This is a genomic window from Candidatus Chloroploca sp. Khr17, assembly GCF_004138165.1.
Lineage (GTDB): Bacteria > Chloroflexota > Chloroflexia > Chloroflexales > Chloroflexaceae > Chloroploca.
Window position 1 is genome coordinate 1 of record NZ_RYFF01000043.1, and the last position, 45373, is coordinate 45373.

Here is a 45373-nt window from a genome sequence, read left to right on the forward strand (position 1 = left end):
TTTTTGCCCGTGGTATAGGCAAATTGCTGAATGGGTTTGATGCCAAACTCACGCAGAACCTTGCGCCATTGCGCACTAAGGTAGCTGTTCCAGCAATAAGGTATCGTGCCTAGCTCTACCTTCCTACCTTTAGGGCGATTGCATCTTCCTGCCGTGGCCGTAAACGGCTCGGCTTCTGGCCAGCAAAGGCCACCTCCATGGCCTGATCCAGCCGGCGAACGCCGGCTTTGCCATCCGTAGCCGAGCCGTTCACGGCGACGGTGGGGGCGGATGGGAGCGATCCGCGAGCCTGGCGGCACGCACCACCGAAGATGCAATCGCCCTGTTCCTACCTTCCTGGGGGCTTGACAAATGCGCCGACATGGTATTTACTTACAGTGTAAATAAACGCCGTTTATTTCTAAGGAGAGGCCGACGATGGCGAGAGCAGTCCGAGCGGCACGCGGCAACGGGGCCGCAACCGCGAACCAGATCAAGGTAACAGCGCGCGCCCAGATGGCGGCCCACGGCACAGCAGGGTTGTCGTTGCGCGGCATTGCGCGGGCGATGGCGATCACCGCCCCGGCGATCTACAACTATTTTCCCAGCCTCGACGATCTGATCACAGCGCTGATTATTGACGCCTTTACCTCACTGGCCGAGGCGACTGAAGCAGCCGAGGCAGCAGTTCGAAACCAGCCGCCGTTCGACCGCATGATGGCAATCTGCCTGGCCTATCGGCAATGGGCGATCAGCCATCCTACCGACTTTTTGTTGATCTATGGCAATCCTATTCCGGGCTATCAGGCCCCAGAGGAGCTCACCATCCCGTTGGCGCGTCGCCCCTTTCTGGGGCTCTTTCACCTCTTTGCAAGCACGTTTGAAGCAGGTACCTTGCAGATTCCCCCGAGCTACCAAGACCTTCCCGACGAGATGAGCACGGCCATTGCCGCGTGGAAGCGGAGCTCGGCAATAGAAATGCCCGACGCCCTGGTTGTGCTGCTGATGAGTGGCTGGGCACGGGTGCATGGGGCGATCATGCTCGAGATGTTTCACCATCTCCAACCGCTTGTCGGTGATGGGGAAGCCTTTTTTGTCCATGAGGTAACGGCTTTTGCCGCTCAGTTAGGAGTAAGGTGATGAGCACAGCAGCAACGCATGTTATTTTTGGCACCGGGCCACTGGGTCGTGCGGTGATGAACGAACTGGTACGCCGGGGCGAGCGGATACGAATGGTCAGTCGGAGCGGTCAGATGGCCGAAGTCCCTGAGGGGGTCGCGATCGTTGCCGGCGACCTCTACCATGCCGACTGTGTGCGCGAGGTCACGCAGGATGCGGCAGTCGTTTACCAGTGCGCCCAGCCGCACTACTGGGAGTGGCCCGAGAAATTCCCGCCCCTGCAAGCGGCGGTCATCACCGGTCTGACGGGCAGCCAGGCGCGCCTGGTCATCGGCGACAATACCTATATGTATGGCGATACGCGAGGCCAGCCATTGACCGAAGACCTGCCCTATGCCGCGCACACACGCAAAGGCAAGACCCGGGCCGCGATGAGCCAGGCCGCCCTCGAGGCGCATGCAACGGGCAAGGTGGCGGTTAGCATCGGGCGCGGCTCGGACTTCTTTGGCCCGTGGGTCACTGACTCGACCTTTGGTGAGCGGGTCTTTTCTCCGGCACTGCAAGGCAAAGCAGCGAGCTTCGTCGGCAAGCTCGATCTGCCGCATACCCCAACCTACATCGAAGACTTTGGGCGTGCATTGGTGATCCTTGGTGAGCACGACGAAGCGCTGGGCAAAGCCTGGCATGTGCCGAGTGATCGGCCCGCGTTGACCCAACGCCAATTTGCGCAACTGCTCTACTCTACCGTCGGTCACCCGATCAAGGTCAGTAGCGTGAACAAACCAATGATGGCGCTCGCCGGGCTCTTTATCCCTGGCGCACGCGAGAGCGTCGAGATGATGTACGAGTTTGAGCAACCCTTCGTTGTTGACGCGAGTCGCTTTACCGAGGCCTTTGGGATGGCGCCAACCCCGATCACCGAGGCGATAGAAGCGACCGTGGCATGGTATCGGATGCATCCTCAGCGCAGCTGAGGATGCATCCGGTGTGGTCAGGGTCAGGCAAGCATCGCCCTAGGCATAACCCCACGGCGTACCTAGGCTGAATCTGCGGTACAATAGAGACAGTCCGGGGCTGTTGCTTGCCCTGACCGATAGCGCTAGCGAAGTGGATGAGGAGTATACAATGAAGTTTCATCCGACTGACGATCAGCAGATGCTGCGTGAGATGGTGCGTCAATTTGCTGAGAAAGAGATCGCACCAACCGCAGCTCAGCGCGATGAAGAGGGTATCTGGCCCACCGATCTTGTGCGCAAGATGGGAGAGTTGGGCTTGATGGGTGTGGCTGTCAACGAGGACTATGGTGGTTCGGGGCTCGATTATATTTCGTATGCGATGGTGGTCGAGGAACTGAGCCGGGTTGACGCATCGCTCGGCGTGATTGCTTCGGTGAACAATTCGCTCGTCTGTTACGGGATCGAGAAGTTTGGCACCGAAGAGCAGAAGCGTGAATTGCTGGTGCCCCTCGCTTCGGGACAAAAACTCGGGGCTTTTTCGCTCTCTGAGCCGGGTGCTGGTTCCGATGCGGCCGCGCAGAAGACGACAGCGGTGCGCGAGGGCGATACCTATGTCATCAACGGGATCAAAAACTGGGTCACCAACGGCGATCACGCCGATATGATCATTTTGATGGCAATGACCGACCCGTCAAAAGGGGTCAAGGGCATTTCGGCCTTCTTGATTGACACCCACGAGCCTGGCTGCAGCATTGTCAAGGTGGAACACAAACTTGGCATTCGCAGTGCCCATAGCTGCCAGATGGCCTATGACAACTACCGCGTCCCGGTATCGCGTCGCCTCGGCGAAGAGGGCCAGGGCTTCAAGATTGCGATGACGATCCTCAATGCAGGGCGCATCGGGATCGCGGCGCAAGCGCTTGGCATTGCGCAGGGGGCGTACGAAGCGGCGCTTGGGTATACCAAGATCCGTGAGCAGTTTGGCAAGCCGATCCACGAGTTCCAGGCGGTTGGCTTTACGCTGGCCGATATGGCGACACGGATCAAGGCAGCGCGTCTGTTGACCTACGAGGCAGCCTGGCGCAAAGATAATGGCCTTGATTATGTCAAAGATGCCGCGATGTGCAAGCTCTATGCCTCAGAGACGGCCATGTGGGTGGCAACCAAAGCTGTTCAGTTGCACGGGTCGAACGGCTATTCCAAAGAATATACGGTCGAGCGCTTCTTCCGCGATGCCAAGATCACCGAGATCTACGAAGGCACGTCGGAGATCCAGCGCCTGGTGATCAGTCGCGAACTGGTGCGTTAAGCGGCGGCTTCGCCGCCCTCCAACCTCTTTTGCGCTGGTAAAAAGTCGGCAATGCCGACTTTTTACCAGCGCAAGGCATGGTTTCAGAGTAACGCTGATCCGGCCCTTCTGAAACCATGTCTTAAGAGGTGATTTCGTCGCCCGATAATCTATTTTTTGCGGGTAAAAAAGCCCGTGCAGCGGGCTTTTTTACCCGCAAAGGAAAAATAACCCCACCGGAAGGTGCTTCTCATGACCCTGTTTCTACTCAGCGGTGATCGTTATAACCTGAACGTGCGTTACCTGCCGCTGATGGCCTGGCTCTTTGTGGGCCTGGTGATCTACGGTGTGGTCGATATTGTCACACGCATGGTTGATGGCCGCGCTCCGGCTGATCTTGGTGGGTTGACCGCATTGGCGTTGCTGATCAGCCTCGGTCTGTTTGCGCTGCATAAAGGCGGCGAGATGGTGCTGGCTTCGTTTGACCGGGGCGGTGATCTGATCAGGATTCAGCGCTATGGGATGACCGGGCGGGTGGTGCTGGAACGTCCGTTCAGCGAACTGGTGGCGATGGATGTGCGCGTGTTGCGCCGTTCGCAACATCGGATTGAACTGCGCTTTCGTTCGGGCGAGCGGCTTCCGCTGACAACCTACTATGTGGTTACATTTAATTCTGGTGGTCTGAATCGCCTCGCCAGTCTGCTTGAGGTTGAGCCGACCCTGATTGCACCAGTCAAGCGTTGAGGTTGGAATGACAACCAGTGTGGTTTCGCCCGGACAGTTGCGTCTGGGCGTCATTTTTATTGCCATTGCGGCAACGCTGTGGGGCACCGTTGGCATTGCGACGCGGGCGCTCTTTCTTATTTCAGACGCCAATCCGCTGTCGGTGGGCTTTTTTCGGCTGGCCCTCTCTTCGCCAGTGCTGCTGCTGGCAACCTATGTGACGCTGGGACGGGCAGGATTGCGCATTCAGGGACGCGATTTCTGGCTGATGTTGGGGCTCGGTCTGTCGATGGCGCTCTACCAGGTGACCTATTTCGCGGCGATTGAGCGGCTTGGGGTGACGGTGGCGGTGCTGATCGCGCTCTGTACCTGCCCGGTGATGGTGGCAGTTCTGGCGGCCCCACTGTTGAAGGAGCGGTTGACGGCGACGGTCGGGATCGCGATGGTGCTTGCGCTGGTCGGGACGGTGTTACTGGTGGGCGGGGGGCCGGATCTGGGGCGCGACCGCAATCAGATGATGATTGGGGTGATGCTCGCGCTGGGTACCGGGCTTAGTTATGCGTTTGTGACGATGATCAGTCGTACACTGGCCCCACGGTACCATCCGTTGCAACCGATCAGCCTGGGTTTTACCGCTGGCGCGCTGATGATCCTGCCCTTTGCCCTCGCCGGTGGTCTTGTGCTCGACTATCCGCCCCTGGGCTGGTTGCTCTTGTTGCACCTGGGCTTGATTCCGACGGCCTTTGGCTATATCCTCTTTTTACGGGGGATGCGCACAACCAGTGCAACCGTGGCAAGCATTCTGACCCTGTTTGAGCCGTTGACTTCGACGATTCTGGCGTGGTGGCTCTTTCAAGAGCGCCTGGGGCCACTCGGTTTGCTCGGCGCGGCGCTGCTGCTCGGGGCGATGTTTATCTTGATGCGAGGGGATCGCACGTCATGACACTACAGCAATTATCGGGGCGCGTTGCCTACCTGCCCGGGGCCAATAACCTGGGGGTCATTGCGACTGGTGATGGTGGGGCCATCATTGTTGATAGTGGCATTGATAAGGATGCCGCACGCGGTTTGAAAAAGGCGCTGGTGGCAGCCGGGCTCACGCCACGGGCGATCATCAGCACCCATCATCACGCCGATCATGTCGGTGGCAATGCCTTTCTGCTCAAGCAGTACCCCGAGCTCCAGGTTTATGCGACGCCCTTCGAGGCAGCGTTGATCCAGCATCCGCTGCTTGAACCAATCTATCTCAGCGGTGGGGCGTGCCCACCAGCCTCCTTGCGGGGCAAATGGGTGCTTGCCCCTGGCTCGCCCGTTCACCACCTGCTCGACGAGTGGCAGACCGTCACCGCAGGGGCGAGGCGCCCCACCACGATCGCCGGGGTCGAACTTGAGTTGATCGGTTTGCCGGGGCATAGTCCAGCGCAGATCGGGGTCATTGTGGATGGCGTCTGTCTGGCAGCTGATGGCTTTTTTGGGCCGGCGGTGCTGGCGAAGCATGGCGGCGTGCCGTATACACACGATGTCGCAGCGCAACTGGCGTCGCTGGTAGCCCTTGCCTCCCTAGAGGCAGACTGGTTTGTGCCGGGGCACGGGGCGGTGGCGACACGGGCGGAGATCGGGGCGCACCTGGCCGCCAATGAGGTCGCCGTGCGCGGGGCCTCGGATCTGGTACGGGCGGCCCTGAATGAAGCAGGGGATCTGGCAGAGATCACCAGTCGCGTGCTCGGGATGATCGGGCACAGCCTCGCCGGAGTAGCCCAGTACGCTATTTTCAGCGGGGCCGTTGGCGCGCACCTGACCTATCTTGAGCAACAAGGCGAGGCTCGGCTTGAACTGATTGGTACCCGTTTGATCTGGTCGGCAGGCTAAACGCATGCTCAACACCTTTCACCTGCGCACCTTTCTGGCGGTCGTTGACACCGGCAGTTATTCGGCGGCTGCGCTGGCGCTGCACATGACCCAACCTGCGGTGAGCCAACAGATCCGTGCGCTCGAAGAGCAACTCGGCGCGATCAAGCTCTTTCGGCGGGTCGGCAAGCGCATGGTACCGACCCACGCGGGTGAAGAATTGCTCACCAATGCGCGGGATCTGGTGCAACTCGCCGAGCGGGCCGAACAAACCATTCTGGCCCTGAAAGGCCAGGTAGCGGGACGCGTAGTTGTCGGATGCACCGCCAATAGTGGCGAACGCCTCCTTCCCCGGCTGCTGGCCGATTTTCACACGCGCTTTCCTGCGGTTCACCTGGAATTGATCATCGCCCCGGCTGACACCTTGCTTGATGCGCTTGGTGAACGCGAGATCGCCCTGATCGTGTTGGAAGAACAGCAGCGACGGCGCGGCCTTGACATCGTCGGGTTGGGTAGCGAACCCCTGGTGGTGATCGGCGCAACCGGCAATCCGCTGCTCAAACAGGCCCAGGTTCCGCCGGGCATCTTGCGCGAACAGCCCTTGATCTTGCCGCGCCAGGGGTCGCCACTCCGCCGCACGATCGAAGAAGGGCTCCGCAAGCGAAGCGTCTTGCCGGCGGATCTGCACCCGGTGCTCGAAACCGATAGCCCCACCGGGGTGCTGCAGAGCGTACGAGCAGGGCTTGGCCTCGCCTTTATGCCCAAGATCTGCCTGCCCGGCCGCAGCGACGGCGTCGGCACCATCGACTTGGCCGGGCAACCGCTACACCAGGACTGGTTTCTCATCCGGATGCGGGAACGTGGTCAACCACGAGCCGTCCAGGAACTCTACGACTACATGCTCAGTCCTGTGGCCCGCACGATCCTGAGCAAGGCAGGGCTGACGTAGTAGTTTGCAACCGAAGTTTCCTGATGATTTGACGCAAAGGCGCAAAGGCGCAAAGGGTTTTGAGAACGCATCTGGATGCCAAGCGTGCGACGATTGGCTGTGCCAGAAGTGCAGCAGAAAACTTCGTTGACAGCCTAGTAGTAGTGTGTCAACAAAGTTTCCCGATAGCACCGCCGACCACGAATAACACGCACGAATAAACGAATAGCGCACCGCAACGCCCATATTCGTTTATTCGTGATCAGCATTCGTGGTCGGCGGCCCCCCCGCGCTCCCAGGGCGCACAGCCTTGTCATGCTGAGCGCAGCGAAGCATCTCTGCCATCGGGACGCCTGAGACCCTTCGCTGCGCTCAGGGTGACAACATGGCGGGAGTGCATATACAAATTGCTCAATTCTCATTGGGATCAAGCACACGCAGATGCTGATCAAAAAAGGCGAGCGAGCGTTCGAGATAGAGCCGCTCTTGTGCGCCGCTGAGGGTGTGCGGGCCACCTTCATAGAGATGGAGCGTGACATCTTTACCAGCGGCACGCAGGGTCTCGGCAATTGCGATGCTAGCCGAGCTCGCCACGGTTGTATCTGCCGTCCCGTGGTGCAGCATCACGGGGGCCTGCGTTGCGCCGAGATAGGTCAGCGGCGACACGCGGCGATACGCATCGGGGTCGCGTTCAGGCGGGAAGGGCCAGGTCTCGGTGCCCGGATCGCCACCGCTCTGCGCGAAGCGCCGAGCATAATCAACGGCGAGATCGGCCGGAGCCGGCGCATACACCACCGCAGCCGCAAGCTGATCACTGATTGTGAGCGCGGCAACCGTAATGGACGCCCCACGACTATGGCCCCACATACCAACCTTGCCCTCGCGGGCCATTGGCAGGCGCTGCACCAGCGGGATCAGGCTGAGCACATCAAGATAATACCCGGTATAAAAAGCATTTGGCCCCGTATCGCCACCGCCGTAACCCCGATAATCGGGGGCAACCACAAGATAACCACGCTGCGCGGCATAGTCGCTGAACACGCGGCTATCCATCCCCGGCTGATAGCGCTCGGGCGCAATATAGCCACGATTGGCAATAAGCACGGGGAACGGGCCGGTGCCATCCGGAAGATGCAACAGACCCGTAAGGCGTAGCCCGTCAACCGACGGATATGTGATGCGATACGTCGTATAACCAGGGCCGCTTGCATACCGCTCACCGATCACAAGCTCGCCCGCGCCATAGCTCAGCGCACGAAGATCGGGGATCGTCAACCCGGCCACCGGATCGGGCGTCGCCGACGGCGCAGCCGTCGCCGTCGGTGCAGCCGTCGCCGTCGGCGCTGGCGTGGTCGTTGGCGCAGCCGTCGCCGTCAGCGCGGCCGTCGCCGTCGGTGCAGCCGTCGCCGTCGGTGCAGCCGTCGCTGTCGGCGCGGGCGGTGCTGATCCAACAGGTTGACCTGTACAAGCTACCAGCATCGCAAGGCTCAGCAAAATGAGCAGCAGATAGCGGGCGCTCGCAAACCAACGATGAGAGAACATGCTCAAGGCAACAAATCCTGTCTATTCGATACTCACTGGGCAGATGATTGATTGTACCAAACTCACCAGCATTTGTGCGCTCGCACCTCACCGATCTTAGAGGCTGATGCAACGTCCCAGGAGGGTTAGATAAAGTCCGCAGATGACGCAGATGCGGACGCTCTCATCTGCGTCATCTGCGGACGATCGAAATGACGTTGCATCAACCCTGGTGTGGCTGGCTCTCAGGCTGATGTGGTATCATAAATGGACAACACCGACAGCGGATGAGCAGCATGAGGAAATAAGAGAAGAACCTATGCAGAAGATCGATCTCAAGAAAGAGTTGCAACAACTCTACCAGCCGTCAGCAAAGGAGGTTGTTCAGGTTGATGTGCCCACCATGAATTACTTGATGATCGATGGTGAAGGTGACCCAAATACTTCACAGGTATATGCAGATGCAATTGAAGCGCTATTCGCTGTTTCTTATGCCGTAAAGTTCATGATCAAGAAGGGGCCGCTAGCCATTGACTATGGCGTCATGCCGCTGGAAGGTCTCTGGTGGGCAGACGATATGGCAACATTTTCGGTCGAAGATAAGTCCAGTTGGAAATGGACGATGATGATTATGCAGCCCGACTTTGTCACCGTAGCAATGATCGACAGCGCCATAGCCGATGTGCGCAAGAAGAAAAATCCTGCCGCAATCTCACGCGTACGTTTTGAGCCTCTGGCAGAAGGCACATGTGCGCAAATTCTCCATCTCGGCCCATTCTCGGAAGAAGGGCCCACGATCGAGAAAGTCCATGCGTTTATTGAGGCCAGGGGCAAGCGAATTGGAAAACACCACGAAATCTATTTAAGTGATATCAGGAAAGCGGATCCATCAAAATGGAAAACTATTATCAGACAACCATTAGACCAGACCTCACAGGTCTGCTAGACCTGTGAGGTCGAGCCCGTGTCGCGCACATGGCGATCGAAGAAGAGCGGGGGGACACGACGTGTCGTGTCCCCCCCCCGCATGTTAGACACCACCAGCCACTACCGCTGGATCATAGGTAGATAGACCCTCGACGCCGTGGTCAAGGCAAACTGGCTGAGCACCACCAGGGCGTAGGTGCCCGGGGTGTTGACCGTCACTGCGTAGCTGTTGACCGCCCGATCCTGCACGGCCTGGGGTTGCACCAACCAGGTCGCGTCGGTCAACCGGGCGACCGAGAACTGGCCCTCGTCAGGGATCTGGCCCTCTACATAGCGGAAGGTCAGGCGCATATCCTGGTGGAAGGGCGCGTTGATCGGTCGGCCCTGGCGATCACGCAGTTGGAGCAAGGCCTGGCTCACGCGCATCCCATGGCTGGTCGATCCGGCGGAGCGATCCGGCGTATTACTCCTCCAGCCCAGTTATCTGGTCAAAGATCAGATCAGCGTAGTGAATACAGGCTATGCGCACGCTCTGCCAATCATGCCAGCGTGGAGCAAGGTTCTTGTACTCGACGAGATTGACATCATCCAGATCATATGGAAGTGGCTGTACAAGCTGAATTTGTAGCTGCTGCAAGGCCGATTCACCATTCGGCTGTGGGTACAAACTGTCAAAAGATCGCAGCGCCTCTACAAAGTTTTCTTCACCCATGTGTTCGGCAAGAGCAACAAAATCAAGATAATCACGGGTTGCGTTTCGCTTGAGGATGAGTATACCCTTGATTCGCAAAATTTCTGCTTCGGTAGGGAGGGTGATCGTTTCGCCACCGATTTCGATCTGATTCACATCCAGCGGTGCAGTTCGAATTAACTGACGTACACCAGTTTCAATACCGTCCAAGCTACCCAGAATTTGCACAGGGCGTGTGATCCGTGCAGTTTGCCAACCGGCTGCAGACTCGAGTTCGGCGAGTATCACATCGAACCGCAGCCGTAGATCGGTGATTACGTGGTCGGCGTCAGTAGATAGGCGGTGGTGCGCATAGACAGCCGAGGCCGTGCCACCTACCAACACTGCGTCTGGGAGAATACGTTGCAGATGGGCCGCAGCGGCAAGCACCCGTTCCCAATCAGGCAGATTTTCGTTGGGCATAATGATTCCAAAAGTGGTAACGCTGCGCGTATGGATCGGCGATGTAAACTGCGCAGACGCGCAACACTTTCTCCCGAACGGACGGATCCGTGAGAAGAGCCGTGCGCAAAGCAGCCCAATCCCGACGCTTGCCACGGGCAATAATGTCGTCAATTGCGGCCAGGGTGTACCCCTGGTGGGTAAGGTGACGATGGTTCATACATGTAGTATACAGCACCCAGAGCCTAGCGTGTAAAGGCCAGCTTCCACCATTGGGTGATGCGAGAGCAGGGCCGCAGCGTCATACCTCGGCCAGCAGCCCGTTGGCGGCCATGTCGTTCAAGACCGCCAGCACATCGGTCTCGCAGGTCTCCTGATCCACCGCGTACTTCTGCATCAACTGGCTGCAGAGATCGGCCACGGCCACGGGCTGCGCCAGCCGGTTCCAGATGTCCGCGCCGACCCGATCCAGGCTGTAGTAGACGCCCCGCTCCAGGTCCATCATCACCAGTTCGTCATCCACCGGGCTAGCCATGACATCCTCGGCACGCACCACGGTTGAGTCCAGCGTTAGCTCAGGCACGTTCGTTTCCTTTCATCTCTGTGCTTTCAACTACTCCCGGCTTGAGCCGAAAATTCCGATCTAGGCGCAATTGCAAGCTGGCATAATCGAGCAGAAAGGCAGCGTGTTGCCGACGCCATGCCGCATCTTGCGCATGCTGGGTCGCTTCCCAGGCACGAAACAGCTCCTTCAGCGATCCGTTGACTTCGCCGACCCGCTCACGCAGCTGCGCCCAGACCAGATCCGCCAGTTCTGTGGTCTGGGTGATGGTGACATGGGCTTGCTCCAGACTGATCTCGCCAGCATCGAAGCGGCGCAAAAGCTGACAGCGGAAGGCGTGGCAAATACTGGGTCGCCACTCCTGGTAGATGGTGCAGACGCGGTCATGGTGGTGATGGCAGGGCTGGGCAAAGCCCGTCCCGGTTTTGGTCGGCAACACGATGAAGCCGCCCGCCTCCAACCGCGCCAGATCATCCTCCGGCGTAAGCCGCGCCCACGCAAAGATCGTGCCGTCGCAGCAGAGGCCGCAGCGCACACAGAGGCCCTGAGCCGGAGAGGCGACAACAGGCGTCAATTCACTCATCCCATATACCCCAATCTGGCCATCACCGGCCCGTGATCCGCAACAATCCGCTCGATCTGGGCGGGCGTCAACTCCTCCTGCCAGCTTGCGGCCTGGCCGCGGCGGAAGAAGCGGGGCGCACCCATGAGCCGCTCCTTGAAACCGGCGGCTTCCTCTTGGGCCTGCAAACGGTCAAAGCGGGACTGGGTCAGGGCCGCAGCCAGCCGTTCTGCATCCACGGGCAGACCGGCCGCCTCTAGAATTCCGGCAAAGGTTGCTTCCGGGTCGGCGTGCAGATCCTCGTAGCGCACCAGATGCACGGGCAGATCGGTCTGATCCAGCCAACTGGTGACATGCTGGCTCCATGATCCCATTGGCTGGTGCAGTTGGGACGCAAGCCGATCCGGGCGGGTGGCGATGGCGTGATCCACAGTCCGCATTTGTTCAATGGCGGCGTCGATGCTCAAGTTGTAGTGGTTGGCATACGAGGGCGCTACGCCGCGGGGATCCCGCACAATGTAGACGGTGGCAGCGGTGGTCTCCGGCGGGAAGATAGATGCGCCGTCGGCGTTGCGCCGCCAGCGGTCATGCACTTTGATAAAGAGCGGCTCCGCGGCTTCCACGGCCAGTTGACGGTAGACATCCGGGCGGTAGCGCTCGATCTCGGCCGGCGTCAACTCCGACGCTTCCAGCCCGATGACGCGGTCGAAGAGGTCCCGGTTGCCCGCGTGCAGGCTCACATCCACCGCGTTGATGTCCAGTTCATCCCGCTCTGGATGGCTGTACGCAGTCAAGAAGAGGCGCACCCAGGTATTGCCCGATTTGGGGTAGGAGGCCAGCCAGACAAGGCGCTGCATATTCAATCTCCAATCTCTACTCTCTAATCTCACGGTGATTGGAGAGTAGAGATTGGAGATTGTTCGTGAAATCCACCTCCACCGCGTCGGCCAACTCCGTCAGCCGAAACTCCCCTTCCGGGCGACTCACGCGCACGATGCGCGCCTGGTTGGCCACGGCCACCGCGCGCTGAAAGTGCGCGCCGTGCAGCTCCATGCGCTTGACCACCAGTTTCTGCCAGGTGTGGTCGAGGAGGGCGTTGAACTTGCGCGCATCCCGCCGTTCTTCCAACACGATAGTGGGCTGGTTGTGGGTGGCGAGCACGTAGATGGCCGCCAGCCGCACCGCGGCCGTCGCCAGTGGGCCGGTGACCGGGACGACAAACTTCTCCAATTCCGGGCGCACCCGGGGCAGTCCCTCCGTGGGCTGGCCCAGCGCCGCCGCGCTGTCGGCCCACAGCTTGGTGATCTGCACCCCCGGCTCCACCCAGGCCACGCCGTCGGCGTCCAGCCGCACCGCGGCCAGGTCTTCGGCCAGCATGGGATAGCCCCGGCGCAGGAATTCGTTGAGCAGGGTGGATTTGCCCGCGCCGGAATGGCCCATAAAGAGGACTGCGCCCGCCGGAGTAACGATGGCGCTGGCATGGAGCGGCAGCAGCCCGCGCTGGTGTAGCAGCAAGGCCGCACCCGTACCCAGAAGCAGCAGTCGCACCATCTCGTCGTCGGCATCTGGCTGGCGTTCGACGAGGATCTCGTTGCCGCCGCGCACCAACAGTCGGGCCACACCGGGCAGGCCGAAGCGCGCCTCCTCCTTCGTTACCTGGCGTAGGGGGCCGGCGGCCAACGCAGAAGGCGGCGCGGGCGGCACATCGTCCCAACGCGCAACCACATCTGGCGCACGGTCTGGTGGCGCAGCGCGCAGCTCCGGGCAGGCCAGGGGCAGTTGCCAGATCAGGCCATAAGCGCGATGGCGGGCAACGCCGGAAAATTCGTGGGACGCAGTTGCATTGGGATTGGGCACGATAGACGGATACCTTTCACTTGGTTGGGTGGTTTGGCTCTCCTTTTGGATGCAGGAATCCTGCATCTAAAAGGAGAGAGTTCATCTATTTTGTCGCGGAACCACCATCACTGCCCGAACCAGTAGACTTTGTTGTATCCAGGCTGACGTGCAGGCGCTGGAGGGTGGGGCGTTGCCAGGGCTGGCGGGAGGTGGTCTGGGTGGGCTCCTCCTGCGGGGTGGTCATGGGTCGTTCGTGTTGCTCTTGCATGGTTTTTTCTCCTTTGGGTAAGCATGAAAAAAGGTTACGCGATGGAAACCGGCCGGCGGGAAGCCGGGCCGGTTATTCCCGGTTGAGAAATAGCCCGGCCAGCAGCCCGCGCAGCAGGATCGTCCCGGCGCGGTGGGTGGTCAGGGCGGTCGCCTCCCGCTGCACGTCGGCCCAGGCCCGGCGCATTTTGACCACATCCACATAGCTGTTGGCCGGGGCTGCGTTCACAGCAGCCAGCGCGTCTGCCACCTCGCCGGCGCTGGCCCGCAGCCGCCCAGCCAGGTCGGCGGATTGGCGGCCCCGCTTGCGGTTCAGCCGCACTTTGTCAGGCAGCAAGCCCGCCATGGACGCCCGCATCATCCAGCGATCCCCGCCGTCTGGGCTGTCGAAGATGGGGTCAGGCACGGCGATAGTATAGGCCATCACCCGCTTGTCCAGGGTTGGATCCCGCACCTCCAGCCCGGCGGCTGCGCCCTGCCGCGCCCACAGGTCGCCCACCCGATCCGCACCAGGCTGAATGATGCCGCAGCGTTTGTCCCGGGGACTGCGCCAGATCTCCGGCAAATCAATGTCCTTGCCCATCGCTGCGATACGCCGCTGGGAGAGGTCCATACGCCGGGCAAAGTCGGGGCGGATGGCCGCGCCCGCCCAATCCTGGCTGCGAGCGCGCCACTGCATCAATGGACGCAGCGCCCACAGGGGCAGAATGCGGCGGATGCCTTCCTTCATGCCTCCATTCCGGAACGCCGCCAGATGCGAACGCAATTCGGGCGCGCCGGTCCAACTCACGGTCGCGTTGCCCCCCTGCCCAGTGAGGAGCACACCCAACCCCAGGGCTTGCGCCTGATCCAGCAGGTCGGCGATCCAGAAGTAGTTGCTGGCGGCGTGGGCTGGTTCTGGCATCACCGCCAGGGTGCGGCGGATGCCCTGCATAGGCGTGACAGCCGCGCTGTCCAGGAGGATGTGATCCACATTCGCCCAGTGGGCCGCGGTGGCCGCGGCAAAGAGGGTCTCGTCGCCAAAGCCTTGGGGGCCGACGGTCTGGCTGGTGTCGTAGATGGGCACCGTGGTGAAGGCAGTGAGCCGTTTGCCCTGCTCGCCCAGGGCGCGGGCGGCCAGCGCAGTCACCGAGCCGGAATCCAGCCCACCGCTGAGGGTGACGCCCACGGGCCGGTAGCTGCGCAGCCGGTCACGCACGGCCCGGTCGTAGATTTCCAGAAAGCCCTGCACGTAGTCGTCCCGGCTGGGCAGGCGCAGCTCAGGCGTCTCCTCCAGCCGCCAGTAGCGCCAGACCCGCGTGCCCTGGGGCATGACGGTCATAGCGTGGGCGGGGGGCAGGCGCTGGATGTCCAGGTCGATGGTCTGGGGGCCGTGGTAGGCGGGCCAGGAGATAAGCACCTGGGCCAGGTAGAGTTCGTTGAGCCGCCGCGGTGCGCCGATGGCGTAGAGGGCCTGGGGTGCCGAGGCAAAGGCGAACTGCTCGCCCTGCTGCCAGTAGACCAGGCTGGTATTGCCGTGGTGGTCGCGAGCCAGGAAGAGCTTGCGTTCGTCGGGATGCCAGACCGCGAAAGACCAGTCGCCCAGCAAGTGATCCGGGCATTCCTCGCCCCACTTGAGGTAGGCGCGCAGGATCAGATCGCTGTCGGGCGTGGTGGGGCGGTCGGTAGGAGGAATGGCGAAGTAGTCGCAAAGCTCGTCCCGGTTATCAATGCGCGCCTCTGCGGTGATCGCCAGGCGGGCATCGGCCACCCAGCGCGGCAGCCGCTCGTACACGGCTTCCGGCGTGTTGAAGAGCAGGCGCTGGCCCAGGCCGCAGTGCGCGTCATGCCAGAGGCCGCCGCCGTCTGGTCCCCAGTGGGCCAGAGCCGCGTCCATGGCAGCCAGTTTCTCAGGCAGGGCGGATGCGCTCAAAGATCCAAAGATGCCGCTCATTGTTGTCCTGACGAGGCCTGATGAGAATACAAACTCGGTTCATGGGAATTGTTGGGGACGTCCATATATTATAGCGCATCTCTTCTCAATATGTGGCGGGCAAACAAGCAGGGCGATTGCATCTTCGGTTCGTGGGGCCGCTCTGCTCGCGGATCGCGCTCATCCGCCCAGACCGTCGGCGTCAACGCCTCGGCTATCGCGTGCAAAGCCGACCTTCGTCGGCTGGATCAGGCCACGAAGGTGGCCTTTGCTGTCCATGAGCCGAGCCGTTCACGGCCACGGCAGGAAGATGCAATGGACCTAGGCAAGCAAGCAAGCTTTGCGGGAAAAGTTCGGAGCGCAAAACAGGGCACCAGCGAGCAGGGGCCATGGGGCGCAGATACCAAGCCCTGTTATCCCGTCTCCTTCAAAATCCATAGCCAACCCGGCGCAGCGACGACCGTAGCATTGAGCATACCCGTCATGCCGCCCTCACGACAGGGCAGCGAACAAAACGTCACTTTTCGCATGAGCAAAGGGGCACCGCCAGGGCCAGGGCACCCCTTGCGGGTGCCCTGGCCCTGGCCCTGGCCCTGGCCCCTGCCGGGCCGGGGGCACCCGCAACGGGACGGGCACCCGCAACGGGACGGGCACCCGCAACGGGACGGGCACCCGCAACGGGACGGGCACCCGCAAGGGGGGCCCCTACTGCATGCGTTTGTTCGCAAAAAGTCGCGATGCTCGACCATCGCGATTCGAGTAGAGCGCAATGCCATTGCCCCACTGATCCGGGTACCGTCCTTTTTGGGCAAAAACACCTTGAGCGACAACGGTTTCGTGGCACGTAGGATTGTTGTAAATGATGACCAATTCCCGCTCGACCTCATGAACAGACCGCATCAGGGCCTGAACGACCGGTCGCATCACGCTTACGGGAAAGGGATTATACAAATAGACGATGTTGTACGCGTCATAACCGGAGAACATTGATGCATCACCATGGAATACGTTCACCCGCTCTGCGTTTAACCGTTTGAAATTTCGCGTGGCGATGGCGGCGATCGGTTCCGACAACTCGATGCCGTCCACGCGCACGAACGGGAAAGCAAGCATCGTTCGCAGTGCACTTCCCTTGCCGCACCCGATGTCAAGAATTGCATCCTTCGGCGTAATCTTCAAATCGGTCAAGATATGCTTGAGGTATTTGTTGCCAGAAGGAGAAGATCCAAATGCGGAAAGTGGATCAAGGCCTGCCTCTTCGGCGCGTAGCGTGGTCAAGAAATCCAACCCATAAAGCCTGTCGGCGAAGATCATGACGGCACGTGCCACGTTCGATGGAGTACATGATATAAGCTTCATATGCTGGTGTGAAATCTGTTCCATTCATCGCGCAGTTGCGCCACATGTTCGCGGGTGATCCGTTCGATCGCCCGCAACTCAAGATTGTACCATACGCATTGCTGATGTGGGCCATCGAGAACGAGGCGCTCGTGCCACCCAACGCATGGCTGATGTGGGCCGGGCCGTCCGAGAACGAGGCGCTCGTGCCACCCAACGGACACCGTTAGGTGCGCCGCTGGCGGGCGTGGTGAGGGCACAAGCGTCAACTGGCTGGACGCGCCAGCAAACTGCGAGGCGCCGCCCGATAGAACGAAATGCGTTGCTGGTCTACCAGAACGACGCTGGAGCAAAGGGAGCGACCAGGGGTCGGTAATAGGCGCTTGCGGTTTGCGGGGAACTTGCGCCCAGGTCAAGAATGCGCCAGCGGCGTCAGGCTGCACAGCGATGTTCGGTGGCAGGTTAAGTAGTTTTTCATAGATATTGCCTACTGTAGCGATATCGCTACGAGTGTGGAGAGTTTTTGGAGTACTTCTGTGATAACTGATTGGGGTGATTGACAGGCAAATTGAGCATTCCGACTTCTCCAATCAAGGCTCTTGACTTGATCAGATAAAACAACACCGATTACTGGGAGATCTTTTGGTAACGCCACTTCAAATGGATACCCTTTGATTTGACTCGTAATTGGGCAGAAGATAGCAAGACCGACCTTGCCATTATAACTGGATGGTGAGAGAACAATTGCTGGACGCCTGCCTGCGTGCTCTGAACCTGCTTGGGGATTGAAGGTGAGCCAAACAATATTGCCTCGATCCGGAACGTACGACATTACCACGCCTCATTTCCTTCTGGTCTCCCGGTGTTCTGTTCGCCGTGGAGATTGTCGTGAGTAATATCGGCGAGCAATTCCTCAAGTGAATAGGTCGGAAGCGGGAGAGGCGCAATAACAAGTTTTCCTTCCACAAGCGAAATCTCGACTGGCGTCTCGTCGGTGAGGCCGATCTCTATCGCAAACGATTTAGGGATTCGAAGGGCAAGACTGTTGCCCCATTTTTGAACGCGGCTCTGCATAGCCCCTCCTTATGTATATACAAAGAGTATACATTTGCTCTTTGATCTTGTCAAGTAATTGCACGATGCGTACATGTGCTGCCGCCGAACGCCGGCGCTTCAGCTGCGCCGCTGGCGGGCGTGTGAAGCGACCCTGGCCGCGAGAGAGACGAGCGCCAGCAAACTGCGAGGCGGTGCCCGGTGGATCGAGTGTCACCTGGAGCGCCAGGACGACGCAGAGGAAATGCGGCGCTGTCGAGGTCGGTAATAGCCGACCGTAGTTTGCGGGTAAAACGAGTCCAGGTTAGGGCCGCGCCAGCGGCGTCAGATGCACAGCGAGGTTGGACAGCTGCCGCGCTGCTCACGGCGTTGTTGTCAGGGCAGGGCGCATGGAACCTTTCTTCCAGACTCCTGGCTACTTCGGCAGCGGATGTGACGAGTTTCTCTGCGGATTGATCCTGGTCGCGCTCATCTTAACCATAGTGATCGTGCTATATTGGCAACGCTTCTAGGGTATGGCTCAGGCCGACGCAGCGCTGATGCTCGCGCTCCTCCGAATCGTGCTTGGCGGGAGTTGCGCCTTGGCATGGGTCTCATTTATCAACGGTGTTTCGCACCTTGGCGCATGAGCGGGTAGGTGGATATGCGCACGGGGCGAGGCTTTGGGAAGTCACCTACGATGATCGATGATGAAATCTGGTACGGTTTCTTTCTGGGGAGCGGCGTACTTGGTGGGTTGGCGGGCTCAGCGCTGACGGCGCGCTTGTGCTAGAGCAAGCCGCCGAACGGATAGCTGTCACCTGCGCCGCTGGCGGCATTTCTAGATCGGGATCACGCACAAGCTGCACCAACATTTCAAAAGCGCGCCCAGGTTTCGCGCTGCGCCAGCGGCGTCCGTGGGCAAGACGTGGTTGAGCAACGGCAGAACACCGTAGCTGAGGGCAGATCGCTGGGGTATGCTGAGAATTTTGCAACGCCCCCTTGACAACACGATAAATTCAATATATACTAGCTATAGTTTAGGAACTGAACTTGGGAGATCGATGAGCTATTCCCTGGCCTTTTCACAGGCAATCGTGACCGTCCTCTTTGTCGCCGACAAAGTCGAACAAGGGCACTTCGACTTTGTCCCCACCAAAGAACTGGCCGGCGCGCTGAATATTGCCTGGCCAACGGCTGTGAAGCTGCTGGGCAACCTCGCCAGATCCGGGATTATCGAAACCCGAGAGGGTGCCCGAGGTGGCGTACGCCTAGCCGTGGCGCCAGATACGGTCACGCTCCTCGATGTGTTTCATGCCATTGAATCGGGCAAACTGCTGTTTCGCCATGACCTGGATCTACGGGTCACCGGCACCAAACCCAGCCGCGCCCAGGCTGCCATGCTAACGATCCTGAATGACGCCGAGGCGGCGATGAAGCAGCGTCTGGCACAAACGACGATCGCCGACCTCTTGGCGGAGATCAACGCATAAGTCCTTTTTTTTGCGGATAACTATATATTATATATATACAGTTTAATATTTAGGTAGTGATCAGTCAACACAAGGAGCGCAAGTCATGCGGAAATTCACGGTACTCTTACAGGTCATCGGCGTCGTACAAATCGTGCTGGGCGTGCTGTATCTATTTGTCCCACTCCAATTTGTGTCGCTGCTGGGGCATTCCCTCCCGCCGGCGGACATCGCCTATCCGCTGGGCATGCTGGCAGCCCGGTTCCTAGCCTATGGCGTCGGGATGTTTGTGATTGCCCGCGCACCGGAACAGCACCGGTTCTGGATAACGAACATGATCTTTATTCAAGCGGTGGATCTGGCAGTCGGCCTGTTCTATACCGCAACCGGCGTGGTCGGGATCGCGCTTTCAGGCTTGCCAATGTTCAACGCCACGCTGTTCATCATCCTGCTCACGCTGTGGCGACCGAAGGTTTCCCCATCGTCACTGGGGTCGAGCAACCTGGAACTGGGCGCTTAGTGCCCTACGCCGACGCGCCGTTCCGTGTGTGGGGCGGCGCTTGTCTCACTTCAGCCTGATTTGTCGATCACTTTTACGCACAGCGTAAAATCTGGAGAGTCGTGATGCTAATGAAGGTGCATTATCAGGTGCTACGAATATCTACATGGCGAAATGTGTTCATTCTGCTGGCGATCTTCATCGGGATGAATCTGTTCTTGATGTACTCTGCATTCAGTCCAATGATGATCCTCCAGGGCTATTCAGGGGGAGCAGGCATCTTGGACATAGATTGGCTCTATACCGCTGATCATGCCTATGCCGTCTTGACCGCCTATGGACAAGCCGGGCGAAGCTATTACCTCTCTGTCTTTTCGGTTGTAGATCTGTTTACGCCGATCCTAATGAATCTGTTTCTAGCCATGTCAATCTCAATGGTCTTTGGGCGCGCCTTTCCTGCGGATCATCCGCTGCTCAAGCTTAACCTTCTCCCCTTTGTCGCAATGGCTGGGGATTATCTCGAAAATATTCTGATTGTGGTGTTGATCCTGGCCTATCCAGCCCGACTGGATGGTCTGGCTACGGCTGCATCGCTCTTTACCGCCATCAAATTCGTTTTCACCATCATCAGTGTACTCTGTATCGTCGCCGGTCTCACCATCTGGCGCTGGCCCAGGGAGGCATCCATATGAGCCACGCACGCTTTTTCCGCTACATCCAGGACGCACCTTGGTACGCGGACTTCTTACAGCCCGTACTGGATGAATTAAAGTCCTTGCCGCCCGGCGCGACGGTATTGGATATGGGAACCGGTGCGGGCAAGCTGATTGCCATGGGCCAGGCCCTGCCCGACGTACAATGGGAAGGTGCGGATGTGGATGCTGCCATGCTAGCGGAGGCGCGCAAACGACCGGCACTCCGCCACACTGCATTGCATCACTTATCTGCCGGCAGTACGCTGCCCTTCACCGATGCGCGCTATGAAGCCGTCACGTTTTGTTCTGTGCTGTTCCTCCTGTCCGACCCTATGCCATTGTTGGAAGAAACCTGGCGGGTGCTACGCCCACACGGCTTCATTGTCGCGCTGACGCCATCCGGCAGCGGCCAATCAAGGCCAATTCTGAGGAACCAAATTGGCTGGCGCTTCCACAACTGGACCTGGTTCGTCTGGAGACAGATGACCGCTGCTGCGGGTCAACGTTGGGGGCAGCAGGCGCCCTTGGCCGCATTTGCTCGACGGCACGGCGCTACCTACCAGAAGCAAGCGGTGTTTCACGAAATGGCAACCATTGAAATGGTATTCTACGGTGAGAGAATGCCAGTCTGAATGTGACAATGTAAGCAAACCAGGAAACAAGCACCTGGGCCAGGTAGAGTTCGTTGAGCCGCCGCGGTGCGCCGATGGCGTAGAGGGCCTGGGGTGCCGAGGCAAAGGCGAACTGCTCGCCCAAAATCCATAGCAACCCGGCGCAGCGACAACCGTAGCGTTGAGCGTACCCGTCATTCCGCCCACACGACAGGGCGGCGATTAAGGCGTCACGTTTCGCATATGTCGCCTACCGCTGCTCATGCGGCAATATGCCAAAATCAACGCCCAGGAAGCGACCCAGGGCATTGCTGCGCCAGACCCAACGAAGCAGAAAGAGCCAGGCGATGGCGCATCCCAGGATCAAGCCAAAACTCGCGAGGCTTGGCAATTGCAAGGTTGCCCAGCCGCGGAAGAGCGGGACAAAGAGGATCGTCAGATAGATGCCGGCACACACGGCAGCCAGGATCGTCGGGCGCCAGTCGCCGCTGAGTTCGTCGCCGCCGACCCACCACACGGTTGGTGGTTCGACAAAGACAACCAGCAAGAGGCCAGTCAAGAGCAAAAAGGTTGTCAGTGAACTCTGGGCGTAGGTGATGATGGTCGCCCCAAAAACAATCTGTTCCTCTGGCGGAATGCTCAGGCCACCTTGCACGACGAACTCGATGAACATTGACCCGTAGAGCACAATCAGGCCAAAAATGCCCGAGAGCAGCGCCGTCGGCAGCAAGAAGCGCAACAGACGTCGGATCAGGCCAACGCGCGCGATTGCGCCAGGGCGTGCCCAGAGGGCAATGAGCGGTGTGGGCACGCCTACGGCCAGAAAGGTCAACAGGGCGGAGTGGATCAGCGGAATTGGAAAGATGGCGCTACTCACCATCAAGGCCGACAGCGTAATCATCGCCAGGATCGCAGTATGTGTCAGGAAGAGGCGCAAGACATCCTGCATGCCATTGACAATGCGCTGTCCTTCTTCGACCGCTGGTGAGAGCACCGCAAACGAGTCATTCGTCAGGATAATATCGGCAACATTGCGTGTCGCCGCGCTGCCGCTCTGCATCGCAATGCCGAGATGGGCCTGTTTGAGCGAAAGCACGTCGTTGACGCCATCGCCTACCATCGCAATATAGTGCCCGCGTGCCCGCAACGCCTTGATCAGGCTCTCTTTTTGCTGCGGCGTGATGCGCCCAAAGATCGTCGCACTGGCGGCAGCCTCGGCGAATTCGCTTTCGCTCATCTGCGCCAGTTGTGGGCCCGAGACAAGCTTGATATCGCTTGGCAAGCCGGCTTGTTTCGCCAGCGCTGCGACGGTTTCGGGGCTATCACCCGAGATAATCTTGGGCTGCACACCAGCACGCAGAAAGCGTTCCAAGGTCTCGCGAGCTTCGGGGCGCAATTCGTCACTCAGGCTGATCAGCCCGATGGGTTGCAGTGGCGGCAACTGCGTTGCGTCACCCTGATTGCTGAGCAGCGCCGGGTCGGGATGATAGGCCACAACCAGGACGCGCAACCCCTGATCTGACCACGCCTGCATCTGCTGCTGCATCGTCTCGTCATATGGGTGATCGTGCAGATAGGGCTGCAACATTTCGAACGCCCCCAGCGCATAGATGCCGCGCCGGTCGGCTGCCCCAAAAGCAATGGCGCTCCACTTGCGTGCCGAGGAAAAAGGCACCTCTTCAACAACCTGGCGCGCCTGGCGGGGATAGGCCGCCGCGACCGCCTCACTGGTCTTATTGCCAGCCTGCGTGCTTGCCATCATCTCGCCCACGATGTCCTGCAACTCGGCTTCGCCCATTCCCAGAGGAAAGACCATGTTCATTTGCAGCCGATTCGCCGTCAGGGTGCCGGTCTTATCAACACAGAGCGTATCAATATTGCTGAGCGACTCGATCGCGTTGGATTGCTGCACCAGCACGCCGAATTTAATGATCCGCACCGCACTGATCGCATACGCAACGGCAATGCTCAGAAAGAGGCCATTCGGAATCAGCCCGGCTACCACCGTCACATCCTGCACACTCTCGGTGAAACCGCGGGTCTGGATGAACGAGTTGAGCACAAGCATGACTTCGAGATAGAGCACAATCAGCAAAAAGACGCGCACCAGCACATTGATATCCTGCTGGAGGGGCGTCAGCACACGTTTGTAGCTGCGTGCGCCAGCGGTAATCTGATTCGAGAGGCTTGCGTTGCCAACCTTCTCGGCACGGTAAAAGGCGCTGCCCGAGACGCAATAGCTCCCCGAAAAAACCTTGTCTCCATTTGTTTTGACGATCAAGTCCGACTCGCCGGTCAGTTGGGACTCATCAACTTCGATCTGCCCCTTGACGATCACGCTATCAACGATGATCTGGTCACCTGCATCCACTCTGAGGATATCGTCGAGCACAATATCGTCAGGCGCAAGCTGCTCTTCTTGCCCATCGCGCAGCACAATTGCGCGGGGAAGGTTGAGCAGCGCAATCTGGTCGAGTTGCCGTTTGGCCTGCAACTCCTGGATGCTGCTGACCAGCGCATTAATAAAGACCACGCCCGCCGAGATCAGCGCATCAAAGGGGCGCCCGAGCAGCAGCAGGATAAGGCCGAGGCCAAAGAGCATATTGTTGATAAACGTAAAGACATTCTCACGCAGAATCTGCCCATAGCTACGCGTCGCAATGCCGGTCACCTTGTTGACCTGGCCGTTGGCAATGCGTTGCTGAACCTCCTGGGCTGTCAGGCCCTGCAGTGGAAGCGTGCTACCAGTCTCAACATCCTGAACCATACGGAACTCCAGACTTGCTCATACGAATGAGGTTTTCTGACCTTCCTGGGTACGCGGGCGGCCCACCCACTGGTGCTCCCGAAGCGGGCGAACCGCCCGCGTACCCAGGGGCTGCGCTCTTGAGCAACAAAACCCGCCTGAGACCTCTGTGAGGTCTCTTCGCGTCCTTCTTTGCAACGTATTGGGTCTATACGCAATACCTTGCAAAGAAGCTCACGCGAAGGCGCGAAGGCGCGAAGGGTTCGCTCACCTACGCAAAAACCTTTGCGCCTTTGCGTCTTTGCGTCAAAAGAGCCGCCTTAGTTGCAAGGTATTGGGACTAGACGCAATACTTTTCAAATAAGCTCACGCGAAGGCGCGAAGGGTTCGCTCACGTACACTAAAAACTTTGCGCCTTTGCGCCTTTGCGTCAAAACAATCGCCTTCTTTGCTTTGAGCTTGCGCCAGGGGCGGGTGCTTTACCCCTGCTGGCTAATCACGAGAAAAGCCAGGGCCAGTAGGCCGCACAAAAACAGAAAAAACATCGTTGTGGGCACCAACACAACAACCAATGCACGCATCGGCGGCAGATTCAGCCCTGCCTGTACGCTCAGAAAGGTCAGGTAAAAGCCATAAAAAGAGACAAAGACAACCACCGGTGCGGTGAGACACGAGAAGAGGCTGATCGAGAAGACATTAAGCGTGGCTGACACAACTGAAATCGGCACCCAGAAAAGAGCCACATCGTACGCCAGTTCGCCATACGTGCCGCTTCCTCCTAGCGCTTTGCCAAGCAGAAAAACAATCGTCAGATAGGTCATAAAACCGATCAGGGTTCCCAATGCATTGGACAAAAGAGGGGTGTGTGTCTCGGCGGGAAAGAAGAACTCGGCGATCGGCAGATCCTGACCGATCGCCTGCCCAAAATTCGCGAACTCACTGGCAATCGCCTCCAGTTGCGTACCCATAAAAGGGCGGTGCAGATAAAATGATGCGATCCCCAACAAGGCTGTTAGCAAGGCACCTATTGATACATAGGCCAGCGCCCAGCGCAAACTATTGCGCTCGTGAGCCTCGAAGGTTGTCACTGACGGGCGCAGCAGAATGGCAATGCTGCTGCGGAGCATGGTCATGAGCATCAGATTTTGCCTTTATCTGCACGTTCGGGGAGGCGTGAACGTGCGCCGATCCGAAATTCTTCAATCAACGTCGTGGCAAGCTCAATCGTATGATCAAGGTAGCTCTGCCCATCGGGCAAAAAACTCTGATCATCGAAATAGCTTGCCGAGCGCGAGTGGGTCATCGGGCCAGTGGAAAAGCGGCGTAACTTGCCTGACGCAACAGCCTTATTCCAGCGTGAGTTGCGGGCAATCGGCCAGCGCCGCGGGAAGAGGTAATCGCCGAGGCGCTGCACACTGTCCAGATCTCCCTCTAGATGGATAATCTGGTCGGCGAGCGCAATGCCGTAGCTATCAGACATCACACCGCCCATCGAGATCACCTGCAACGGCGCTTGCAGCGCTGGCTTGAGGTACTGGGCTGAGCCTAAGACGACCTGGCCGCCGCCGCTGTAGCCATACAAGGTGACCGGACGCCCATCACCTGGCTGATAGCCCGCCTCGAGCAAGGCTTGCATAATCGTGCTCGCCGTGCCATAGTTGAAGACCGGGCCATAGCGCCGGTCAGCCGAAACGGCCACATGCAACAGATTGCGAAAGTTGATCAGCCCGCCGAGCGAACGCATGCGTGTACTGCTCATGCGGGCATGCTGAATAGAATCCCAGAACCGCCCAAAGCGATTCTCTTCAGCGAGGCCAACATTGTTCACTGAAAAAGCGAAGACATTATGGATCACGTGCGTATGTGGTAACGCTTCTTTCAGCCGATTGACGAAGCCCCATTCTAAATCGTCTAGATATTCGCCCGAGATATCGCCAATCCCCGAGAGATAGACCAGGAAGTGGTCTGGCTTTGTGGCAGCATCGCTATGGTGTGGCTGCGCATGAACCGCTGGACGGGCTGGTTTTGGCTGAGGTGTGCGGTGTTCCTCGCGAATCCGTGCCGACTCGGCCCCTCCGGCCCACCAACCCAAGATGCTTAAGGGCACCATCAACCCTGCAAGCAAAACGACGAAGATCATCAGACTGACCAGAAACAGGAGCTCCAGGCCAAAGATCTGGATGAAGTTGATCATCAACTGCAAGGTATACACAAACAAGTTCACGGTGCTTCCTCCACCGACGTGTTGGTCTGATCACTGAGACCCAGCGGCATTGGCGGCACAATATCGCGCAGTTGATAGTGGACATCCCTTCCTGAGATGATGCGTAGCAACCAGCGACTCAGCACCGTTGTTGGCCTGGTGGTAAGCCAGCGGATCAGTTGCAAGATCAACCAGCCACCGAGCACCATCACTGCCGCTTCACTCAGGGTAACATCGAGGCCAATGCTGATGCTGAAGGTCGCCAGGATCAGGCTAAGTCCCTGAAGCAGGATCAACAAGCCTGGGCCAAGGTAGGGAACGAAGGCGAGGAAGGCAAAGAGCAGGGGCAGATAGGCGAGCCCCACCGCCTGAATGGCGTGCGCAAGGGGCTGCGGGTTGTCGAAAAACAGCGCACTCATCTCGCGAATAGTAAACGCCCAGATCACCGCCCCAAAGACAAAGAGGATACTGGTGATCAACAGATTGAGGAAAAAGGGGCGTCGCCCGACGCGGTTGAGAAACAGCATCACCGCACGCGTTCCATACGCCTCGGAGAGCCCGGCCAGGAAGAAGATGCCAAAGGCAACATGCAAACCCACATACGAGTGGATCAGTTCGAGCAGGCTGCCGTTGAGATGTTCAAGCTGGAACAACAAGGTCCAGAGTGAAAGGAAGGCTTGAAAAAGTGGTCTGAGATCAAATGGCATAATGGTACATTTAAAACATGCTTTTATGCTTCAAGATACTGGATCAAAAGCGGATAGACATAATCTATACGTGCGGTTGGCTGACGTGGGTCAATCATATCGTGGGCCAGGTTATCAGCGGCACTGAACGAAAACGGGATCACGCGCTGATGATCGTGGCTTTGCCAACGCCGGGTCAACTGATCGATCAACGGGCGATTGACGACCGTATCGGCGTCATTTGTCACCATAACAACCTCACCCGCAGCTGGCGGGCGTCGCCGTGACTCGCGCAAAACGTATTCGCCTACGAGCATCATCACCCCAAAGCTCCGGAAGGCTTTGCGGATATAGTTATACTCGGGTTTGCGTGCGGCTTCTTCTGGTTGATCGTCAACCATGATATTGGGAATCCGCAAGAGGGTGTTGCGGATCACCGCCTGCTGAAACAAGGGCAACGTACTAATACCAAAAAACGGAGCAATAATGATCGCTCGTGCAACCTCGCGGCGCTCTTGGGCGATCCATGCGGCCACCGTGCCACCCGCCGAGAGCCCCAGCACGAAGACACGCTTGCCCAGGCCGCAGGCAATGTCTACCACCTCGTCACCAAAGGCTACCAGTTCGGCTGGTTGCAACCGCCCAAGTTCTGTTGTACGCCGATCGGCCATGCCATTTCGCGGCAACCTGGGGATCAACACCGTATGCCCACGCTCGTGCAATTGTTCGCCAAACACGTTGCATTGCACGGGGCAACTGGTCATGCCATGTAACAGCACAACCACTGACTCAGTCGGGGCACCGTGATCAAGCAAGCGCGAACCGCACTGCGCATTGACCTCTGGCCCATCCAGGGCTGCCAGGGCTGCAAAGCGTTCGCAGGCCTCGGCATAGCTGGTGCTGGGCCTGCCACGTGTACGCAAATGCCCTGTGCGTGGTGGCATTGCCAAGATTGCCGCTGCACCAAACAGGGCAGCTAGACTGATCGTACGCGGGGTAAGCATACGTGCAAACAAGCCTGATCTTTGCTCAGGGTTTGGGTGATTCATAGATGTGTACTTGTTATGGCTGAACTTTGTCGTGCGATTATAGCATAATATTGTGTCAAAATGGTCTCCATGGTAGCGCGGGCTTCCAGCCCGCGTGGGGTTTGCGGGCTGGAAGCCCGCGCTACCATGCTGGCCTTCGCTATACCCACCAGAATGGAATGCGTTGCGTGCAGGTGGGTTGATCGCTATACTGTGTGCAGATACTCGCCTCACGCTGAGGGTAGTGCTATGACGACTGATGTGTCCACACGTGACCTGCGCATAGTTCGTGCCGCTGATGGGCTCGATCTTGCCCTGGAACCGCTCCAGGTTTTTTTGCACCACTCCGGGTTCAGGTGCGGCCTGGCAAGTTTCGTGAACCAGATCTGGTTGTGTTGCTTGATGCCCAGGATCCTCGCAATCAGAATGACGCTTGGCTTGGCGCTGATCTGGTGATCGAAATCGTCAGCCCTGACTGTCCGACTCGTGATACCGACGAAAAGCCGCTCGATTATGCCGAGGCGGGCATCCTCGAATACTGGATTGTCAATCCGCTCACTGCTACGATCACGGTGCTGGTGCTCGATGGCGTGGCTTATGTCACCTACGGCGTCTTTGCCCGGGGCGAGCATGCCCGCTCGAAGCTGCTTGATGGTTTCAGTGTGCTTGTTGATGAGGTGTTTGATGCAACCTAGGGCTCTACCAGCGTAGCACCGGCTTTTAAGGAACGCTCGATGCAAGCCATTGATCTCTTGATTCATAGTGCCGCTCAGCTTGTGACTTGTGCGTCACCCGCTGGCCCGAAACGGGGGGCCGCGTTGCGCGAGCTTGGTCTGCGCACCGATGGGGCCGTGGCGGTGCATGGCACGACCATCGTGGCGGTTGGCCCTTCAGAAGAGTTGCGCCGTGCCTATGCGCCCGTTGCTGAGCTTGATGCCCGTGGCAAGGTCGTGTGTCCGGGGTTTGTTGATCCGCATACGCATGTGGTCTATGCCGGCCATCGGTTGGACGAATTTGAATTGCGGATCGGCGGGGCAACCTATCAGGCGATTATGGCCGCCGGGGGCGGCATCGCCAGTACCGCCCGCGCAACCCGAGCAGCCTCGGTTGACCAGCTTGTGGCAGCGACGCGACCACGCCTCGACCAGATGCTGCGCCTGGGCACCACCACCGCCGAGGCCAAGACGGGCTACGGCCTGACGACCGACGCCGAGTTGCGCCAGCTTGAGGCTACGGCACTGCTTGACCAGAGCCACCCGCTCGATCTGGTGCCGACCTTTCTTGGTGCGCATGCGGTGCCGGCTGAGTATGCAGGCCGTACCGAGGCCTATCTCGCTCTGGTGATCAACGCCATGTTGCCTGCCGCCGTCGCGTGGTATCGCCAGTCCCACTTTGCCGCGGCAGGGGTGCCGCTCTTTGTTGATGTCTTCTGCGAGCAAGGTGCATTTGATGTTGCCCAGTCGCGACGGATGCTCGCAGCTGGGGCGGCCCTGGGCCTGCCGCTCAAAGCCCATGTTGACGAGTTCAACGAACTGGGTGGGCTGGCAATGGCGCTTGCGATGGGCTGTGTCTCGGTGGATCATCTTGATGTGACCGGGCCGGCAGGCATCGCCCAACTTGCCGCTAGCCCGGCCATTGGCGTCCTAATCCCGGCGGTCACGCTCAACCTTGGTGGCAGCCACTATGCCGCAGCGCGCGCCATGATCGACGCCGGGGCTGCCATCGCGCTGACCACCGATATCAACCCTGGTTCGGCCCCGTGCCCCTCGTTGCCGCTCGTCATGGCGCTCGCCTGCCGCTACCAGCGCCTACTGCCAGGCGAAGCGCTCAACGCCTGCACCATCAACGCCGCCCACGCGCTTGGCCTTGGCGCCCGCATCGGCTCGATCGAAGTGGGCAAACAGGCCGACCTGTTGCTGCTCGACGTGGACGACTACCGCTACCTGGCCTACGAATTTGGCGGCAATCCGGTTGCCCAGGTGATCAAAAAGGGCGTCATCTACCAGTTGGGTTCAACAAGAGTTTGATCATCTCGCCGAGTTGCTTCAGTTTGATTGGCTTGCTGATGTACTCGGTGGCTCCCGCTTCAAGGCAGCGCTCGCGGTCGCCAGCCATTGCCAGGGCGGTGAGCGCAATGATGGGCACGTTGGCGAAGCGCGGATCTGCCCGCAACCGGCGGGTGGCTTCCAGTCCATCCATCACCGGCATTTGAATATCCATCAGGATCAGATCGGGTCCATGCTCATGGGCACGTTCGAGGGCTTGCTGTCCATTGGCTGCCGTGATGATGGTATAGCCAAGGTTTTCCAAATAATCGCCAATGATGATGACATTCGTTTCCATATCTTCGGCCAGAAGAATCTTGCCCAGCGTTTGAGCTTGGTTTGGTTCGACAAGTTTCCCGGAGGCCAGTTGCTCCAATGATCTGGTATCGGTTCTTGCTGTTCTTTGTTCGGGGGCATTGTTCCAGGGCAAGCAAACGGTAAATGTGCTTCCCGCGCCGACTTCACTTGCCACTTTGACACTGCCGCCATGAAGTTCAACCAATTCCATGACGAGCGCCAGACCCAGGCCGGTGCCTTCATGCGCCCGCGTCAGGCTGCTATCCACCTGGGTAAAGGGTGCGAAGAGACGCTTCAGATCTTCGGCGGCAATCCCAATACCGGTATCGATCACCGCGAAATCAATCGTCTGGCGTTGCACATCGCCCCGAACCTGAAGTGTAACCCTGCCCTTGGGCAGCGTGAACTTGACCGCATTGCTCAACAGGTTGATCAAAATCTGCTTCAGGCGACGCACATCGGCGCGCACCATCACAACCTGCGGATCAAGATCGAACTCGACCTTGATACCTTTCTTCATCGCCGGCTCCTTAATGAAGATCAGGCTTGTTTCACAGATATCCGCCACCGCAACCTGCTCAATGTGCATCTCTAGCTTGCCAGCTTCGATCTTGGACAGGTCGAGGATATCATTGATCAGGCTGAGTAAATGCTGTCCACTCGATGCGATGACCGCGACCATTTTACGCTGGCGTTCGTTCAGTGGTCCGCGGATCTCTTCCAACAAGATTTCCGCCATGCCCAGCACGCCATTCAACGGCGTGCGTAGTTCGTGGCTCATGTTGGCAAGAAACTCGTTTTTTGCGCGTGAGGCCTTTTGCAAGGCGGTATTGGCGGTGCTCAGCTGATCACGACTGAAGCGCAGGGCATCTTCTGCCTGTTTGCGTTCGGTATGATCAAAGATGGTGGATCGGCTCTGGAGGTAATTGCCGTATGCATCAAGGATCGCCACCGAGTTGAGCAGCGCAGGAAACGTAGAGCCATCCTTGCGCCTCATCTCGCACTCGATATTCAACATCTCCCCACGTTTCTTCAGTTCGGCAAAGGCTTCTTTGAAGAACGCGGTGCTCGTGCTGGTAACAAAGTTCTCAAAGGGCTCCCCCAGGACTTCATCGCGCAGATAGCCAAGCCAGGTCAACGCTGTCTGATTCATCGCCACAACGTGACCATCAGCATCCAACGAATAGTAGCCGGTGGGGGCATACTCATACAGATCTTGCACTTCGGCGGTGCGCTGCTGAACGCGTTCCTCCAACTCTTCGGAAAGCAGGCGATATTTCTCTTCGCTGGTGCGCAATTCGTCTTCCACCCGCTTGCGCATAATGATATCAAAGACCGCCTCGGCAAGACGTTGCAGGATATTCAGATCCTCTTCAGTATAATGCTCTGGCTTATTGCCCACGCCCATAGTCGCCACCACAAGGTTATTCCGCGTGACCGGCAAAGAGAGCATCCGCGTAATGGGGACATGGCCTTCCGGCATGCCTTTTTGATGCATGAGGGACGGAAAATCATTATAGATGCGCGGTTCGCCGGTGCGGATGGCCTCTGCCCAGATGCCCGCCTGATCCAACGGGTAATGCTGTCCCTTGCCTTCGGCGGTGCAGACATGCAAGGTGTTCGTTGACCATGCCTGCAAGTTGATCGTATGCTGGTCATCATCAACAAAGTGGAAAAAACCGATCCTACTGTCGGTCAACGTCTCGGCTTCATCCAGCATCATGCGCATCAGTTCTTCCATCTTGTTTGTCGCATACGATGCATTCGTTAGCCGTAAGATCGCCTGGGTATACAATTCCTCACGTTTTTGCCTGGTAATATCGAGGTGGGTTCCGAACATCCGGACGGGGTTGCCCTGTTCATCCCATTCCATCACCTTGCCCTGATCGCTTATCCACACCCATGAACCATTCTTATGTTTCATACGGACTTCGCACGCATAAAATTCGGTCTCGCCTGAAAAATGCTGTTGCAACAGATCAGTGGATCGCTTGAGATCATCGGGATGGCACAGATCAGTCCAGGCTTTGATGCATAGAAGTTCGAGTTCTTCCAGGTCATAACCTACGATCTCGGCCCAGCGTTCATTGAAGACAAGCTCACCGGTCTGCACATTCCAATCCCACATCCCGGCTTTGGCCCCTTTGAGCGCCATTTCGAGGCGGGTATGGCTCTTGGTAAGCGCCTCTTCGGCCTCCTTACGTTCATGGATATCGCGAAAATTGATAATGATCGCTTCAACATGCGGTTGGGCCAGCAGGTTGCTAAAGGTGCTTTCGATCCAACGCCATCCGCCATGCTTATTCTGGAAACGGTATTGAATCGTCGGCACGTAACTAGGGTTCTGGAGCAGCTCAGTGAGTTTGGCAAGCACCATGTCCCTATCGTCGGGATGCGTGCGTTCAAGCGGATTCAAGCCAAGCACCTCATCACTGCCAAAACCCATGATCGCCGTGGTAGCCGGGCTGGCATACTTGAGACTACCGTCGGCACTGATCAACACAATGCCATCCGGCGCGTTCTCGATCAGGGCGCGATAGCGTTGTTCGGCGAGCCGCAGCTTGTTCTCGGCCTCTTTCCGTTCGGTAATATCTTCAAAGGTCGCGAAGACCTGGTAGGGCTTCTCACCGCCAGCAAGAAAGCGCGGCACGGCATTGATATTGAGCCAGCGATAAGACTCCAGCTGGGGATTATAAACCCCCATGACCACGTCACGCACGGGTTTGCCGGTACGCAAAGCGACCATCGCGGGGTGCTCTTCCCCTGGAAAGGTCGATCTATCATCCTGGACAGCATGCCACCGCGGGTCGATGGATGTGCGACCCTGCATCTGATCCAGGGTCAGGCCCAAAATTCGTTCGGCAGACGGGTTGGCGTGGATAATCTGCCCATCCGCTTGTTGAAAGACAACCCCCTGAACCATGTGCTGAAAGAGCAGGTGGTAGCGCTCATCGCTTTCGCGGCGAGCTTCTTCTCCTCGTTTGCGTTCGGTAATATCCTGGATCAGCCCTGAAATGGCGAGCGGATTTCCTTCTTGATCATATTCAAACTTTGCGTAATTTGTAATCCAGTGCAGATCGCCTGAAGCCGTGAAGATGCGATATTCGAGTTTGGGAATGCTCTTTTGCGTCAATACCTCTTGCAGCGCATGGGCTGCCCTATCGCGATCCTCTGGATGAAAATACGCGATGATCGTGCTGAAATCCTCTTCGTACTGCTCCGTTCCAATGATCTGCGCGGCCTCGGGCGACCAGAGCATACGGCTGGCAGGAATGTCATAACGCCAGGTACCCATGTGTGCGGCAACAAGCGTTTGCTGCAACTGGTCATGGCTGCGCGCCAAATCTGCCTGGGTTTGCTGATGAATCAGCACATTGGCAATCTCTGCTGCAATCACCTCCAGCGTATGATGTGTTTGTTCTGGAATAAAAGCCTGGCTATGCGAAGCAAGATTCAAACAGCCCAGAACCTGCCCGCGATGCTGAATAGGAATCACCGCCAACGAGCGCAGGTCCTCAGCCTGGTAATAACTCTGGGTGTGCAGTTCAGCTTCTGTGAAGGAGATCATGACCCCACCAAGCATAAGCTGAGAACCCGAGCTGTCTTCGCCAAAACGTGCAATTTTGTGTACAAAATCGAAACGCAAACCTTGATGATAGGCAAGTTCAAAGGCCCGGTTATTTTCATTAAAAAGATAGAGTCCGCCACAATCTAAACCTGACACGCGGATTGCGATCTGAAGGCAAGACGCCCAGGCTTCTGCCGCTGGCAAATCCCGTCCGATCAACTGGGCCAAGTCGCGTTGGGCGGCAGTCAATTTTTCGGCTTGTTTGCGCTCGGTGATATCAATGCCAACCGATAAAAACCTTGTTATTGCGCCATGTTCATCTTGAACAGGCGTATCAGTCCAATGATACTCGCGTATCCTTCCATCTTCTACCGTCACCGGATGTTCATAGCTCACCGTGCGCGGATTAGCCGTCACTTCGGCATAGAATGCCGCCGTGGAAGCACGCGCTTCTTCTGGCAAAAAGTTGAGCCACTTTTGCCCCCGCGCCTCGCCCTGAACACCAAAGATCTTTTTATATTTTCCATTGGCAAAGGTCAAGGTTGTATCTGGCATCCAGAAACACAAACTGACATCCAATGCTTCAATCACTGTTTCCAGCTCCACCACCCGGGCACGTGCCTCTGATAATTCACTTTCAAGCTCAGATCGGGTTATTGTTATTGTTGTGGACATAGGACCATCCCATCCGTTTGTGGGCAACATTGCTATGGTTCAGTTGATGTTCAAGGTCATGATCATTATACCATCCTCATAATGGCTCCCACTGCCTCCTTATCACGACTGGAAGATACGTCTGTGATATGATACGACTGGGCTTGATTAACCTCAAAGACCTATTCCCAAAAGAGGGGCGTCAGGCGCAGCAGCGCCAAGCCCAACTGGTGCTTCGTCCGCAGGTGTGCCTGGTTATCTGAATCGTGCTCACAAAAGGAGACCTGGAATGCGATGGTTCATCACAAGCGGCACTATCTGGAATAATAGCGAACGTGATGATGGTGCACTCTACAATGACCGTGGGCAGATGGTCAGCTACTTACGGGATTAGACAAGCTTTCAAAAGGGCCGGATCAACGTTATACGTCGGCACCACGATGGGGGCAAACTGCACAGGAGTCTGAAACCTTGTCTTAACAAGATGATCACGATCCGGCTGGCCGAGTTATGCTTATTAGCCTGTCAACAAAGTTTTCTGGCGTCCTCAGCCGTCCACGAATGGGGGCCACGAATGAACGAAGAGCGCATGGAGCAGCCCATATTCGTTTCTTCGTTATCAGCATTCGTGGTCGGCGGTGCTACCGGGAAATTTACTTCCCAGACTACTTATAGGTCACCCTGACTGGAGGCGCTACAATATGCAGATCAATGGCGAAGCGTTGACGATCGCACAGGTCTTGAACGTGGCGTATGGGCAACCCGGTGCACCGTTGGTTGCGTTGAGCCCCGCAGCGACCACGAAGGTGGCACGGGCGGCGTGGGCGGTTGAGCAGTTGCTCGAACGCGGTGAGATTGCGTATGGCATCACGACTGGCTTTGGGGCGTTCAAAGACCGGCTGATCCCGCCCGATCAGGTCGTGCAGTTGCAACACAATATTGTGATGAGTCACGCGGTTGGGGTTGGGCCGTTGCTTGATCTTCCCACGGTAAGGGCGATGATGCTGATCCGGGCCAATACGCTGGCCCGTGGGCATTCGGGGATTCGTCCTGCGACGCTCGAACTGTTGCTGGCGATGCTCAATGCCGGTGTTCACCCGCTCATTCCGAGCAAAGGCTCGCTCGGTGCCAGTGGCGATCTGGCACCCCTCGCGCATATGGCGCTGCCGCTGATTGGCCTTGGTGAGGCCGAGTATCGTGGCGAACGTCTGCCCGGTGCCGAGGCGCTGCGCCGCGCTGGTCTTGCCCCATGCCAACTCGCCGCCAAAGAGGGCTTGGCCCTGACGAATGGCACAACAGGCATGTGTGCCCTGGGTGCGCTTGAGACCCACCGGGCTGAAGTGCTGAGTCAGACCGCCGATATTGCCGGCTGCCTCAGCCTCGAAGCCCTGAACGGGACGGTGCTTGCCTTTGACGAGCGCATTCACGCGCTGCGGCCGTTCCCGCGCCAGCAAGAATGTGCCGCCTACCTGCGTGCGCTGCTCGCTGGCAGCGAATTGACCCGCGGCCACGACCCGCGCAATGTGCAAGATGCCTATACCCTGCGCTGCATTCCCCAGGTACACGGCGCTGTCCGTGACGCGATCGCGTATGCACGCTGGGTCTTTGCCATCGAACTCAATGCCGTGACTGATAACCCGCTCATCTTTCTTGACGACGAAGATCAGACGATCGCGGTGCTCTCAGGGGGCAACTTTCACGGCGAGCCGCTCGCGATTGCACTCGATTACCTCGGTCTCGCCGTCACTGAACTGGGCAATATCGCCGAACGACGCATCATGCGCCTCACCGATGAAGCCTCGAATACGCAGACGTTGCCGGCGTTCCTCACCAGCGAAGGTGGGCTCAATTCGGGTTTTATGCTGGTGCAATACACTGCGGCGGCGCTGGCGACCGAAAACAAAATTCTGGCCCACCCCGCCAGTGTTGATACAATTCCCTCGTCGGCCAACGTCGAAGATCACGTCAGTATGGGCATGACCGCCGGGCTCAAGACGCGCACGATCCTCGACAATGTGGCGCAGATCCTCGCGATCGAGCTGCTGGCGGCAGCGCAGGGCCTCGATTTTCGCCGCCAGATCGTCGGCCCCCAGGCCCGCCTCGGGCGCGGCACCGCTGCCGCCTACGAACTCATTCGTCAGCACGTGCCCTTCATCGAACGCGATACGGTGATGTACCCACATATCGAAGCCGTGCGCATGCTCGTCGCCGATGGATCAATCGTCGCCGCTGTCACCGCAGCGATGGAGGGATAGAATGCCTGGCGAGCGGTGCGGCAAAGCCGCACCGCTCGCCAGGCGTTCTCACCTGCTGAAACGGCTGCGACCGGCACGTAAGCAAAGCGGCACCGCTCGCGAGGCGTTCGGTAACATGTTCAGTACGTTTCCCATGCAAGCGGCGTTTCCTGATCAAGCCGAGCCAGGCGCTGCGCAAAGCGTTCCAGTTCCGCCTGACGCTGCGCATCGCTCATCCGTACCGGTCCATAGACAACCTGCGGGGCAAGCACATCGAACCCAACAAATTGCAACATGCCACGCTGGATCGGCTTGAGGATCGTAGTGATGTCCCCATGAAAGCCATGTTTCACATAGGCTTGCTCAGGGCCACCGGTGGTCAACGAGAGCAACGCACGTTTGCCGCGAAACACGCCCCCCTCGTACATTCGACTACCCCCATAGATCCGCCCCATCGCAAAGACACGATCAACCCACCCCTTGAGTACCGCCGGCAACCCAAACCACCAGAGCGGGAATTGCCAGATCATCAGGTCACACCACTCAAGTTTCGCCATCTCGGCCTCAAGATCCGCCGCAAAGCCCTGATGCTGTGACGCATAAATCTCTTCGGTCTGAAGCTTGAGAAAAGCCGGATCGCGCACGGTCGTAAAATTCTCTCGACTAGAGACAGGGTCAAACGCCATTTCATACAGATTCGACGTTTTGACTTCAGCTCCAAGCCGGGTCAGAGTTGCCTGGGCCGTCACAAACATGGCATGGTTGAAACTCTGGGGCTCGGGATGCCAGTAGACGAGAAATGCCTTCACGCTGGTCACCTTTCATAAAGCATCGCCAGACACCAACACCAGTCAACGTTTTAGACATGTTTCAAACGAGCTTGACCGTTTGCAGTGATTGGAGTGCCGACTTATTAGTCTGTGAACTAAGTTTTCTGGCGTCCTCAGCCGTCCACGAATGGGGGCCACGAAGAAACGAAGAGCGCATGGAGCAGCCCATATTCGTTTATTCGTTATCAGCATTCGTGGTCGGCGGCGCGACCGGGAAACTTACGTTACAGACTACTTATGGTCTTCCAGTACATAATCCGGTATGCGCGACACGGGCGAGACCTCTCAGGTCTGCGAGACATGTGAGGTCTGGTCGAGCGGATTCATTTCTGGAAAACCATTCGTCGGCTGAGCCGGAAGCCGACTGAAGTCGGCACTCCCACTGTCATGCTCAAAAGCTCTTTTTGAAACCTTGTCTTAGAGAAGAATATGGTGGTGAAAGGTATCATAACACAGACGTAGCCGGTTTGCTTTTTCCTGGCCTCTTTGCCTGGCGACTCACCAGGATGCGGTAGACCGTTAAGAAGAGGATCGTGCCACCACTCAACCAGTACAAACCGCTGATCATCCCGTTGCTGCTGTCGCTGCCACTCCAGATGCCATGAACGAGGGCAAAGATAAAAACAAGAAAACTTAAGAAATGAATCAGCCTCCACATGCTTCTGCCAATGCGATCTTTGATATAAAAGCTAAGCCCAACCAGCGCCAGACCATAGAGGGCCAGTTGACCCAGGCCCACCCAGAAGGGGGCAAAGCCCTGATAGGCAAAGGGGACGAGCAGTTGCCATAGGCTCGCCTGGATATAGGTGTCGCCCAGCAGAATCAGCCCATGAAAGATGGCAAAGGCGAGGCCCAGCAGACTCGTGTGCTGGTGCAGATCAAAGGCGATTGGTCCGCCCGGCCAGAGCCGCGCCAGTCGGTTGGTCATCAGCAGGCCAAAGACCATCGAGAGCCAGAGCAAGGCATAGGCGACCATGGCGCTGCTGCGCGCCAGGTACCAGTAGGCTTTTGGCTCGGCCCCTAGCAGCGAAGCACTGAGCCCCGGCAGCCATGTCGGCAAGACAACGACGGCGGCAAAGGCCCCCAGAATAGCGCCAAGCAATAGCCCGATCAGCGCCTGGGGCGACATCGCCGGGGGCAGATCAGTGAAATCCGGATCGGGGGCTGGCGCTGGTGCTCGCCGCGGCGCGGGCGTGGTCGCAGCCGGTGTGCGCGTGGCTCGCGGCGGAACTGGCTTGGCCGTCTCGACCGGCGCGGGCCTGGCCGCAACGGGTGGATCGTCGCCTCGCACCGCTGCCGGGGTGGGCGGATGGTCTACCAGTGGGGCGGATGCAGCAGGCACGGGTGTCGCGGAGGTGTCCGTCGCAACGGCCTGGTTTGTCGGCGCTGCCGTTGTCGGTGTCGTCGGGGTCGTCGATTCGCGGGTCGTCATAATACGCTCTCTTTCCAACAGACGGCAGACCAAGTTGTCGTCTGGATAGCTTGATTCGTTTCAGGTACCAGCAAGGCGGCGAGTTCTGGTTGTGTTTCAAGCCAGGCCAGCCCCGCTTCACTGCCAAGGATCAGGGCTGCCTTTGCCGCAGCCTCTGCCTTTTCCAGGGTTGGCGCAGCCACCGTCACGCTCAGCAGGTCACTCGTGGCGGGCTTCCCTGTGCGTGGATCAATGATATGGTGGAGAACATCCGCCCCCTTGCGCCAGCGCCGATAATCGCGCCCCGACGTGGCTAGGCCACCCTTTGCCAGCAACACCAGCGCTAGTTCCTTGCCCGGTTCACGAGGATCGGCGACCGCAATGGGCCACGGCGAACCGTCGCGACAGGGGCCACTGACGGCAATGTCGCCCCCGGCATCAACAAGCGTTGGCCCATACTCCGTCAGGCGCTGCACCGCTTGCCTGGCCGCCCATCCCTTGGCAAAGCCCCCCAGGTCAAGCAGCATGCCCGCTGGCAACGCCACGGCGGGTATCGCCGGGTTGCGCTCGATCAAACGCCAGGCAGTTGCCTTGTGCGCTGATGGGTGGTTGTGAAGCGGCCACCCATCAGTGCCTGGGGATGGACGATCAACCGACAAACTGGCAAAATCCCTGTCATAGCCAGCCTCCATCAGGTGGGCAAGCAATGTAGGCGTGACCAGGCCATTGGTTGCCTGCGCCGCCTCAAGCGCCACATCCAGCACATCCCAGAGCACATGGCTAACCGTGACCCATCCCTTCCCTGCCTGCCGATTGAGTTGCATCAACTCGCTTTTGACCTGAAAGCGACTCAGCGCGGCTTCCCAGGTCGCAAACCAAGCAGGAACCTGACGCAGCGCCTGTTCGGCAGCTGGATCAGCGCTCTCAACCAGCACCAGGATGGTCGATCCCATCGCCCGAAACGTTAGCTGAACCATCACAACACCCTTTGCTCGCAGACCTGTGAGGTCTTGTTGTACGATCCTCATTCCGCCCCCCTCCCAACCTCCCCAGCGGGAGAGGGCTGGGGAGGGGGGCGCGCATAAACGAATACGTGCGTCACAAAGCCTGTTTTCGTTTATTCGTTCTCAGTATTCGTGGTCGGCGGCGCGACCGGAAAACGTAGGTCACACACTACTTAACGCGACGACTGCGTCACGGTAACCGGCGCAGGTCGGGCCGGGGCCACCACGACTTCGCGGAGGGCCGGGGCCGGGGCCGGGGCCGGGGCCGGGGCCGGGGCCGGGGCCGGGGCCGGGGCCGGGTCGGCAACCACAGGTTGCGTCACGGAGGCCTGCACGACGGCGGGCGTCGTGCCAATGGCTTGCAGCGTCGGAATGGGCGGCGGGTTGAGCAACCACGCGGGTGGCGCACTCACGACTGCTGCCACGGGCGCGGCAACCATTTCTGGCGTGGCCTGGCTACTCAAGGTGGCCCAGCCACCAAGCGTTGCTGCCAGGGCAGCGGCGCTGATCATCAGTTTCACCCCTTGCGTACGTTGCCCCTGTGCTTGCGGCTTCTTCATCGTGATTAGTCCTCCTCCGACTCGCGCTCACCCTTGATCTTGGCATAGATCACCTGACCGGTGGTGGCATCAACATAGATTTCACTCTCATCGGTGAATTTGACTTCATAGACGAGGACGCCGCGCTCTTGCTCAAGTTCGGTCTTGCGCACCGTCCCACCTCCGGCATAGAGCATTGCCGCCTGTGCCGCCTCTTCGGCTGTGATTTGCCCACCCGCTGTTGCACGGGGCGTTGTGCTATCAGCAAGCACTGCCGCGCTCTGCGCATCAAGATAGAGTGTTCCTTGATCAAGCACAACCTCATAGGCGGCAACACCCTGATAGCTCACCACCTCAGGGGTACGGAGCAGCGTCGCCCCTGGAACGCGCTCGAGCGCGAGTTGCTGCGCCTGCTCAGGCGTGACGGCGTAGGTGATGGGTGCCGCTGCGGGTGCCGCTGCGGGTGCCGCTGCGGGTGCCACTGCGGGTGCCACTGCGGGTGCCGCTGTCACGGCCTGATCGGCGGCAGGAACGGTCTGTTGGGCCATCTCGGCTAGTTGCTGATTCGCCTGTTCCAGGCGGCTATTTGCCTCGGCAAGTGCCTGCTGGTACGCTGCCTCACGCTCACGGATCAAGGCTTCAACTGTTGGATCAAGTGTGCCCTCGGTGGCCTGTGCAGGTGCGCTAGCCGTTGTTGCCGTTGGCACCACAGCCGTCCCGCTACTCAAACGATTTGCCAACCCTCCCACCAGCACCAGCACGAACGCCGTCAAACCTGCTGCAATTATCAACATCGTACGCTGAGTCATGTTACACATGCCTTTCTTTTTTATAGGATCTGCGGCTTCAGGAATCTCGCTTGTGCTGGCGAAAACAGCCAGCTTCGCAGGCCGTTTTCGCCAGCACAAGCATGGATTTGGAGGGCGTTAGCCCTGCTCCTCGACCTTGCGCCGCAGGCCATTTCATATCTCACAAGGTAAGCATACCCTTGCAACCTGAAGAGATGCTTAAAGTGATCCGCCAATCTTCCAAGATTTTTCCAAGCTTTGTGCGGTATGATGCAGGTAAGCTGAGGAGGAACTATGCGTGTGCTGGTGATTGAGGATGATCAGCGTCTTGCCCGCCTGGTGGCGCGGGTGTTGCGTGAGGAACATTATCAGGTTGATCAGGCTCACGATGGTGAAGCCGGGCTCGATCTGTTGTTGCGGGGCACCTATGATGTGGCGATCGTTGATTGGATGCTGCCAGGTCGTGACGGGCCTGCCATTTGTCGTGCAGTACGCGCAGCGCGCCTGGCGACGGCGTTGCTCTTGCTGACCGCCCGCGGTCAGGTTGAAGATAAGGTGGCTGGCTTCGACAGCGGGGCCGATGATTATCTGGTCAAACCGTTTGCCTTTGAAGAGTTGCTGGTGCGCGTGCGGGCGCTCAGCCGTCGTTTTCAATCGGCGGCACCGTCGCTTGATGAACTGCGCAATGGTGAGCTTGTGCTCGATCTGCGCAATCATACGGCCCGGCGTGGGCTACGCTCGCTTGATTTGACCCCCACCGAGTGGAATCTGCTCGAATATCTGCTGCGCAATGTCGGCCAAACTCTTGCCAAACAGCAGATCCTCGATTATGTCTGGTCGTACGAACAGGATGTGCAACCACAGATGGTTGAGGTCTATATCTCGTATCTGCGGCGCAAGCTGAATGCTGCCGGCGAGCCCGATCCGATTGTGACGGTGCGCGGCGTTGGCTATCGGCTGGAGGTTGACCGTGTTTAAGGGCTTACGCCTGCGTTTGACGCTGCTCTATATGCTGACGGCTCTGCTGTTGGTCGGCCTGGTTGGTGGTGGGGCCTACCTGGTGGTCGCCCGCTATTTTCAGGGCATCACCGATCTTGCGCTGCAACACAAGATGGCCCACGAGTTTCATGCGCTGGCCGCGCCTCTTCCGCCTGATCTTGTTCCGGCTGACCGCGATTGGTCAATTGTCCGTAGTGAACTCGGCCTGGTCCCCGATCTTCGCCCCGCTGATCGTCCCCTGACAACAGAGGATGCCGCACGCCTGGCGAGCGCTGCGTACCAGCAGAGCGAGGTGCGCCGGATTAAAGCAGAGACCGAGCGCGGGCAGACGGTCTTTGAGGTGGAGTTTGAGGATGGAACCGAGCTGATGGTGATGAGCGACGGGACGATCAGGGACGATGACGGGGATGATGAGTCGCGTTCGGTACCAGCGCCTACTTCACCGACGACAAGTGTCGATGCCTTTGCGTCGGTGGCGTATGATGCCGAACTTGCGGCGATTTTTGTGCTGCCCCTTGATGCGACCGGGCGCGTCCTCTTTGATCCCAATCCATATATGGCGCCGATTGCCCCACAACGCGAGGCGCTTGACCAGGCGCTTGCCAACGGCAGCGATGTCCGCACTGTCCAGACGGCTGATGGGCGCGAGGTGCGTCTGTTGACCTATCGGCTGACGCGCACCGATGGCCCGGTCGCACTTCAACTAGGGCGCGTGCTCAGCGATCAGGCGCGGGTACTCAATCAGTTGCTGGGCAGCCTGCTGGGCCTGGCCTTGCTGAGTGTGGTTGGTATCGGTTTTGCCAGTTGGTGGCTTACCGGCCGTGCGCTCCAGCCAGCCCAGGAGGCGTGGCAACGGCAACAGCACTTCATCGCGAGCGCTAGCCACGAATTGCGCACTCCGCTGACCCTCATTCGGGCCAGTACCGAAGTGGCGCTGCGTGGCACGCCAGCGGATGATCAAGACCAGCGCGAACTGCTCGGCGATGTGTTGACCGAGAGCGACCATATGGCCCGCCTGGTTGACGATCTGCTGGTACTTTCGCGGCTCGACAGCGGCAAACTTCCGCTCAACATCGCCCCCGTTGAGTTGCCGCTGTTGCTCGGCGAGATCCAGCGTCAGGCCGCACGCCTTGGCCGCGAACGTGGCCTTGCCGTCCAAGCAGGTTCAATCCAGGGGCGTATCAACGCCGATCCCGATCGCCTGCATCAAGTCTTGCTCATCCTGCTCGACAATGCGTTGCGGCACACCCCCGCTGGTGGCACCATCACGCTTGCCGCCGAACCCCAGGGCAGCAACATCTGCGTAACGGTTCGCGACACCGGCAACGGCATCGCCCCGGCTGATCTCCCGCACATCTTCGAGCGCTTCTACCGCGCCGATCAGGCCCGCGGGCGCGCCGAAGGCAACGCCGGCCTGGGCCTCGCTATCGCCAAAGCCCTGATCGAAGCAATGGGGGGCAGCATCGGGGCGACCAGCACCGTCGGCCAGGGCACCGAAGTGTGGGTGCGGCTCCCCGTGTCTCATCGGACGCCACCTCTATGACCGTCAGACGTAACTGTTCACCCTGCTCCTGGGAGCGCGGGCGGCCCGCCCGCTCTAGTCTGGATGCGGGCGAGCCAGCGCAGATGCTTGTCATTCGCCCTCGCATCAAAAAACCCTCTGCGCCTCTGCGCCTCTGCGTTAAAACCTCTGCGCCTCCTACAACGCCTTCAAATCCGCCGCGCTCAGCCCGTACAACCGCGCCACCCGCTCGTCGATCTCCTCAGGGGCCTTGCCCAACGAAACCACCGCGCCAGCGACCTGATAGCGGGCAAGATAGTCACGCCACATCGGGCTCAACTTGGGCGGACAGATCACGAGCGTATTGCTTTGCTCACTCTCCTAAAAGATGCGCGCCACCGCCGTTGCCATCAAAGTCTTGCCGAGGCCAACCACATCACCGAGCAGCACCCCCTCGCGGCGCTGGAGATAGCGCGCTGCGAGCCCGACTGCCTCAGCCTGAAAGGGCAGCAGGATGTCACGCAGATCGCGGGGCAGCGTAAACGCGCGGGTGCCTTCGCGGGCATCCTGCGAGAGATAGTAGGCCATCTTGAGATGGACGTGGTAGGGCGCGATCACCCGGTCAGCGGCCCAACTGGTTTCGATCAACTCCGCGAGATCAGCGGAAATATCGAACGCCAACGGATCATCCCAGCGGTCATCGAACCAGTGTTGCAGCTTGTGGGCCGCGTCCTGCTCGACCACATCCACATTCAGTTCACCGTGACCACTGAGGCCCGAAAAGCTGAGGTTGCTACTCCCAACAAACCCAATCAGGGGCGTCATCGGATCATCGCGTTGCACCAGATAGAGCTTGGCGTGGAGCGGATGGCGCAAAAAGAGCTTGACGCGCAGCTTGCGTGCCCGCAGTTGCGCCGCCAGGACATGCAGCGTAGCGCGGGCCTTGGAAGAGGGCACCCCAAACTCAATCTGTTCGCGAAAGCTCTGGGCGGCCTGCCGACGCAAGCGGGCCACCGTCGGGCCATCGAGATAGCCCTCGCCCTCACGCGGCAGCCGCTGCAACGCCCGCATCACCTCGTGCTCGGGGCGTTGCATGCCCACCAGCAGACGACAAAACTGGTCATCAGTGCCCGCAAAGCGCCCCACAAGATCCGCCAGTGCATCCCAACCACGCAGATGGAAATAGCCCACCGCTACATCAAGGCGATGGCTGCGTTCCAACATCGTACGCAGCGTCGGGAGCAAGGGCGTCGTGATGTTATCGAAGATCGTAGGCATAAGCACCCCGCCAAGAATATCCGATTTTACACCCAAATCCCTTGCGCTTTTTTGCTTCCTCGCGCCTACGGATCCATTGTAACACTAGTTAATACCAACTGAAATTGAACACTCCGCATAGGCGTTGTCGCCAGAGCGCGTGGGAACGCCATGCGCGGCAATCTGCAATCCAAAATCTGCAATCTGAAATGGTATAAGCCGCGCCGCTTGTTTTGACGCACAGACGCAGAGGCGCAACCGGGTGCCTTGCCCCTACCGATGAAACCCCTTGAAGGGAGACCGATACACATTAGGGACTACGCAGTGGCATCAGGACGCGCCCCGTCGCGCGGGCGCTTCGTCATGTCGGTCT

At 58.7% G+C, this 45373-nt stretch carries 42 protein-coding genes and 1 pseudogene; 18 read left to right on the top strand and 25 right to left on the bottom strand.

What is annotated here, in order from left to right; translation table 11 throughout:
• Positions 1–417 precede the first annotated feature (417 nt).
• The 7 genes from EKD05_RS19705 to EKD05_RS19735 all read left to right on the top strand — a co-directional run bounded on the left by EKD05_RS19705 (position 418) and on the right by EKD05_RS19735 (position 6862).
• A complete protein-coding gene (locus tag EKD05_RS19705; protein WP_129676309.1) occupies positions 418–1119 on the top strand; it encodes a TetR/AcrR family transcriptional regulator in 702 nt (233 codons plus the stop codon).
• Positions 1119–2072, top strand: coding sequence for an SDR family oxidoreductase (locus EKD05_RS19710; protein ID WP_129676312.1), 954 nt, complete (start codon positions 1119–1121; stop codon positions 2070–2072). The genes EKD05_RS19705 and EKD05_RS19710 overlap by 1 nt, the downstream gene beginning before the upstream one ends.
• Before the next feature lie 151 nt (positions 2073–2223).
• Positions 2224–3363, top strand: a complete 1140-nt coding sequence (locus EKD05_RS19715) for an acyl-CoA dehydrogenase (RefSeq protein ID WP_129676315.1) — start codon at positions 2224–2226, stop codon at positions 3361–3363.
• 231 nt (positions 3364–3594) lie between these two features.
• Complete coding sequence (locus tag EKD05_RS19720; protein ID WP_129676318.1) at positions 3595–4086, top strand: hypothetical protein; 492 nt, start codon at positions 3595–3597, stop codon at positions 4084–4086.
• A 7-nt stretch (positions 4087–4093) separates the two neighbouring features.
• A complete protein-coding gene (locus tag EKD05_RS19725) occupies positions 4094–5008 on the top strand; it encodes a DMT family transporter (RefSeq protein ID WP_129676321.1) in 915 nt (304 codons plus the stop codon).
• Entirely contained in the window at positions 5005–5934 is a 930-nt protein-coding gene (locus EKD05_RS19730) for an MBL fold metallo-hydrolase (RefSeq protein WP_129676324.1), read from the top strand. Before EKD05_RS19725 ends, EKD05_RS19730 begins: the two co-directional genes overlap by 4 nt.
• A gap of 4 nt (positions 5935–5938) precedes the next feature.
• Positions 5939–6862 carry a LysR family transcriptional regulator gene (locus EKD05_RS19735; RefSeq protein WP_129676327.1) on the top strand — a complete coding sequence of 308 codons (924 nt, stop codon included), beginning with the start codon at positions 5939–5941 and terminating at the stop codon, positions 6860–6862.
• Positions 6863–7252: 390 nt separating this feature from the next.
• On the opposite strand, the gene EKD05_RS19740 is transcribed toward EKD05_RS19735, so the two are convergent.
• Complete coding sequence (locus tag EKD05_RS19740) at positions 7253–8383, bottom strand: S9 family peptidase (RefSeq protein WP_129676330.1); 1131 nt, start codon at positions 8381–8383, stop codon at positions 7253–7255.
• 298 nt (positions 8384–8681) lie between these two features.
• On the opposite strand from EKD05_RS19740, the gene EKD05_RS19745 reads away from it, so the two are divergent.
• Complete coding sequence (locus EKD05_RS19745; RefSeq protein ID WP_129676333.1) at positions 8682–9308, top strand: GyrI-like domain-containing protein; 627 nt, start codon at positions 8682–8684, stop codon at positions 9306–9308.
• Positions 9309–9409: 101 nt separating this feature from the next.
• Here the strand turns inward: EKD05_RS19745 and EKD05_RS19750 are convergent, their stop codons facing one another.
• The 9 genes from EKD05_RS19750 to EKD05_RS19790 form a co-directional block, all read right to left on the bottom strand.
• Positions 9410–9715, bottom strand: coding sequence for a hypothetical protein (locus EKD05_RS19750; protein WP_129676336.1), 306 nt, complete (start codon positions 9713–9715; stop codon positions 9410–9412).
• Positions 9716–9752: 37 nt separating this feature from the next.
• Entirely contained in the window at positions 9753–10442 is a 690-nt protein-coding gene (locus tag EKD05_RS19755; RefSeq protein ID WP_129676339.1) for a hypothetical protein, read from the bottom strand.
• Positions 10443–10722: 280 nt separating this feature from the next.
• Positions 10723–11004: a lasso peptide biosynthesis PqqD family chaperone gene (locus tag EKD05_RS19765; protein ID WP_129676345.1), complete on the bottom strand. Its 282-nt coding sequence runs from the start codon at positions 11002–11004 to the stop codon at positions 10723–10725.
• Complete coding sequence (locus tag EKD05_RS19770; protein ID WP_129676348.1) at positions 10997–11566, bottom strand: YkgJ family cysteine cluster protein; 570 nt, start codon at positions 11564–11566, stop codon at positions 10997–10999. The genes EKD05_RS19765 and EKD05_RS19770 overlap by 8 nt, the downstream gene beginning before the upstream one ends.
• The gene (locus EKD05_RS19775; RefSeq protein WP_129676351.1) at positions 11563–12402 is read right to left on the bottom strand and encodes a sulfotransferase domain-containing protein; all 840 of its coding nucleotides are present in this window, start codon (positions 12400–12402) and stop codon (positions 11563–11565) included. The genes EKD05_RS19770 and EKD05_RS19775 overlap by 4 nt, the downstream gene beginning before the upstream one ends.
• Before the next feature lie 16 nt (positions 12403–12418).
• On the bottom strand, positions 12419–13402 hold the full coding sequence (locus EKD05_RS19780) for a hypothetical protein (RefSeq protein ID WP_129676354.1): 984 nt from the start codon (positions 13400–13402) through the stop codon (positions 12419–12421).
• 85 nt (positions 13403–13487) lie between these two features.
• Positions 13488–13652 (bottom strand): hypothetical protein, encoded by a 165-nt coding sequence (locus EKD05_RS25940; RefSeq protein ID WP_165360835.1) that lies wholly within the window; start codon positions 13650–13652, stop codon positions 13488–13490.
• A gap of 72 nt (positions 13653–13724) precedes the next feature.
• A complete protein-coding gene (locus EKD05_RS19785) occupies positions 13725–15584 on the bottom strand; it encodes an asparagine synthase-related protein (protein WP_129676357.1) in 1860 nt (619 codons plus the stop codon).
• A 684-nt stretch (positions 15585–16268) separates the two neighbouring features.
• Positions 16269–16877: a cyclopropane-fatty-acyl-phospholipid synthase family protein gene (locus EKD05_RS19790; RefSeq protein WP_165360836.1), complete on the bottom strand. Its 609-nt coding sequence runs from the start codon at positions 16875–16877 to the stop codon at positions 16269–16271.
• 53 nt (positions 16878–16930) lie between these two features.
• Here EKD05_RS19790 and EKD05_RS19795 point away from each other — a divergent pair, with 53 nt between their 5' ends.
• Entirely contained in the window at positions 16931–17131 is a 201-nt protein-coding gene (locus EKD05_RS19795) for a hypothetical protein (RefSeq protein ID WP_129676363.1), read from the top strand.
• 257 nt (positions 17132–17388) lie between these two features.
• On the opposite strand, the gene mazF is transcribed toward EKD05_RS19795, so the two are convergent.
• Together mazF and EKD05_RS19805 are read right to left on the bottom strand one after the other, a co-directional pair.
• Positions 17389–17733: an endoribonuclease MazF gene (gene mazF, locus EKD05_RS19800; protein WP_129676366.1), complete on the bottom strand. Its 345-nt coding sequence runs from the start codon at positions 17731–17733 to the stop codon at positions 17389–17391.
• A complete protein-coding gene (locus EKD05_RS19805) occupies positions 17733–17975 on the bottom strand; it encodes an AbrB/MazE/SpoVT family DNA-binding domain-containing protein (protein WP_129676369.1) in 243 nt (80 codons plus the stop codon). Before EKD05_RS19805 ends, mazF begins: the two co-directional genes overlap by 1 nt.
• A 1022-nt stretch (positions 17976–18997) precedes the next feature.
• On the opposite strand from EKD05_RS19805, the gene EKD05_RS19810 reads away from it, so the two are divergent.
• The 4 genes from EKD05_RS19810 (at position 18998) to EKD05_RS19825 (ending at position 21231) form a co-directional block, all read left to right on the top strand.
• Positions 18998–19426 (top strand): Rrf2 family transcriptional regulator, encoded by a 429-nt coding sequence (locus tag EKD05_RS19810; protein ID WP_165360837.1) that lies wholly within the window; start codon positions 18998–19000, stop codon positions 19424–19426.
• An 85-nt stretch (positions 19427–19511) separates the two neighbouring features.
• Positions 19512–19925, top strand: a complete 414-nt coding sequence (locus EKD05_RS19815) for a hypothetical protein (protein WP_129676375.1) — start codon at positions 19512–19514, stop codon at positions 19923–19925.
• Positions 19926–20029: 104 nt separating this feature from the next.
• Entirely contained in the window at positions 20030–20596 is a 567-nt protein-coding gene (locus EKD05_RS19820; RefSeq protein ID WP_129676378.1) for a hypothetical protein, read from the top strand.
• Positions 20593–21231 carry a class I SAM-dependent methyltransferase gene (locus tag EKD05_RS19825; RefSeq protein ID WP_129676381.1) on the top strand — a complete coding sequence of 213 codons (639 nt, stop codon included), beginning with the start codon at positions 20593–20595 and terminating at the stop codon, positions 21229–21231. Before EKD05_RS19820 ends, EKD05_RS19825 begins: the two co-directional genes overlap by 4 nt.
• Positions 21232–21460: 229 nt before the next feature.
• On the opposite strand, the gene EKD05_RS19830 is transcribed toward EKD05_RS19825, so the two are convergent.
• From EKD05_RS19830 to EKD05_RS19850, 5 genes are all read right to left on the bottom strand, one after another.
• On the bottom strand, positions 21461–23977 hold the full coding sequence (locus EKD05_RS19830) for an HAD-IC family P-type ATPase (protein ID WP_129676384.1): 2517 nt from the start codon (positions 23975–23977) through the stop codon (positions 21461–21463).
• A gap of 458 nt (positions 23978–24435) precedes the next feature.
• Positions 24436–25095: a YIP1 family protein gene (locus EKD05_RS19835; protein ID WP_129676387.1), complete on the bottom strand. Its 660-nt coding sequence runs from the start codon at positions 25093–25095 to the stop codon at positions 24436–24438.
• Positions 25095–26180 (bottom strand): hypothetical protein, encoded by a 1086-nt coding sequence (locus EKD05_RS19840; RefSeq protein ID WP_129676389.1) that lies wholly within the window; start codon positions 26178–26180, stop codon positions 25095–25097. Before EKD05_RS19840 ends, EKD05_RS19835 begins: the two co-directional genes overlap by 1 nt.
• Positions 26177–26866 carry a hypothetical protein gene (locus tag EKD05_RS19845; RefSeq protein WP_129676391.1) on the bottom strand — a complete coding sequence of 230 codons (690 nt, stop codon included), beginning with the start codon at positions 26864–26866 and terminating at the stop codon, positions 26177–26179. The genes EKD05_RS19840 and EKD05_RS19845 overlap by 4 nt, the downstream gene beginning before the upstream one ends.
• A 23-nt stretch (positions 26867–26889) precedes the next feature.
• Positions 26890–27849, bottom strand: coding sequence for a carboxylesterase (locus tag EKD05_RS19850; RefSeq protein ID WP_165360838.1), 960 nt, complete (start codon positions 27847–27849; stop codon positions 26890–26892).
• Between the two features lie 359 nt (positions 27850–28208).
• Between EKD05_RS19850 and EKD05_RS19855 the strand changes: the two are divergent.
• Together EKD05_RS19855 and hutI are read left to right on the top strand one after the other, a co-directional pair.
• Positions 28209–28568: pseudogene (locus EKD05_RS19855) on the top strand (Uma2 family endonuclease); the annotation flags it as partial.
• A 39-nt stretch (positions 28569–28607) separates the two neighbouring features.
• Positions 28608–29900 carry an imidazolonepropionase gene (hutI, locus tag EKD05_RS19860; protein ID WP_129676396.1) on the top strand — a complete coding sequence of 431 codons (1293 nt, stop codon included), beginning with the start codon at positions 28608–28610 and terminating at the stop codon, positions 29898–29900.
• Here hutI and EKD05_RS19865 read toward each other — a convergent pair.
• Positions 29869–34374 carry a PAS domain S-box protein gene (locus EKD05_RS19865; RefSeq protein WP_165360839.1) on the bottom strand — a complete coding sequence of 1502 codons (4506 nt, stop codon included), beginning with the start codon at positions 34372–34374 and terminating at the stop codon, positions 29869–29871. The genes hutI and EKD05_RS19865 overlap by 32 nt on opposite strands.
• Positions 34375–35138: 764 nt before the next feature.
• Between EKD05_RS19865 and hutH the strand changes: the two genes are divergently transcribed.
• Positions 35139–36692 carry a histidine ammonia-lyase gene (gene hutH / locus EKD05_RS19870; RefSeq protein ID WP_129676400.1) on the top strand — a complete coding sequence of 518 codons (1554 nt, stop codon included), beginning with the start codon at positions 35139–35141 and terminating at the stop codon, positions 36690–36692.
• Positions 36693–36811: 119 nt separating this feature from the next.
• Here the strand turns inward: hutH and EKD05_RS19875 are convergent, their stop codons facing one another.
• From EKD05_RS19875 to EKD05_RS19895, 5 genes are all read right to left on the bottom strand, one after another.
• Positions 36812–37480 carry an NAD(P)H-dependent oxidoreductase gene (locus EKD05_RS19875; RefSeq protein ID WP_129676402.1) on the bottom strand — a complete coding sequence of 223 codons (669 nt, stop codon included), beginning with the start codon at positions 37478–37480 and terminating at the stop codon, positions 36812–36814.
• A gap of 466 nt (positions 37481–37946) precedes the next feature.
• Entirely contained in the window at positions 37947–38933 is a 987-nt protein-coding gene (locus EKD05_RS19880; protein ID WP_240695867.1) for a hypothetical protein, read from the bottom strand.
• Complete coding sequence (locus tag EKD05_RS19885) at positions 38930–39889, bottom strand: FAD:protein FMN transferase (protein WP_129676404.1); 960 nt, start codon at positions 39887–39889, stop codon at positions 38930–38932. Before EKD05_RS19885 ends, EKD05_RS19880 begins: the two co-directional genes overlap by 4 nt.
• A 200-nt stretch (positions 39890–40089) precedes the next feature.
• Positions 40090–40476, bottom strand: a complete 387-nt coding sequence (locus tag EKD05_RS19890) for a hypothetical protein (RefSeq protein ID WP_129676406.1) — start codon at positions 40474–40476, stop codon at positions 40090–40092.
• A gap of 5 nt (positions 40477–40481) precedes the next feature.
• Positions 40482–41264 (bottom strand): PepSY domain-containing protein, encoded by a 783-nt coding sequence (locus EKD05_RS19895; RefSeq protein WP_129676408.1) that lies wholly within the window; start codon positions 41262–41264, stop codon positions 40482–40484.
• Positions 41265–41537: 273 nt separating this feature from the next.
• Between EKD05_RS19895 and EKD05_RS19900 the strand changes: the two genes are divergently transcribed.
• The gene (locus EKD05_RS19900) at positions 41538–42221 is read left to right on the top strand and encodes a response regulator transcription factor (protein WP_129676410.1); all 684 of its coding nucleotides are present in this window, start codon (positions 41538–41540) and stop codon (positions 42219–42221) included.
• Positions 42214–43785 (top strand): cell wall metabolism sensor histidine kinase WalK, encoded by a 1572-nt coding sequence (locus EKD05_RS19905; RefSeq protein WP_165360840.1) that lies wholly within the window; start codon positions 42214–42216, stop codon positions 43783–43785. The genes EKD05_RS19900 and EKD05_RS19905 overlap by 8 nt, the downstream gene beginning before the upstream one ends.
• Positions 43786–43941: 156 nt before the next feature.
• Here the strand turns inward: EKD05_RS19905 and EKD05_RS25945 are convergent, their stop codons facing one another.
• Both EKD05_RS25945 and EKD05_RS19910 read right to left on the bottom strand, forming a co-directional pair.
• Positions 43942–44100 carry a hypothetical protein gene (locus tag EKD05_RS25945; RefSeq protein WP_165360841.1) on the bottom strand — a complete coding sequence of 53 codons (159 nt, stop codon included), beginning with the start codon at positions 44098–44100 and terminating at the stop codon, positions 43942–43944.
• A gap of 24 nt (positions 44101–44124) precedes the next feature.
• Entirely contained in the window at positions 44125–45021 is an 897-nt protein-coding gene (locus EKD05_RS19910) for a phospholipase D-like domain-containing protein (protein WP_129676412.1), read from the bottom strand.
• Between the last annotated feature and the right edge of the window lie 352 nt (positions 45022–45373).

Bases quoted from the DNA above. Each gene is read 5' to 3' on its own strand.
- EKD05_RS19810 (WP_165360837.1), top strand. From the start codon at position 18,998: ATGAGCTATTCCCTGGCCTTTTCACAGGCAATCGTGACCGTCCTCTTT.
- EKD05_RS19710 (WP_129676312.1), top strand. From the start codon at position 1,119: ATGAGCACAGCAGCAACGCATGTTATTTTTGGCACCGGGCCACTGGGT.
- EKD05_RS19895 (WP_129676408.1), bottom strand. From the start codon at position 41,264: ATGACTCAGCGTACGATGTTGATAATTGCAGCAGGTTTGACGGCGTTC.
- EKD05_RS19750 (WP_129676336.1), bottom strand. From the start codon at position 9,715: ATGCGCGTGAGCCAGGCCTTGCTCCAACTGCGTGATCGCCAGGGCCGA.
- EKD05_RS19815 (WP_129676375.1), top strand. From the start codon at position 19,512: ATGCGGAAATTCACGGTACTCTTACAGGTCATCGGCGTCGTACAAATC.
- EKD05_RS19705 (WP_129676309.1), top strand. From the start codon at position 418: ATGGCGAGAGCAGTCCGAGCGGCACGCGGCAACGGGGCCGCAACCGCG.
- EKD05_RS19725 (WP_129676321.1), top strand. From the start codon at position 4,094: ATGACAACCAGTGTGGTTTCGCCCGGACAGTTGCGTCTGGGCGTCATT.
- EKD05_RS19910 (WP_129676412.1), bottom strand. From the start codon at position 45,021: ATGCCTACGATCTTCGATAACATCACGACGCCCTTGCTCCCGACGCTG.
- EKD05_RS19715 (WP_129676315.1), top strand. From the start codon at position 2,224: ATGAAGTTTCATCCGACTGACGATCAGCAGATGCTGCGTGAGATGGTG.
- EKD05_RS19885 (WP_129676404.1), bottom strand. From the start codon at position 39,889: ATGGTTCAGCTAACGTTTCGGGCGATGGGATCGACCATCCTGGTGCTG.
- EKD05_RS19730 (WP_129676324.1), top strand. From the start codon at position 5,005: ATGACACTACAGCAATTATCGGGGCGCGTTGCCTACCTGCCCGGGGCC.
- EKD05_RS19775 (WP_129676351.1), bottom strand. From the start codon at position 12,402: ATGCAGCGCCTTGTCTGGCTGGCCTCCTACCCCAAATCGGGCAATACC.
- EKD05_RS19845 (WP_129676391.1), bottom strand. From the start codon at position 26,866: ATGCCATTTGATCTCAGACCACTTTTTCAAGCCTTCCTTTCACTCTGG.
- mazF (WP_129676366.1), bottom strand. From the start codon at position 17,733: ATGTCGTACGTTCCGGATCGAGGCAATATTGTTTGGCTCACCTTCAAT.
- EKD05_RS19900 (WP_129676410.1), top strand. From the start codon at position 41,538: ATGCGTGTGCTGGTGATTGAGGATGATCAGCGTCTTGCCCGCCTGGTG.
- EKD05_RS19880 (WP_240695867.1), bottom strand. From the start codon at position 38,933: ATGACGACCCGCGAATCGACGACCCCGACGACACCGACAACGGCAGCG.
- EKD05_RS19785 (WP_129676357.1), bottom strand. From the start codon at position 15,584: ATGAGCGGCATCTTTGGATCTTTGAGCGCATCCGCCCTGCCTGAGAAA.
- EKD05_RS19745 (WP_129676333.1), top strand. From the start codon at position 8,682: ATGCAGAAGATCGATCTCAAGAAAGAGTTGCAACAACTCTACCAGCCG.
- EKD05_RS25940 (WP_165360835.1), bottom strand. From the start codon at position 13,652: ATGCAAGAGCAACACGAACGACCCATGACCACCCCGCAGGAGGAGCCC.
- EKD05_RS19835 (WP_129676387.1), bottom strand. From the start codon at position 25,095: ATGCTCATGACCATGCTCCGCAGCAGCATTGCCATTCTGCTGCGCCCG.
- EKD05_RS19740 (WP_129676330.1), bottom strand. From the start codon at position 8,383: ATGTTCTCTCATCGTTGGTTTGCGAGCGCCCGCTATCTGCTGCTCATT.
- EKD05_RS19830 (WP_129676384.1), bottom strand. From the start codon at position 23,977: ATGGTTCAGGATGTTGAGACTGGTAGCACGCTTCCACTGCAGGGCCTG.
- EKD05_RS19735 (WP_129676327.1), top strand. From the start codon at position 5,939: ATGCTCAACACCTTTCACCTGCGCACCTTTCTGGCGGTCGTTGACACC.
- EKD05_RS19820 (WP_129676378.1), top strand. From the start codon at position 20,030: ATGCTAATGAAGGTGCATTATCAGGTGCTACGAATATCTACATGGCGA.
- EKD05_RS19850 (WP_165360838.1), bottom strand. From the start codon at position 27,849: ATGCTTACCCCGCGTACGATCAGTCTAGCTGCCCTGTTTGGTGCAGCG.
- EKD05_RS19720 (WP_129676318.1), top strand. From the start codon at position 3,595: ATGACCCTGTTTCTACTCAGCGGTGATCGTTATAACCTGAACGTGCGT.
- EKD05_RS19770 (WP_129676348.1), bottom strand. From the start codon at position 11,566: ATGAGTGAATTGACGCCTGTTGTCGCCTCTCCGGCTCAGGGCCTCTGT.
- EKD05_RS19825 (WP_129676381.1), top strand. From the start codon at position 20,593: ATGAGCCACGCACGCTTTTTCCGCTACATCCAGGACGCACCTTGGTAC.
- hutH (WP_129676400.1), top strand. From the start codon at position 35,139: ATGCAGATCAATGGCGAAGCGTTGACGATCGCACAGGTCTTGAACGTG.
- EKD05_RS19890 (WP_129676406.1), bottom strand. From the start codon at position 40,476: ATGAAGAAGCCGCAAGCACAGGGGCAACGTACGCAAGGGGTGAAACTG.
- EKD05_RS19805 (WP_129676369.1), bottom strand. From the start codon at position 17,975: ATGCAGAGCCGCGTTCAAAAATGGGGCAACAGTCTTGCCCTTCGAATC.
- hutI (WP_129676396.1), top strand. From the start codon at position 28,608: ATGCAAGCCATTGATCTCTTGATTCATAGTGCCGCTCAGCTTGTGACT.
- EKD05_RS19790 (WP_165360836.1), bottom strand. From the start codon at position 16,877: ATGATCTTCGCCGACAGGCTTTATGGGTTGGATTTCTTGACCACGCTA.
- EKD05_RS19755 (WP_129676339.1), bottom strand. From the start codon at position 10,442: ATGCCCAACGAAAATCTGCCTGATTGGGAACGGGTGCTTGCCGCTGCG.